Source organism: Thalassobellus citreus, assembly GCF_044385915.1.
Lineage (GTDB): Bacteria > Bacteroidota > Bacteroidia > Flavobacteriales > Flavobacteriaceae > Thalassobellus > Thalassobellus citreus.
Window position 1 is genome coordinate 1 of the sequence record NZ_JBISCC010000129.1, and the last position, 57,671, is coordinate 57,671.

Consider the following 57,671-nt stretch of genomic DNA (forward strand, 5'->3'; position numbering starts at 1 on the left):
ACTCTTGAGTTAATACTAACTCTAGCTGATTACTGCGGGAGCGATAGTAGTGGTTAGCTTTTGTAAAACTGCCATATATGGTTTTACAAAACTAGTAACGTATAGCGCGGTTTTTATTTTTCTTAAAAACCCGCCCAATTAATTATTCATTTTATTATCTTCAAAATCTATTTTAAAAAGTTATTTAATGCCTGTAAATAAAGAACTGGAATTAGCCTGGGAGTTTGTAAACAATACAAATAGATCTGTTTTTTTAACAGGGAAAGCTGGTACCGGAAAGACAACCTTTTTACATAAGCTTAAAATGAATAGCTTGAAGCGTATGGTTGTTGTTGCTCCTACTGGTGTTGCGGCTATTAATGCTAAAGGTGTAACGATACATTCTTTTTTTCAGATGCCTTTTGGGCCTATTTTACCTGATACCGATTTGAATGCTTCTAAAGGTTTTAATAGAAAATTTAGTAAGACGAAAATCAATATTATTAAGTCTATGGACTTATTAGTTATTGATGAAATTAGTATGGTACGTGCCGATTTATTAGATGGTATTGATAAAACCTTACGTCGTTTTAGAGATAGAAATAAAGTGTTTGGTGGTGTACAATTATTAATGATTGGTGATTTACAACAATTATCGCCTGTTATTAGAGAGAACGAATGGGAGTTATTAAAACCATTTTATAAAAATGGGTTCTTTTTTAGTAGTCATGCATATGAAACGTGCAAAGCAGTGACTATAGAATTAAAACATATTTATAGGCAGGAGAATCCTATATTTATTAAAATTCTAAATGAGATTAGAAATAATGAACTTACAGAGGCTTCGGCAGAGGAATTAAATAAACGGTTTATTCCTGATTTTATTCCAGAACCAGATGCGGGTTTTATTTCGTTAACGACTCATAATAACAAAGCGGAAGCTACAAATAATATTGAGTTAGAAAAGTTAGAATCTAAAGCTCATACATATAAAGCAAAAGTTGAAGGGAAGTTTCCGGAATCTTCTTTTCCGAATAATGAAGCGGTTACTTTGAAGGTTGGTGCACAGGTGATGTTTATAAAAAACGATAGCAGTCCTGATAAGCGTTATTATAATGGGAAAATTGGAAAGGTGATTCTTCTAGATCAAGATGAAGTAGTGGTGCATTGTCCAGATGATGATTTTAATATTGTTACTACTCTTGAAGTTTGGGAGAATATTAATTATACCGTTGATCCTGAAACAAAGGCGATAACTGAAAATAAAATAGGATCGTTTACACAAATGCCATTGCGTTTAGCATGGTCAATTACTATTCATAAAAGTCAAGGATTAACTTTTGAAAATGCTATAATTGATGCTCAAGGTGCATTTGCACACGGACAAACTTATGTGGCACTAAGTAGGTGTAAAACTTTAGAAGGTTTAGTTTTAAAAAGTAAAATTCATTCTAGCCAGATTATTAGTGATAGTCATGTTATATCGTTTAATAGGAATGCTGAGGAAAATGAACCAGACGAACATGTTTTAGTGGCTTCGCAGCAAGACTTTCAATTGGATTTAATATCTGATATTTTTAATTTTTATGGATTCTTATATCCTGTAAATAGAGTGCTAGATATTTATTACAAAAACAGAACAATCATTCAAGGAAATATTGAAGCTCCTTTATTAACTATTAAAGGTGTTGTAACTTCTTTTTTAAAAGTAAGTAATGGTTTTAATAGTCAGCTAAAGCAACTCTTAGAACCAGATGTATTACCTGAATTAAGTGAAGCTATTAAAGAGCGATTTAAAAAGGCTATTCATTATTTTAAAACTGAAACAGAAGAAAAGATAGTGGCCTCATTAAAATTGTTAAGCTTTACTACAGATAATAAAACGATAGATTCTGATCTTATAAAAAACATAGGTACTATTGAAGATTTACTAACTGCAAAGCTTTTATACTTTAATGGTTTAATAGAAGGCTATAATACTAAAGCCTTTTTAGAATTGAGAACTGAAGCAGTTTTTTTAGCAAAAGATAAACCTAAAAAAGCTAGAAAAACGGTTGTTGATGGTACAACAAATGTCGAGTTATTTGAAATATTGCGAGTGCTTAGAAATGAAATTGCTAATGAAAAGGATTTAATTCACTATCAGGTTTTTTCTCAAAAGGCATTATACGAAATGTGCGAAACCTTACCAGTAACTAAAGAAGAACTTCTGTTAGTTCATGGTATGGGAAAGGTGCGTGTTGATAAATATGGAAGCATTATTTTAAAAACGATTATAGATTTTTGTGAAGAAAATGATATTGAGGTTTCTAAACCTAAAGATATGTTTGAAGATGTAAAGCCTAAAAGGAAGAAAGGTGAGACTAAAAAAATATCTTTAGAATTATTTAAATCAGGAAAATCTATAGATGCTATTGCTAATGAGAGAGAATTAAACGAGAATACTATTTTTGGGCATTTGGCAAGTTTTATTAGTTCTGGAGAAGTAAAAATAACCGATTTAATTTCTAAAGAACATTATCAAGAATTGAAACAGGTTATACCAAAGAAAACTTTTGAGAATGTATCTGATTTAAAAAACCAGTTAGATGATAAATATTCTTATGGTGAGTTACGTTTAGTTTTAGAAGATTTAGCATTTTCAAATTAAATAGATTGATCTTATTTTTATGTAAGGATTGAATGCTTTATAGACTAAAGTATAATCATTTTTAAAATCAAATAAATTAGTTATTTTAGTGTACATGAATATTATAATTGAATCTTCGCTTAAAACTCTTAATAAAACAAAATCGCTTTTAGATAATTTAGATGATAATTTATTGTGTAATGACTCCATATCTCCTTATAATTCAAGTATAGGAAGTCATGTTAGACATATTTTAGATTTTTATGAATGTATTTTTAATATTAATTCAGAAAATCAAATTGATTTAACCGCTAGAAGTAGAAATAGAGATGTAGAATCTAAATGCTGTAGTGCTAGAAGCTATTTAGACACTATTATTGATAAACTTAGCAGTTCAAATTTTGATATGAACACGAGCGTTGATGTTTTTGATGATTTAGGTTTAGGTAAAACTGAGATAAAATACACTATGGGAGCATTGTTTTCTCAAGCCAATAGCCATACCATACATCATTACGCTATTATAAATTACATTTTGGAAGGCTTAAAGATATCTTTTGATGATTCAGATTTTGGTTACAATCCTAATACACCAAAAGAAACATTGCTAAGCTAATTACTTCTTGTTAAACATGCTTGCCATAATAATTTTAATGCCTTTAAATATTAAGAACACTGCCATAGCACAAATTAGACAAGCTACTATTAGTAAAGGAAAGTAAAGCGAATTTTCTTTATCTGAAAGCGCAAAATGCATTAAAGTAGGTCCCATAAAAAGACTTAAAGCTGCAAATGCTAAAAGTTTTACACCTTTGAATAATAAGAATTTATCTGTTTTTTTAGTTTCCATCGTTATAGTTTTTTATTGCAGAACGCACGTTTTTATATTTGTCTAATAAATTTTTAGCTTTTTCTTTAGATATACTAAGCTCAGTCATTATCATTTTTGTACCTCTATCTACGAGTTTATTATTGCTTAATTGCATATCAACCATTTTATTTCCTTTAATATGCCCCAGTTGAATCATGGTTGTTGTGGTTATCATATTCAGAACTAGTTTTTGTGCTGTTCCAGCTTTCATACGAGAACTACCTGTTACAAATTCTGGACCTACAATAACTTCTATAGGAAATTGAGAGGTTTGAGATAGTGGACTGTTTTTATTACAAGTGATACAGCCTGTAATAATATTGTTTTTATTACAATTCTCTAGAGCAGCAATAACATAAGGAGTTGTTCCTGATGCAGCTATTCCAACTACCACATCTTTATTAGAAATATTATATGCGCTTAAATCTTTCCAACCTTCAGTTAGTGAGTCTTCAGCAAATTCTACGGCTTTTCTAATAGCTCTGTCTCCTCCAGCAATTAAGCCAATAACTAAATCATGTGAAACTCCAAAGGTAGGCGGACATTCGGAGGCATCTAAAATACCTAAACGACCACTAGTTCCTGCTCCTATATAAAATAATCGACCACCTTCTTTTAGTTTATTAACTATGTTAGTAACCAGATTTTCTATTTGAGGAATGGCTTTTTCTACAGCTAGAGGCACCGTTTTATCTTCATTATTAATGTTACTTAATAATGAAGAAATATCCATTTTTTCTAAATGATTGTAGTTTGAATCTTGCTCGGTAGTTTTAATAAAGCTCATGATTCAAAAGTATGAATTTATAATCAGTTTTTAATTATAAACAATGACTTCTGCTTCAATTTTTTTATCATTTATAAAATCATAAAGTGTTAGTTGTCTTAATGTATAATAGTCAACCCAAAAAGCTTCTAAAGAATTTAAATATCTTACAATAGCTTGGTCTTTTTTTTCTTGATTTCTATTTAAATCCGTAATAGTTACCTTTCCTAAGACATATCTTTTTTTAGTGATTTCATAACTTTTTTCAGCTATTTCTTTTGCTTTTTGAGCTGTAATTAAGAAATTTCTTTTACTTGACCAATTTAAGACATGTAGATAAATTTCTTGCTCAAATTCTTGTTTGTCTTGTTCAATATCGTTGTTTGTTAAATCTAAATTAGCTTCGGCCATTTTACGTTCTGATTTTGAAACCCCCCAATCAAAAATAGGAATACCGAATCTTACAGATACGTATTGTTGTTTATTATAATTATTAAATAAGTTATCGAAATTATTTCCAAACTGAGAAACTCCTATATTAGCATTAAGATTCATTTGTAATCTGTTATTACCTTTAGCTCTAGCTAAATTATTTTCAGATTGGAGCCTTTTTCTTCTAAATTCAATAACAGCTTTTCTATTTGATTTCGCTTCTTCTATAGCCTTATTAGCATCTACTTCAAAAAGAGCCAAATCTTCAGGCACTTCTAATTCAATATTTTCAGTATCTAATACTAAATATCTCGACATATTTTGAGAAGTTCTCTTAAATTCAATAGTATTAGATGTTACATTATTTTTTGAATTTAAGAGCGATAGTTCCATCTGTAATAATTCATTTTCGGCAATCTTACCCATTTTAAAACGTCCTTGAGAAATTTGGTATAGAGTATCTTGATTTGATAAGTTTTGTTCTGCAATATTTAATTGCATCTGAGCTTTAAGTAAGCTAAAATAACGACGACATGTATTTATTGAAATAGCTTCCATTTTTTCAACAAAATCTCGTTTAGATTCTTCATAAATTAAAGGTTCTATTTTTTTTTCCCATTTAAAACTATTATAGAAAAGAGAGTTTTGATTGTATCGAATAGAAAATGGTACCACAGAATAGTTTGTGATATCATTATTACCAAAAAGATCTACTTTTTCTAAGTTTGAGGATAATGATAAAGTTCCACCTGTTAATGAAATATTTTGAGATAAAGATAATCCTCCTGCTAGTACTAATTGGTTTTGATTTACAAAAACATCTTGCCCAGCATCGTTAGGTTGGCGCTTAATAGAATTACTAAATTCAGGTAAAGTTGCGTCTAATCTAAGTTGTGGTAAAAAGCGTGCTTTGTAATTTTTATACCTCCAATAACTTTCTTGATTTGCGTTTAAATTTCTTTTATAATCAGGCGATTGTTTTTGAGCCATACTAATGGCTTGAGATAATGTTATTTTTTTTGATTGAGAAAAAATAATTGATGGTAAAATACCAAGTATAATAATAATAAATAGTTTTTTCATTTATTAATATGTTTTTGATTGATGATGTTAAATAATTATTCTGTTCTTAAAGCTTCTATAGGTCTTTTGTTTGCTGCTGCTTTTGCAGGAAAAATTCCAAAAATTAATCCAACAATGACTGCGATAAAAAACGAAATTAAAATAGAGTTTAAGGATAAAACTGTTTCTATCCCTGAAAAGATTTCAATAATATAGGCTCCAATAATACCAACTATAATTCCAATGATACCTCCACCAACACTAATAAGTATAGATTCAGATAAAAATTGAAGAATAACATCTTCTTCGGTGGCTCCAATCGCCCTAATTATGCCTATTTCTTTTGTTCTTTCTAATACAGAGGCTAACATAATATTCATAATGCCAATACCTCCAATAAGTAATGATATCCCAGCAATAATAATTAATACTATATTAAAAATTTGTTTTGTTTTTTGTTGTTGTTTTAAAAGTTGAATTGGAATTGTTATTTCAAAATCTAACACATCGTTATGTCTGCGTTTAAGCATTTTACTTAAAACTTCAGCAGTTGCCTTTAATTCGTTAGAATTTGTAACTTGAACTGTAAGTTTATCTATTTGATGATAATTCCCTCTAGGAATACGAGCTTTAGGTCCATTTTGATTTCCATTAAAACTATAAAAACCATCATCTTCTTGAGCCTTATCAACAATTACCTTTCTGTCGATATATCGTACTAAAAAGGTTTTAATTGGTGTATATATATCTTGATTTAAATCTCTTATTCCTAAATTTTCTTGTGCAGTATCAGAAATTAACTTTTCTTCTATAACACCAACTACTTGGAGCCATACATCTTTAATTTTTATATATTTTCCAATGCCACTACTACCGGTAAAAAGTTTTTTTTCTATTTTTTTTCCAATAACGCATACAGATAACGCATTTTCTAATTGATATTTAGAGAAATTGGATCCTTTTTCAATATTGATATTAGAAGTTTTGAAAAATGAAGAATCTATACCTATTAGCTTTACTGGAGTCTGTTTCCCATTATTTATAACATAGGAATCTAAGATAATTTCAGGACTTACAGCTTTTACAGAGGGAATATATTCTTTAATACTTAAACCATCTAGCATATCTAAGCCTTTAGAAAAACGATTAGATTCTGTTTTAGATGTCTCAGTATCAATATCCTCTTCATCATTGCCATTTTCATCTCCATCTGGAATAGGAGTAATAACAATATTATTTACTCCAACTAATTCTAACTGTGCTAGTATTTCTTTTTCTGCACCATTTCCAATAGCTAACATTGTTATAACAGAGGCAACACCAAAAATGATTCCTAGAGCCGTCAAAAAGGTTCTAACTTTATTCGTTTTAATAAACCAAAAAGCTTCGTTAAAGGTAGATTTTAGTTTTTCTAAAAGTATTTTATCTATCATAATCTATTTTAATAGAGTTATACTTTGGTCATCTGTATCTTCTGGTTTATTTAAATAAACAATATCGTTTTCTTCTAACCCTTTTTCTATAATTACTACTTCATTGTTAGATAAACCTAGTTTAACTTGTTTTTTTTTAATTGAGTATCCTGATTTTAAATATGTATAACTTATAGAATCTTTTGAAAAAATAGCTTCCAATGGCAACATCAAAACGTCTTTTTTTAGATTTGTTAGAATTCTATTTGAGGTTGTCATACCGGGTTTAATACTATTATTAGTAGTATTTAATTTTATTAAAACCCTAAAAAGCTTTACATCAGATCCTTTTTTCTTTTCGCCAACATTAGCCACGCTAGTAACAAGACCTTCAACTTCAATATCGGGAAATGCATCAAAGCCTATTTTTACTGGGAGATCTTTTTTTATTTTCCTTATATCAACTTCGTTACTATATGTTTTAGATTCCATTTTAGTTAAATCTGGTAAGGTAGCCACTATAGGATTCCATGCATAAACTGATGAACCTACTTTTACTTTACTACCCCATCTATCATAATATGTGACCATTCCATTTGCGTCTGAATAAATAGTGAATGATTTTTGCAATTCGTATAGGTCATCTAATCGCTTTTTTATTTTTAAAACTTCTGTTCCAACTTCAACCATTTCTGCATCTGCCTGTCTTTTTTTAATAGAATAGTCTTGTTCCTTTTCTTTTAAATCTCTTTCGTTTTTTTCAATATTTATTTCTAATTTCCGAATGGTTGTTGGAGGTTCATACATTGAACTTTTTAATTCAAGCCTATCATCTTCTATTCTAAATAAAAGGTCTTGTATAGCATTTCTTTCTTGTTTTAATGTTAGCGTAGTGTCTAATTGTTTTTGGGTAAATTTAGATTGAGCTGTTTCTAAATTTAATTTGGCATCAATAATTTTTTCGTTAACATCAGAGCCGTCTAGTTTAGCCACATAATCTCCTTTTTTTACTGTAGTTCCTTCTGCCACTAGATCTTGAATCTTAACTTCTCTAATTTTGAATTTTCTCAAATTCATAGGGCCTTTTATTTCTTTTGAACTTGTAGATTGAGCTTCACCCGATGTTACTACTTCATCTAAAAATGTTCCTTTTGTAACTTTTACAGTAAGAGAGGAGTTTTCGTCAGTTGAGCTGGTTAGGAGTGAATAAGCAACAATAATTAAAACAATTGCACCTATTATATAGGCAATATTTTTTTTTGTCATGGTTAGTAATTTTTTTTGAATGATGAAGAATAAAATTACAAAAAAAACTCATCTGTCAGATTTTTTTTAGTTAATATCTTCATAAATTATTCATTTATAACTAATTAAATGCACAAATATTATACCGATTATAAGAAATTACTCGATTATGTAGTTGAAAATAGAAACTTCGGAAGCTTTAAAATATCCTAGTGGATAATTTTCTGGATTGGTTTGATTAATACAGTTTCCTCTTACTGTAGCAGGTTGTGTTTCAAAAGGATCACCAGATTCATCGCCAGTTTGTTGAAGTAAAAGGTTCATGAATTCATAAAACTGCTTTGAAACACCATAGTTTTTAATAACTAATTCATCTCCAGCATTTAAATCTTCATCTGAATAAAAAGCAAAAATTTGATTACCATCAGTAAACTCGTCATCATAAACTTCTAGACTTTGCTGTTTTGTAGTTGTACTTATGAATTCGAAAAAGTAAAAGTTTTTTATTCCTTGAGGGTCTGTATAAAATGCTTTTATTTCGGTTTCTTCTCCTGAAAACCCTCCTTCATTTTTTTGTTCTACATATTCAATAGGGCTTACAGGTATTAACTTTTCTGAAGCCGTATATGTTTCGTTATTATAAATAATAGTTAAGTTGTATGTACCATAAATAACAGGGATGAATGAATTATTTATATATATACCTGTATTGTCTTCTTCAATAAAGTTGTATGTATTATTGTTTAAATCTGTTACTATAACGGTGGCTCCATTTGCTGGTGGGACATTATTATTAAAGAAAGGAGCACTTAGAGTTAGTTTAATATATTGATTGTTTCCTTGTGTTTCTTTAAACCAATTTAAAGATGCGTTTATTACTAATCTTGGTTCAGTAGATTTTAAGTCAACATCAATAACATCTTCACAAGACAAAAAGTTCAGACTTATTATTAATATGTAGATTATTTTTCTCATAGATTAAAGCTTGAAATTATAAGAAATCGATGGAACAATACCAAAAATAGATAAACGAGTGGCTTCATTAGATCCTGTATCATAGTTTCTTCCAAAATTTATAGAACTAGCATTTTTACGATTATAAGCATTATATAAACCAAAGACCCAGTAACTTTTCCAACCTCTTTTTTTCTTAGGTATTGGAGTATAAGTTGCTGAAATATCTAAACGGTTATAAGATGTTAATCTATCTGAATTTCTACTATTATAGTTTGGAATAATAATACCATTAAATTGATACTGACCATTTGGAAATGTAGCGGGTTGCCCTGTTTGAAATAAGAAATTGGTATTTAATTTCCATTTATTATTTAATTCATAGCTACCTGTAAATGAGATATCATGCGTTTTATCGTAAGGTGTGTTATACCAATTGTCATTGTTTATACCAAGTTCGTTTGGAGTTCGTCCTTTTGTTTGTTGTTCAGATTTAGATAGGGTGTAGGCTAGCCATCCTTTAAATCTACCTTCATTTTTTTTTAATAAAAATTCTAAACCATAAGCTCTAGCTTTACCATTTAAAATAACTTGTTCTATAGCATTATTTGCTACTAAATTAGCGCCATCAATATAATCGATTCTGTTTTTTATAGTTTTATAAAAACTTTCTACTTCTAAAGAATACGTAGTGTTATTAAAGTTTTTAAAATATCCTATAGCAAATTGATCTAGTAATTGTGGTTTTATATATTTACCACTTGGTGTCCAAACATCTAGTGGTGTTGGAGAACTTGTATTAGATAATAAATGTAAATATTGGCTCATTCTATTATAGCTTGCTTTAATAGAGCTTGTTGTATTTAATTGATATGCTAATGAAGCCCGTGGTTCTATATTGAAAAAACTCGCAATAACATTACTTCGTTTAAAAGTTTCTGTACCTGTAGGAGCCGCTTTTTCATATATTTTAAAATCGTTATTAAAAGTAACGGCTTGATTGTTTTCGTATATATTAAGTTCATCTTGACCTAAACGATGAAAAGTACTAAAACGTAATCCGTAAGATAAAGCTAACTTATTTGAAATTTTATGTTCAGCATCAATATATAATGCATTTTCAAAAGCATATTTATCTGTGAGTTTAAATGGATTTATTCCTGAACTTTCTTTAGTTGGTTTTATGTCACCTGGATTAAATTTGTAGTAAATACTATTAAATCCATATTGAAGTTTGAAAGTATCAGTTAAATAATGTTTAAGGTCGTATTTTAAATTAAAATTTTGGATGCCCGAAACCCAATCAAACTCAACAAAGTTTAATTTTAAATCATAATAATAATCAGAATAAATAAAAGATAAGTTTGAAAATAATTTATTTGAAAATAAGTGGTTCCATCTAAAATTTAAAACAGAGTTCCCATAAGTGTTTTCAAATGTATCCTGAATTCTAAATACATCACGACCAAAATAACCAGATACGTAAATATTATTTTTATTATTTACTTTATAACTTAATTTGGTGTTTAAATCGTAGAAATATGCAATATTATTAATATCAAAAATAGGTAAGAATAAATGCGCATAACTAGATCTTCCTCCAAATAGAAAAGAGCCTTTGTCTTTTTTTATAGGACCTTCGGCAAGTAATCTGCTAGAAACAATACCAATGCCACCATTCATGTGAAACTCTTTGCTATTGCCTTCTTTTTGGTAGATATCTAAAACAGATGAAACGCGACCTCCATAACGCGCTGGAATACCTCCTTTATAAAGTTTAAGATCTTTAATTGCATCGGGGTTAAACACAGAAAAGAATCCGAATAAATGTGATGAGTTATAAATAATAGCTTCATCTAAAAGAATTAAATTTTGATCTGCAGCGCCACCTCTAACATTAAAACCAGAAGCGCCTTCGCCCGCACTAGTAACACCAGGTAATAAGGTAATGGCTTTTATAATATCTGATTCGCCAAGTACCACAGGAATTTCTTTAATTGTACTAGAACTTAGTTTGTTGACGCTCATTTGAGGCGCTTTTATATTTAGCTTTTCAGTATTATTGGTAATGATTACTTCATCTAAATTTTCGGTAGAATCAGTTAGAGCATAATTTTTTGTGATGCTTTCTGAAAGTGAAATTGTTTCTGATATTGAATTATAGCCTAAATAGCTAATAACTATTTTATAGTTGCCCTTAGGAAGTGTTATAGAATAAAATCCATACTCATTAGTAGTTGTTCCTGTAGATAATTCTGGAAAAATAATATTTACACCAATAAGAGATTCGTTACTTCTTTGTTCTAAAATAGTTCCGCTGAGTGTGAATTTTTCTTGAGCGTTTAACACTAAAACATTAAAACACAGTGCGACAATAAAGCACGGAATAATTTTATACATACGCTCTAAGCAGTTTTTTTATAAAAATATAAAAAAAAGCCCCTAAAAAGGGGCTTTTTAAAAAACTGTTTATGTTTTCTTAATTTACTATGCTGTTAAATGTTTTACTAGGTCGCATAACTTGATTAATTAAATCTTCATTAGGTTCGTAATAACCACCTATGCTTGTTGGTTTACCTTGTATTTCAGCTAGTTCATTTACAATAGTAGTTTCGTTTTCTAATAATTTTTCTGCTATTGGAGTAAATTCAGCTTTTAAATCAGCATCTTTTGTTTGGTTAGCTAATTCTTGAGCCCAATACATAGCTAAGTAAAAATGACTTCCTCTATTATCTAATTCTCCAGCTTTTCTTGAAGGCCCTTTTCTGTTTTCTAACAGTTTATCGGTAGCATCATCTAAAGCATCTCCTAAAATTTTAGCTTTCGGATTGTTATTTACATCACTAAAATGTACTAATGAAACCGCTAATGCTAAAAATTCACCTAAAGAATCCCAACGTAAATGATTTTCTTCTAATAATTGTTGCACATGTTTTGGAGCAGATCCACCAGCACCAGTTTCAAATAAACCACCACCATTCATTAAAGGAACAATAGATAACATTTTTGCACTAGTTCCAACTTCTAAAATAGGGAATAAATCTGTTAAATAATCACGTAATACATTTCCTGAAACTGAAATAGTATCTTTACCGTCCTTTAATCTTTCGCAAGTAAATAGCGTTGCATCTATAGGCGATAAGATTCTTAAGTCTAATCCAGAAGTATCATGATCTTTTAAATATGTGTTTACTTTTTTAATTAATTCAGCATCATGCGCTCTATTTTCATCTAACCAGAAAACAGCAGGCGTTTGAGAAGCTCTTGCTCGAGTAACAGCAAGTTTTACCCAGTCTTGAATAGGAGCATCTTTTACTTGACACATTCTCCAAATGTCTCCAGCTTCAACAGTATGTTCTAATAATGTATTACCAGACGCATCAATAACACTAACTGTTCCTTTAGAAGCTATTTCAAATGTTTTATCATGAGAACCATATTCTTCAGCTTTTTGAGCCATGAGTCCAACATTAGGAACTGTACCCATAGTTGTAGGATCAAAAGCACCATTCTTTTTACAGAAATCTATAGTTGCAGAGTAAATTCCAGCATAACTACTATCTGGAATAATTGCTTTAGTATCTTGTAATTTACCTTCAGCATTCCACATTTGCCCAGAAGTACGAATCATTGCTGGCATAGAAGCATCAATAATAACATCACTAGGTACATGTAAGTTGGTAATACCTTTATCACTATTTACCATAGCAACTTCAGGTCCGTTTTTAAATGCAGCATCAATGTCTGCTTGTATTTCGTTGCGTTTTGCTTCTGGTAATTCTTTGATTTTTTCAACTAAATTTCCAAAACCATTATTAACATCAACACCAATTTCTTCTAATATTTCAGCATGTTTAGCAAATACGTTTTTAAAAAACACTTTAACAGCATGACCAAATATAATAGGGTCGCTCACTTTCATCATGGTTGCTTTCATGTGTAATGAAAGTAATACGTTGTTAGCTTTAGCGTCTTCTATTTGTGTTTCAAAAAAGTTTATTAAAGCTTTTTTATTTAATACGGTAGCATCAATTATTTCGCCTTTTAATAAAGCTAAAGAATCTTTTAATACAGTGGTAGTTCCATTACTATCTGTATGAACAATTTTTATACTAGTGGCATCACTTATGGTTACAGATTTTTCATTACTAGCAAAATCATTAGCACCCATAGTGGCAACATGCGTTTTAGAATCGCTACTCCAAGCACCCATTGAGTGTGGATTGTTTTTAGCATAATTCTTAACTGCTTTTGGAGCACGTCTATCAGAGTTCCCTTCACGTAACACAGGGTTTACAGCACTTCCTTTAATTTTGTTGTAACGTGCTTTAATCTCTTCTTCTTCCGCTGTATTAGGTTCGTCTGGGTAATTAGGAATACCAAAACCTTGCGATTGTAATTCTTTTATAGCTGCTTTTAATTGAGGGACCGAAGCACTAATATTTGGTAGTTTTACAATATTAGCTTCTGGCTTTTTTGCTAATTCACCAAGAAAAGCTAAATCATCAGAAACTCTTTGATCTTCATTTAAAAAATCAGGAAAAACTGCTAAAATTCTTGCTGCTAAAGAAATATCTTTAGTTTCTATATTAATACCAGAAGACTTTACAAAAGCTTGAACTATGGGTAAAAAAGAGCGTGTCGCTAAAGCAGGAGCTTCATCGGTTTTTGTATAAATAATTTTAGACATTACTTAGATGTTTTAATTGTTAATTAGTTTAATTTTTTGGAAAATTAAATTGTTGTTTTTTTTGGAATTGCGAATATACAAAAATTGACTATTAAAAATATTCTAAAATTATGTGAAACCGTATAGTAATCAATAAGTTTTAATAGAATTATAAAAAAGGGAGGTACTAATAAGAATTTGGTAACAAAAAGTTACAGAAGCTAAAAAAACAAAAGCCATATCACGAAAGAATTTAATCTCCTTTGATATGGCTTTCTATGTAATAACATAACATGATCTATTTTAATATTGCTATTAAAAGACGTTCAAATATTCATCAAACGATTTCAATTCAAGTGCTATTATTACAAGTGAAACATTTTTGTTGTAATTTTCAAAATGTATTGACCTATTACTAAAATGTTTCAGATAATCGTTTTCCTTGATGCTATTAAACTTGCTCTTCACTTTCGTGTTAAGTTTGCTTAAAGCATTGCTTTCATTACAACAATTACTTTCGTTTTTGTTGCTTTTTAAGCTTTCAATTACACCAGTTGCCAACTACTTGCGTATTTAGGACTTTTTGTAATATCATGGTTTTTCATTATTCACGCATACACATGTCAACTAAAAACCTCAAAAAACAATTTTATAAGAACGTTACCTTATTTAGAAAATAATATAAATTCATTGTTGAGATGAAACCAACCAATAGCTGTTATTATTTCTTTTTACTAAAGTATAACCTAAATTCAAAAAAACAAACTTTTTAAGCGATTAGATATCAACTACTTATAAACCGTAGTTATTAACAATAGTTAATAAAAAAAGCCTTGATATAAAATCAAGGCTTTTAATCGCTGCTTATGCAGTTGTACTATATTAACGTCTACGCTCAGTAATTCTGGCTTTTTTACCAGTAAGACCTCTAAAGTAGAAGATACGAGCTCTACGTACTTTACCACGTTTGTTAACTTCAATTTTTTGTAATGCAGGTAAGTTTACTGGGAAGATACGCTCTACACCAATAGTACCAGACATTTTTCTAATTGTAAAAGTTTCTGATGAACCAGATCCTCTTCTTTGTATTACTATGCCTCTAAAAAACTGAGTACGTACTTTATCACCCTCTCTAATTTCGTAGAAAACAGTAATTGTATCACCAGCTGCAAAAACTGGGAATTCCTTTTTTGTTACAAATTCGTCTTGAACAAATTTTACTAAAGATTCCATATCTTTAAATTTAATTATAATTAATTCAGAACAACATACACGATTTTCGCCAGAGGTTAACCCGAAATTGGCTGCAAAGATAGTTAATAATTAATAATTTACAATTAATAATAATCTTTTTTAGGGTGTTCCTTTTTGCTTCATGTTTGTAGCTTAAAACCAAGTTGTTAGCAAGCAAAAAGTCAGGCTATCCACTATATCTTTCTGCAAAGCAGTCCCGAACTTGTTTCGGGATCTCATTATCAAACAGCTTTTAGTTTATAAAGTACGTTTCAACTTTAAAGCTTTGCATAAAGGATGCCGCTTCTATCCTTAACACAATTTAGTACACATTACAAAAAGCAGAAATTAGTTTAATAATTAGCTAAATCAATCATCTAACAAATCAGGACGACGTTCTTTAGTTCTTAAATACGCCTGTTCTTCACGCCATTTTTCAATTTTAGGGAAATTGCCGCCAAATAATAATTCAGGCACCTTCATCCCTTTGTATTCCCTTGGTTTTGTATAAATAGGAGGTGCTAACAATCCATCTTGAAATGAATCGGTTAGGGCAGAGGTTTCATTTCCTAAAACCCCAGGTATTAATCTTATTACAGCATCGCAAAGTACAGCTGCACCTAACTCACCACCAGATAATACATAATCTCCAATAGATATTTCTCGCGTAATTAAAAGGTCTCTCACACGTTGGTCTACGCCTTTGTAATGTCCGCAAAGAATAATAATATTTTCTTTTAGCGATAAATGATTGGCAATACCTTGTTTTAAGGTTTCTCCATCGGGTGTCATATATATTACCTCGTCGTAATCGCGTTCTGCTTTTAAAGCCGAAATACATTTATCTATAGGTTCTATCATCATAACCATACCTGCACCACCACCAAATTGGGTGTCGTCTATAGATTTATAGTTATCGGTTGTATAATCTCTTAAATTATGAAAATGGACTTCTACCAAACCAGCATCAATAGCACGTTTTAAAATAGATGCTTCAAACGGACTCTTAAGTAATTCTGGTAAAACAGTTATAATATCTATGCGCATGAGATTTTTTTATGTTTTGCAAAGATAATTTAATTGTTGGTTATTTTGATGTGTGTTTTTTAGAGGTTCGTTTAATAAACGAATGTAGCTGAAAATGTTTATAAAGTTAAAACAAGTGTTTTTTCTTTAAAATATGTGTTTTAGTTATACTTTCTTTTTTGAAACCAAATACCTTCTAAGCTTAAATTTATAGAGAATAGATGGTAGTTTTCTTTTATTAAGCCGTTTGTTATTTGTCCTTTGTTTCCATAAGTGTAACCAATGTTTATCATAGAATTAGTACCGTTTTTAATAGGAATTCCAATACCTAAGTTTAATGCAGAACTTTTTATACGTTGGTCATTAACTTCTAAATTTCCATTATTATAATTAAAACCAGCACGATATTCTAAGCTATTAAAGAATTTTGAAGTTCTTTTGTTACCATTATATTGAAGTCCCATACCAATATAATCTTGATTTACATAAGTGCCAATTTGATCTGTTTGATTAGTGTCATCCCAATAACTTTTTTTATAATCTAGATTAAAAGCCAGATTCTTTTTTAAATTTGTTTTTATACCAAAAGCAAGTTCTAAAGGAAGTTTAAAATCATTAATACTACTTTCAGAATTCTCAGTTAAATCTGAAACAGAAGTGCTATTTAAAAGTGTTATAGTACTAGATTTACTTCCGCCAAGGTTTGTTGGTAAGTTTACAATGGCACCAAACGATAGGTTTTTTAAAGCATCATATTGTATACCTGCTCCTGTTTGAAAACCAGAATAATTAGTAACATCATCAATTATAAATTGATTGTACGGTAAGTTGTCTGTCTCTGTTTGTTTTATTTGTCCAAATAAGACAGACCCTGTAATACCAAGTCTTAACTTGTTGGTTATTGCATATCCGTAATTTAATTTTAAGCTATTAATACCTCCAGAACCATCAATGTTAGTAAAGAATATACCATTGTCACTTCCTTCTATATTGGATGTAATATTAGATATTGAATAGCCTACATTAGTAAAAGGAATAAGGGTAACACCAAAACCAGACTTTTTTGTAATAGGAAAAGCAATGGCAATGTTAGAAAAATTTGCTATAATATTATTGTTAGAACTTCCTCCTTCTGAAAGCGTGTTGGTTTGAGCTTTAAAACCAAAATCATAGAAGAAAGAATTTGGTTTAATACTACCAAGTGATGCTGGATTTGAATTGTTTATAAAAGAACTTGAAGGTAATGCAAAACCTAAACCACCCAAACCATTTAGTTTTCCGGTAGTTGTTTCGTTATTTAAGCCTAAGCCGTATAATGAATATGGCGAACTAGAAAGCGCATTAGATTGAGCCGTTATTTTTACCGAAAATACGAGTGTTAAAACACCCAATATTGTATATTTATTAATCATAAATTGCGTAAGTTAATTCTAGTTTAGATTTGATGTTTTGCGATGCCTCTTCTCCATTTAATATGTATCGGTTTACAGACGAATTAAAGTCTTTAGGGTAAATTGCTAAAAACAAATTGTCGGCATTAATATCTGTTAGTTTTAAGTTTAAAAAATATTTAACAGGAATTGAATAATCTATAATATTAAATTCAGAATCTTCGTTTACAATGCGCCCTAATACGGTATTACCTTGTGTGTCTGTTAAAGGACTTAAAATTTCAGCTTTTCTATTTATAATGTATACATTTAAAGAATCGTTAGTATGTAAGTTCTTTGTACTCGAATTTTGTTTTATAGAAATTTTTAAGTTAGCATCAATAATAATCCCATCACCATCAATATCATATATCGATTCTATATTTGGAATGTTAATTCTTGTAGCAATACCAGTACCTGCTTGTAAAAAACTGTTGTTATCTGTAATTGTACTAGGTAATAGTGTTTCTTGATCTGGAAGTGATTCAAATACGGTTCCTTGTTTATTACTAGATATATTATGAAAGCTATAGCTAGAATTAAAAGGCAAATCTATGGTCTTTTCCCCATCTTCAAGTTCATCATTTTCAAAGCTATAATAAATACGAAGAAAACTAGTGTTTGAAAACCCTAAAACAGTAGTGTTATTATCATCGGGTTCAATAACTAACCCTTTGTACTCTTTTAAAAATTCATCAGAGTTATTTATGGTATTTAGTTGAATTTTATCAAAAATATCTTTCCCAAAAGTATTACTTATAGAAACATGTAACGAGTCGTCTTTTTTAGGCTTTGCTATAAAACTTTTTGATGCTAAAGGCGTGGTGTTATAATTAAAGTTTGTGGTATTGTAAAAACTGTTGGTTTCATCATCAGGTTCAATATCATCTAAAACTTCATATATATTTATTTTTTGAACAGGAATAGTATCATTGTAAAAATAATGATCATAGTTTAATATTAAAGCTACAGAATCAAAAACAGCATCATCAGCTAAACCATAGGTTGAGTTTAAGAGTTGTACATAACTTTTGCTTTTTGTTATGCCAAATACAGGATCGTTATATAATCCTATTAACAATCTATTCGTATTGGATGTTATAAGAGAATCAAATTTAAATGTTGTGTTTTCAATAGATAATGTGTCAATAAAATAAACTTTAGTATCTAAGTTTATCCAATCTTCTCCAACAGGAAATCCGTTATTATCTGTTTCACAAGAAAGGATTGATGCTAATAACAAGAAAGTTATTATTGGAACTGCAATTACTTGCTTTAGTGTCATAAAAATATAATTTATGCGAACTTAATTTAACAAGGATTTCAAATAAAATAAGTTATACGAACGCTTATTTTTAATATGCCAATAGGAGAAATTTAACTATTAAATTGATTTTAAGAGGTTTGTCTTAATAATTCCCTTGTTTGTATAGACTAATCCTTAGAATAGCTATTATCTTTTTATATATAGGATTGTAAGAATAGATTTGGTCAAAATTAATTCAATAGATGAAAAGAATTATTATGGTAGCTTTTATCATTTCAGTTGCAAACAAATCTTTTGCCCAGTTAAAAGAGCACATGTTTTCTTTTAACTACAGTTTAGCTCCAATAGGGGGAGATGAGGTCGATTTTTATAAAACCGATTTAAAGGCTAATATTCCAGTTAAATTAAAAAAAGGAAAAATAATAAATAGTATTGGTTTTGATTATTATCAATTAAACTATACAAACGATTATAGTTTTGCAACTGCCAATTTAACGGAGTTCTATAATATAAGCTATGGTTTAAATTATATATATCCTATATCTAATACTGTCTCAATATCAGCTAAAGCAGAAGTGTCAATAGCTTCAAATTTAATAAACACAGTTAGTAGCGACGATTTACTTTTATTAGGAGATATATTCCTTAGTAAAAAAATAGGAGGAGAAACGGGAAAAGGAAGTCTAATAGTAGGAGCAAGTTATAATGTTATAACAGGAAAACCTAATGTTTTGCCAATAGTAAGTTATACTAAGCAGGTAAATAATAAATTCTCATATAGTATTGGGTATCCTAAAACCTATGCAAACTATAAAATGAGTCCTGTGAGTTCATTAAAATCTTTTTTGTCTATTGATGGTGTATACGCTAATTTAAATAGTTTAACCTATGTAAATACCATGACAGAAGCCAATAAAGCTTCTTTTACTACAACAAGTTTAGGTTTAGAATACGATTATATAATGGATGGTTTTTGGTCAATTTCTTTTAAAGGCGGCTATTCAGTTTCAAATAAATACACCTTGTTAAATAATAATGATGATGAGGTTTTTGATTTTAATACGGTTTCTAAACCATTTCTATCAGCAGGAATAAAATTTAATTTAAAAAGTAAAAATAAAAACTAGATTATGAAAAACAGAAAAACACTTTTAATAACAATATTAACTATGGCAGTTATTTTTTCTAGCTGCTCATCTGATGATGATGGAGAAGATAGAGGTAATTGGGTAGATGCTTCTGCCTTTGACGGTATACCAAGGGCTAATGCGGCTAGTTTTACAATAGGCGATTATGGTTATATGGGTACGGGATATGATGGCGATGATTATTTAACCGATTTTTGGCAATTTGATATAAATGGCAACTATTGGGTACAAAAGGCAGATTTTCCTGGAGTAGGAAGAAGTTCGGGGTCTGGTTTTGCTATTGATGGTAAAGGATATGTTGGTATTGGTTATGATGGCGATAATGAATTAAGTGATTTTTGGGAGTATAACCCTGAAGCTAATTCATGGGAACAAAAAGCCGATTTTGGAGGAGGAGTTAGAAGAGCTGCTATTGGTTTTGGAGCCAACGGTATGGGGTATATTGGTACTGGTTATGATGGCGATTATGATAAAAAAGATTTTTGGAAATACAATCCAACAACTAATGCATGGACACAATTACTAGGCTTTGGAGGTAATAAAAGAAAAGATGGTACGGCGTTTATTATAAATGATATGGTTTATATAGGAACTGGAGTTACTAATGGTATTTATCAAGAAGATTTTTGGAAGTTTGATCCTGCTACAGAAAATTGGACGCGATTACAAGACTTAAACGAAGAAGATGATTATAACATTATTAGATCTAATGCAGTATCATTTACTTTAGGAGGCTTAGGTTATGTTACTACAGGATATTATGGAGGTGTAATGGCATCTGTTTGGGAATATGATCCTTTATCTGATGAATGGGAAGAAATTACAGGATTAGAAGCATCAGCACGACAAGATGCGGTTAGTTTCTCCAATGGAAATAGAGCTTTTGTTGGTTTAGGAAGAACAGGAAGTTTGTATTTATACGATGCTTATGAAATTCATCCTCAAGAAGATTATGATGATGAGGATTAAAGATTTGTTTGATTAGTAGTTTTTTTTGAAATCCAAAGTATGGCAAAATCTCTCTCATTTTTGTTTAAGATTATTGCCGCTTTGGATTTCTTTTTAAGTTTATAGATATATGAAAAATGTTAAAAAAAAATATACAATTGCAGTAGTCTTTGTTTTAAGTATTAGTCTAATAGCTCTTATTGTAGTAAGAATGAATGTAAATACTATAAACAATCATTATGAAGTGCTTGTGTACGAAGCAAATTCTGGTTATGGATATAGTATAACTTACAAAGAAAAGCTATTAATTAAGCAAGATTATATTCCGGTAATACAAAATGTTCAACCTTTTTATTCTTATAATGACGCCTTAAAAGTTGGTGGTTTAGTTAAAGAAAAGCTAAAAAATAAAGAGAACCCTAAAGTTTCGTTAATTGATTTAAAACAGCTTAAAATTAAATTAAACTAGTTTATTTTAGTACTATGGGAAGTGTGAAATTTATTGATGATATAAAGCGTAAGCAAATACTATTGCATGTGTCTATATGGGCTTTGTTTTTATGCTTTTTTTTAATGCATCCAAGAGCTCAGATTGAAGGAGCCTTTATACCCATTGTCGTAATTTTAATATTAAATGTTTTAATTTTTTATATAAATTATTCTTTTTTAATACCTCGTTTTCTGTTAAAGAAAAAAGCGTTGCTATATGTGTTTTTTGTATTTGTTTTAATGGTAATATCAATAATATTATTTGCACAATTAGAAACAAAATTTAGAACAGATTTTAGACTAGATATAGAAAGAATTAAACCTGATTTTAATATGAAATTTAGGTTTTTAGGACCATTTGTGTTCAATATATTATTAGTAGTTACAGGAATAGCTTTTAGAGTTTATGGCGAATGGAATAAAAACGAAAGGACAAAAAAAGAAATTGAATCACAAAAATTTTCAACAGAACTTCATTTTTTAAAGCATCAATTAAGTCCGCATTTTTTATTTAATTCATTAAATAGCATTTATTCGCTTACTACTCAAAAATCTAATGATGCGCCAGAAGCTGTTATTACATTATCAGAATTAATGCGCTATATGCTGTATGAAACTAACAGTGAGTTTGTTTCACTAGGAAGAGAACTAGCATATGTTCAAAACTATTTAAAATTACAACGCCTACGTATTGCTAATAATAAAGATGTTACAATAAATATTCATGGATCTATAAGAAATCAAAAAATAAGACCTCTATTATTTATTTCATTTATAGAAAATGCTTTTAAATATGGTACAGATTATACGGGGAATACTGAAGTTAAAATAGAAATTAATATAGATGAAGATGATTTAAAATTTAGCTGTATTAATATTATTGGTGGTAGAAAAACAGACAAGGACAGTTCTGGTATTGGGTTGCAAAATACAAAAGAGCGTTTAGAGTTTTTATATCCAAAAAAACATGAGCTGTTTATTGAAGAAAAAGACAATAGATTTATTGTAAATTTAAATTTAAAACTGGACTAATGAAGTGTGTTATAATTGATGATGAACCTTTGGCTATCGATGTTATAGAATCTTATGTAAAGCAAGTAGGAGGATTAGAAATAGTTGTTAAGTGTACAAACCCATTAGAAGCTATTACGCTTTTAAATAAGAATAAAGTAGATCTTGTTTTTTTAGATATTGAAATGCCCAATCTTACAGGTATAGATTTAGTTAAGGCTTTAGATAATATACCGCAGTTTATTTTTACAACCGCATATCCAGAATATGCTTTAGATGGGTTTAATTTAAATGCTACCGATTATTTAGTAAAACCTATACCATTTCACAGATTTTTAAAAGCAGTTACACGAGCAAAGGAAAAGTATGAGTTAGAACAGAATAACACTATAAATACAGACGTGTTTAGTGAATCTCCATCTTTTGAAAATACAGATAATTTTATTTTTGTTAAATCTGAATACGAAAATATAAAGATAAACACCAATACTATAAAGTACATTCAAGGTTTAAAAGACTATATAAAAATTTACACCACACAATCAGATAAGGCTATTTTGACTTTATCTAGTTTTAAAGATATTCTTCAAAAATTACCATCAAACCGATTCATTAGGGTGCATCGTTCTTATGTCATAAATATCGATTTTATTAGCGCATTACAAAAAACAAAAATTATTGCTGATAATGTTCAAATTCCCATTGGGGAAACTTATAAAGGTGATGTTATAAAACGACTTGGGGTTTAAATAAGAGATATTCGTTTAAACTTAGTTGAAAATTCAACTAAAAAGAGTTATTTATAAATATCTAACTGCTTTATTATGGCTTCTACATCGGTTTCATAATCAAACCAAAGTGTTTGCTCATTCCTTCTAAACCAAGTAAGTTGTCGTTTTGCAAAGCGCCGTGTATTCTTTTTAATTTCAGAAACAGCAAAGTCAAGTGTCCATTCTCCATTTAAAAAGTTGAATAATTCTTTATAGCCAACGGTGTTTAAGGCGTTTAAATGTTCATATTCAATCAAACTTTTTGCCTCGTCTAGTTGTCCTGCTTGCATCATTAAATCAACACGTTTATTAATACGGTTGTAAATGGTTTCTCTTTCGGCAGTAAGTCCAATTGTTATGGTTTTGAAGTTTCGTTTTTCTTTTCCTTTGTTTAAAAATGATGAATATGGTTTTCCTGAACCAATACAAATTTCTAAAGCGCGAATAACACGTTTTGGGTTGTCAATTGCAATCGTATTGTATGATGTAATGTCGAGCTCTTTTAGTTGATTTTGTAAATAAGGGAGTCCTTTACTAATTAAATCATTATTTAAATTCTCACGAATACTGGCGTCTACTTTTGGGAAATTATCTAAACCATTTGTTACTGCATCCACATAAAGACCAGATCCACCAACCATAATAACAACATCGTGGTTTTTAAAAAGAGTATCTAAACATTTAAGAGCATCTTTTTCAAAAGCACCTACATTATATTCATCGTGTATAGATTTATGATGAATAAAATGATGTTTAGCAGCTGCTAATTCTTCTGAGGTAGGCGCTGCAGTACCAATTTGCATCTCTTTGAAAAATTGCCGCGAGTCTGCCGAAATTATTTCAGTTTTAAAATAATTAGCAAGTTTAATACTTAGTGCTGTTTTTCCAATAGCAGTAGGACCAACTATAGAAATTAGAATTTTACTCATGTTTTAGTTTATGTCCACAATGATCGCAAAAAGTGGCATCATCTTTATGGTTTTCAGATGAACAGTTTCGGCAAGACTGGGTATTTGTTTCAGGTTTTTCAGAACCTAATTTAGTGAATTCAGACGTTACTATTCCAGTTGGTACTGCAATGATGCCGTATCCTAAAATCATAACAATAGAAGCAATGAATTGCCCTAAAGGAGTTTGTGGCGCAATGTCGCCATAACCAACTGTAGTTAATGTAACTATACACCAGTAAACACTTTTAGGGATATTTGTAAAGCCATTTTCTTCTCCTTCAATTAAATACATAATAGTACCCAAAATGATAGATATTATAACAACAGCAAATAGAAATACCGAAATTTTGACACGACTTGCTTTTATAGCAGCTACTAAATTATTGGAAGCCCCTAAATAACGAGCTAGTTTTAAAATTCTGAAAACACGAAGTAGTCGTAAAGCTCTTAAAGCAGCAAGTGCATGTAAGCCACCTACAAGCAGTGATATATATTTAGGAATAGTTGATAGAAAATCTATAATACCATAAAAACTAAAAATATATTTTATAGGTTTTTTTACGGTAATTATTCTTGCAATATATTCTATAGAAAAAAGTATGGTTATAACCCATTCTGAAATATTAAGGATGTCATGGTATTTATTATCAATACTTGCAACGCTTTCTAGCATAACAAGCAAAATACTTGCAAGAATAGCAATAAGCAATACAACATCAAATAACTTTCCTTTAGGTGTATCTGCTTCATAAATTATTTCATGAAGTTTTGTTTTCCAACCTTTATTTTGAAGCTTGTTCATATATTCAAAAGTAAGAAAAGATTATTAGTTTTTCTTAAGGGCAATAATAGAGTTTGTTTGGATATCAACTATTTTACTCATAAACTTTTTTAAATATGGGTAATATTCTGGTGGATAAATAGCTTCTTTAAAGTCTATTTTCATTACTAAATTTATAGAATTGCCTAAAACTTTGGTTGAAAATGTTATAAGTCCTTCATTATTTGGGAGTGATAAAATAAGGTCTTCTGGTTTGTCAATAACACTATAGTTTTCATCAAAATTTAGTTTAAACATATATAAATAGATGTCTTTATAACCAAAATCTATAGGGTAGGTGCGTTCTTGAAGTTTAAAAGGGTTTTCTGTAAAAAACTTTGTAAAAAATGGATTAATGTATAAAATATCTCCTGTATTGTCGGTATTGTACTCTATATTATATGATTCAGAGAAATCAGGACTCGTTTTATCATTAGTAGTGGTATCATAATCAAATATTTCAATGTAAGGTGAGTTATTTGCGAGTCTTTCAATATAAGCATCTTCATTAGGGAAATATTTCTTTTTTACTTTTAATGCATGATATCCTGTGCGTTTGTTTTTAACAATACCAGCAAAGTTATTATCAGTGTCAATATGTAGTTCTACATTATATAAGGTAGTTGATTTCTTCTGAGGTTTAATATCGATCCATTTACTTCCATTTTTAAAATCTAATAAGCGTCCATCTTGATTAAGACATCTAAAAGGAATATCTCCAAAGCTTAAATAATCATCAGTTGCATCTAGTAAATATGTTTTTCCTTCAATAGTGGCTTGCACTATTAGATAATTAAAATCTGAAATGACTGGGTATATTTTTGTTGCAAAACCGTTTGCTCTGGTAGATATTAGCACAGGATTAACATGTATTCCTGTTTCTTCTAATAAAATTTTGAGTAATATATTTATTGCAGTTGCATTACCAGATTTTGTTTTAATTAAATCTTTAATAGATACATCATTAAACATACGGAATTCATTATTCCAACTGTAGTTTTTTTGAGTAAATTGATAAATAGCTTTGGCTTTTTTTAAAGGGTCTGTTTCGTTAAAAATGTTAGGAGGTAATATCTCTTCAGCTTTTATAGACTTAGATAATTGTTTGCCAATTGTTTTTTCTTTTTTTAAATCGGCATCTACAGTTTTCCATGTTTTTGTGTATAAATTTTTTCTACCATCAAAGTGTGTGAAAACTTTTAATTCGTATTCAATTCTAGCTAAATAGTTAGATTTGCTAGTCATGTAATCTTCCTCAATAAAAGCGGGCATATCCTTCATGGCGTATTTAGCTTCAAAGCAGTTTGCTACACCGCCATTACCACCTCTTAAACAATCCTTCTTTACTTTAGATTCATTAATAAAAAGTTTTTTTCCACCAACTAGTTTAATGTTATACTCCCAATTTCCAGGTATACTAGTACAATATTCGCTGTATAATTTAGGAATACTTCCTTGAAAATTCCACCCTTTATATTTAAACATAAATGGAGAAATTAGATTATAACTATAAGTTATTACACAGCCTTCTTTTATATTTGGTAAAGTGAATTTTACAAGCGTGTGGTTTTCATCATATTTTTCTCGGTATATATTCTTTTTATCAAGTTTTGTGATAACTACTTCGCCATCTATTAAATTATAAGTAGACGCCATAATGTCTTCTACTTCTTCATATTTATTATTGTCACTTTTATATAAATAAATAGTGACATTTGCATGGTTAAAGCCTTCTTTATTAAGTATTTTAATTTTATGTTTTTCTTGAGTTCTTAGATCATATTCACGTTCATCTACATAGCTGTTTCCCTTTTCATAAAGTACTAGAGCATTAGCTGTAGAATCTTTAGCGTATGAAGTCATTTTTAAATCGCTAAGCGAAACTCTATACGTTTGATCTTTATCGTTTTCTTGTGAATATGTAAATAAAAAAGAGAGAAGTAATAGTAGGGTGAAATAAAACTGTTTCATTTAGTCTAGTGTTATAATTTTCAAACGTTTATTTTTCCGTAAATAATTTTGAATGATATGTTGAGAATCTCTATTGTTTTCCATAGGAGTTATAATAGACTCCAATACTTCAATATTATTAATTTGGTAGTTTAAATTGAAAAAACCTAAGCCTTTAAAAATACCATTTTCTATAAGTATAGCGCTATGCTCGTCTATGTCCCGACCTTTATCTACAATAACCATATTTTTATTATCATAACTGTTTTTTTCAATAAGTGCTTCTACACGATTGTTATACAGTTGCACAGGTTCTTTATTTATGCAAGCGCCTTCACATGTTTTTATATCGTAATTAAAACAACTGGTTTTGGTTTTATATAAACCAGTAAGTTTTTGACATAAATTATAATCTTCAACAGCTTTTGTAATAAAACTTTTTCCGCTTTGTCTATTACTAAAAGTTGTTATTGGTTTTTTGCGTCCGTCTGCTATATCAATTTTCAGATTTATATAATTATTTTCATCTTTAAAACTATATAGTGCATGGGTAAAAGTATTACGACGTAAGGCTCTATTGAATATTGGTTTTATACGTTTTATTTCTTCACTTTCTTTTAAAAGAGCCACTAATTCACTTCCTGTGGCATCATAAGTAACCGAATGTACTAAGGCTTGTATTTTTTTTGATTTCTGATTGGTGTTCGTAAAGTGTTGATTGATTCGTTTTTTTATATTATTACTTTTTCCAATGTATATAATATCACCATTTTCTTTATGAATATAATAAACTCCCGTAGCTGAAGGTAGCCCATCAAGAATATTTAAATGTTTACTTTTTAATTTATGTTTTGGGTTTAGATTAATAGATTCTTTAATAATGTTTTTGTTAGTATCTTTATCTAGTAACATTTTAAATAATTTTACCGTTGCTAAAGCATCACCAGAGGCGCGATGTCTATCGGTAACAGGAATACCAAGTGAGCGCACCAATTTTCCTAAACTATAAGATGCTTGATCTGGAATTAAATCTTTGGCTAACTCTACAGTGCAAAGAGATGGGCGTTCATAATCAAAGCCTAAACGTCTAAATTCTGTACATAATATGCGATAATCAAATTGCGCATTGTGTGCCACTAAAATACAGCCTTCGGTAATTTCTACAATACGTTTTGCAACTTCGTAAAACTTAGGGGCATTTTTAAGCATATTACTGTTTATGCCAGTAAGGTTAACTACAAAAGGTTGAATGTCTCGTTCGGGGTTTACTAAGCTTATAAATTGGTCGACAACTTCGTGTCCGTCGAATTTATAAATGGCTATTTCAGTAATACCTTCTTCATTAAATTTACCTCCAGTAGTTTCTATATCTAGTATTGCGTACAAAAAATATTTATGCGTTTATTTGTTTTTAATTGTAATTTCTCACACCAAAGATACTACTTCCAACTCGAACCATAGTACTACCACAATCAATTGCTAGTTGATAATCGCCACTCATGCCCATTGAAACAGTTTGAAGTTTACAGTTTGCAGTTTCCAATTGTTTTAAATCGTTAAAAGTAGACTTTAAAAGATTGAATTCATTTTTTACTTGATTTTCATCATCAGTAAAAGTAGCCATTCCCATGAGTCCAATAATTCTAATGTTTTTTAATTCTGAAAATTCTTCAGATTGTAATATTTCAGACACTTCAGAATGAGTCATTCCAAATTTAGAATCTTCTGAAGCAATTTTTATTTGAAACAAACAATCAATAATTCTATCATGCTTTTTGGCTTGTTTATTTATTTCCTTTAGCAATTTAAAGTTGTCAACGCCATGAATTAAGTTTACAAAAGGCGCCATATATTTTACTTTATTGCTCTGTACATGCCCAATCATGTGCCATTCAATATCTTTTGGCATGACCTCATGTTTCTCAGCCATTTCCTGAATTTTATTTTCACCAAAAATGCGTTGTCCAGCATTATAGGCTTCCATTAAATCAGAAACAGGTTTTGTTTTAGAAACAGCAACAAGAGTAACGTGTTCTGGTAATGTAGATTTTATATGGTTGAGGTTTTGTTGTATACTCATTGATTTTGTGTGCTTTATAAACTGAATTATTTACGGTGTTTTACAGTAGACTTTTTATTTATAAGAATTAAAATTAGTCCGATAATTATAAATGGAATACTTAATATTTGTCCCATGTTTATAGTCATGCTATCTTCAAACCCGACTTGATTTTCTTTAAAAAACTCTATTATAAATCTTGCAGAAAATATCAAAATCAAAGCCAAGCCTAAAAACAATCCGTTAGATTTTTCTTTACCTCTTTTTTTATAGATAAGCATTAAGATTACGAATATTAAAAGATATGAAAATGCTTCATAGAGTTGTGTAGGATGCCTTGGAATTAAATCATCTCTTTGAAATATAACTCCCCAGTTTCCGTTTGTAGGCTTTCCATAGATTTCTGAGTTCATAAGATTTCCAAACCTAATAAAAGCGGCTGTAATTGGAGCAGCTATTGCTATTCTATCTAAAACCCATAAAAAGTTGGTTTTATATTTTTTACAATAGATTCCAATGGCTATTAATACTCCAATAGTTCCTCCGTGACTTGCTAATCCTTGAATACCAGTAAATTGATATGAATCACCTATTTTTTTTATTGGTAATAAAATCTCAATTGGATTTTGAAAGTAATATGACGGATCATAAAACAAACAATGACCGAGTCTTGCGCCTAAAACAATACCAATAACAGAGTAAATAAACAACTTCTCTAAATTTTCAATGGGGATGTTTTCTTTAGAGTAAATTCCTTTTAATACGTAATGTGATATAAGAATTCCTGTTATGAAAAATAAACCATAATATTTTAAAGGAAAAGTATCAGTTATCCAATATATAACAGGGTCAAGATTCCAATTTATAATTCCGTTGTTCATTTATTACTTTATTGTGTACAATTAAAACGTAACTACTATTGAAACTGTTTCGCTACTATCTCAGCTTTTCTACTTTCAGAATAATCATAAAAACCTTCCCCAGATTTTATACCTAATTTACCCGCATTAACCATGTTTACTAGTAATGGACAAGGTGCGTATTTAGGGTTTTTAAAACCATTGTACATCACATTAAGTATAGATAAGCAAACATCTAATCCAATAAAATCGGCTAGTTGTAATGGTCCCATAGGGTGTGCCATACCAAGTTTCATAACTGTATCTATTTCGTGTACGCCTGCAACACCATTGTATAAGGTTTCAATAGATTCGTTAAGCATCGGCATTAAAATTCTATTGGCAACAAATCCTGGGTAATCATTAACTTCAACAGGTTCTTTACCTAGTGTTTTAGATAAATCCATGATGGTTTTTGTAACGTCATCACTAGTATTGTAACCACGAATAATTTCAACCAGTTTCATAATAGGAACCGGATTCATAAAGTGCATACCAATGACTTTATCTGGTCTTGAGGTTACTGCTGCAATTTGTGTAATAGAAATTGAAGATGTGTTTGTAGCAAGCATGGTGTTTTCATTACAAACTTCATCTAATTGTTTAAAAATATTGAGTTTTAAATCTATATTTTCTGTGGCTGCTTCAACGACTAATTCAACAGATTCAACACCTTTTTCTATAGATGTATAACTTGTAATATTAGAAAGTGTATTTGCTTTTTCAGATTCTGTAATTTTTTCTTTAGCAACCATTCTATCTAAATTTTTAGAAATGGTAGTTATGCCTTTTTTTAATGAAGCTTCACTAATATCAATAAGGTTTACTTTAAATCCTTTTTGGGCAAAGGTATGTGCAATACCATTTCCCATGGTTCCTGCACCTATTACTGCTATGTTTTTCATAAGCCTCTCTTATTCTCTCCAAAAGAGAGAAACTGTTGTGTTAATAATATCTTTTAATTATAAGTCTTAATCTATTAGATTTTTTCTTACCAAAGAGAATAATAAAATATGGAATTAAAAACAATTAATAATCTGTGTAGCAACGCGTAATGCTTCGGTACCGTCATGTAGGGTTACAATAGGTGTTGTGTTATTGTTAATAGCATCTGCGAAAGTTTCTAATTCGTCTAAAATAGAATTATTATCAGCTACTTTAGGGTTGTCAAAATAGATTTGTTTTTTCACACCTTCGGCATTTTGCAATACCATATCAAAATCACCAGGATTTTCAGGTGCATCTTTCATTTTAACAACTTCACATTTCTTTTCAAGAAAATCTACAGAGATATAAGCATCTTTTTGAAAGAAACGTGCTTTACGCATTCTTTTAAGTGAAATTCTACTTGCCGTTAAGTTCGCTACACAACCATTTTCAAATTCTAATCGGGCATTGGCAATATCTGGTGTGTCACTTATAACCGAGACACCACTTGCAGATACATTTTTGACTTTAGATTTTACGATGCTTAAAATAATATCGATATCATGAATCATTAAATCTAAAACCACTGGTACATCTGTACCACGCGGATTAAATTCTGCTAACCTATGTGTTTCAATAAACATAGGTGCTTTAATATCGTCTCTAATAGCTAAAAATGCTGGATTAAAACGTTCTACATGTCCTACTTGTCCGCGTAAATTATTGTCGGCCAATAACTGCCTAATATGTTCGGCTTCTTCAACCGTATTGGTAATAGGTTTTTCAATAAAAATGTGCTTACCTTTTGCAATGGCTTGTTTTGCACAATCGTAATGAGATAGGGTAGGCGTTACAATATCTACCACATCAACCGCATCGATGAGTGATTCAATAGAATCGAAAAATTTATATCCAAATTCGGCTTCTACTTTTTTACCATTTGCTTCATCAGCATCATAAAACCCTATAAGGTTGTATTTTTCAGATTGATTAAGAAGTCTTAAATGAATTTTTCCTAGGTGGCCAGCACCAAGTACACCAACTTTTAGCATAATTATTTACGTTTTCAACAAAAATAAGATATTTAACACATGAATTTGATGATTTAACATGAATTTTTTAGTGAAAATAAAATGTGATAAAATTGTTTTCAGCTTTAAAATCTTTGACTAATTTTAGCAGAATAAACCAGACCAACATTGAAAGACACTTTTAAGCACAAGGGATTAAGACAGCAGTTAGTTAACGTATTAAAAAAGAAAGGAATAAGCAATGAAGCAGTTTTGAATGCCATTGGCAAAATACCAAGACATTTGTTTATGGATTCTAGTTTTTTAGACCATGCTTATCAAGACAAAGCATTTCCTATTTCGGCAGACCAAACTATTTCACAACCCTATACTGTTGCTTTTCAAAGTGAACTATTAAATGTGAAAAAAGATCATAAAATTCTTGAAATTGGTACAGGCAGTGGTTATCAAACTGCGGTTTTGTGTGAGTTAGGAGCTAAAGTATATAGTATTGAGCGCCAACAAGAGTTGTTTAAAAAAACGAGTAAGTTTTTACCAAAATTAGGCTATCGTGCTAAGAAACTTATTTTTGGCGATGGTTATAAGGGGCTCCCAGATGAAGCGCCTTTTGATAGCATTATTGTAACAGCGGGTGCACCTTTTGTACCTAAACCCTTGTTGAGCCAGTTGAAAATTGGAGGCAGACTTGTAATTCCTGTAGGTGATGATGTTCAAATTATGACACTTTTTATAAGAAAAGGACAAAAAGAATTTGAACAAGAGGAATTTGGTGAATTTCGATTTGTGCCTTTATTGGAGGATAAGAATTAGTTTGTTAGCTGTTAGTATTTAATGTTTTTTCTGCTTGTACAATATGTCTAAGGTTATGATAAATAACCACTTTTAAAGTATCTCCTAGGTTCAGTTTAACTAGTTTTCCAAGAGTTGTTGGTATTTTAGTTTTGTTTAAACTTACTTTTTTAGCTTTATCTAGAAGAATGAGTGTTTTTTCTTGTTGCAATAAAAAACGTTCTAAAGTAGATTTGTTTAAATCGCTACCATTTGGGTTTTTACTCTTAAACGTATTCATTTTATTTAGCTTTTCTTTGGGTAGCATGCTTTTTGCAAAATAGTCGCCAAGTAGTCCTGGTTTAAAGTAACTTCCAGAAATGGTACTATTAATATTATTATTTATGCCACTTTCTATTTTGGGTAAATAAAAATCACCATATAGATTTAAATGTTCTATGGCTTCTAAAACACTCCATGATTTTTGATTAGGTTTCCAATTGAGTTTACTAATTGGTTCTAGGCTTAATTGTTCTACTTTTTTAATGTTTTGCCTTGTTAATTCTATTAATTCCGAAATTAATGTTTCTGTTTTAACTTTCATCGTTTTATTTTTTACAAAGGTTGATAATAAAACAGATATAAAAATTGATTGAAATTAAGATTTTTTAATTCTAGAAAGCGTTTCTGGTGTCATTCGCAAATAGGAGGCAATATATTTATTAGGGATTTCTTGAAACAATTGAGGACTGCGTTTCAATACACGGTTATAACGTTCAATAGGTGATGTTGTTAAGATATCACGTTCTCTATCCATTTGCTGAAGTACAAAGTTTTCTAAAACCTCTTGCCACGCTTTTGTGTTTTTTAAGGAAGAATCAATAAAACTCATAAACTTAGCTTTGTTAATTACTTTTACAGAAGCACTTTTTAAAGCTTGGATGTAAAACTCTGAAGGTTTTTCGTTTAAAAAAGAATCAAGTGATGCTATTAAATTATTTTTATAACCAAATCTAATGGTTCGCTCTTCGGTTTCATCAATCACAAAAAGGCGAAAACTTCCGCTTAACACTAAATACAAATTGGTATCAATTTTTCCTTTAGTTGTTAAATAATCGTTACGGTTTAACTCAATAGTTTTATCCCATAAACTTTCATTATTTAAGGTTTCTATGAGTTGCTGGATAGGAGACATTTTATTTTAATCTTCTAGAATTTTAGTTTCAAAACCATCAATGCTTTTTGTGTTTTTTTCTTGCCAATAGGATTTGATTTTTTCTTTACCTTGTTTCTCCGACCAAGCATTTAGCATACCGCGTTCTTCTTTAAAATCCATGAATGGTACCGAATAACCACATGAGGTTTGCACTAAATCGATATCTAATTCAATAATTTGTCTAGAACCTGTATTTTGTTCGAATAAATCGATGTATTCATGAAATTTAGTATCTCTTTCGTGGTATATTTTGGCAGTTCCGTAGAGTCTTAAAATAAGAGGCTTGCCTTCAAAAGCACAAAACATAATTGTCATTCTATTATGCTTTAAAAGATGAGCAGCTGTTTCGTTACCACTTCCAGTAAGGTTTAACCAAACCAATTTGTTTGCATTTAAAACTCTAAGGCTATCATGTCCTTTAGGTGAAATATTTACACGACCATCTTGTGCAGCAGTACCAACAAAAAAGATTTTTTGATCTTTTATGAAGTCTTCTAATTCTGGTGTTATTTCAGGAAGTTGTTTGCCCATGTTTTTTTAGATGTGTTAATACTTACCTCCAACAACAGGTAATGTTAAACTACTACAATCTAAATCAACTGTTAGCTCCGTTCCTGGTTTTGGATGTAGTGTAAACTCCTTATCACTTGAAAAAATCATTAAACCAATTTGTTGTCCTGCTTTTATAATTTGATCATCTGGCATTAAATCAAAAGAAACTTTATAAAATTTACCAGGTTTTAAAGGTTTGCTTTTTGTTAATGATTTATAGTTTTGAGGATCTGTCCAACCACGTGTTATAATATTGTCAGTTATTTTTGCTCCTTTTTCTTCATTCCACGGAAGTGATACTAACCAAACGGATAAGTTAGCAGCAGGTTTACTACTTGCTAATTTAACAGTAATTGTTGGAACTCCTGATATGTGAACATCTTCTGAAAGTACAGGTGTTACGAATAATAAGCGATGCTTAGAGTTTTCAGATTTAGTTAATTCTGCTCCAGAAATAGTATAGTCATCTATTAAAGTTTGTGTACCTTGTTTAGTAGTTTTAGAGGTAGTAAGTCCACCCGTTTGCGAACCAGAAGTCAAATGAAATGTTATTGGTTTAGCATAAGGGTTTGGAAAATCTTTATAAGGTGTTGGACTACTTACATCATCATTTTCACGTACTATCCATGCTTTGTTTGTTTCTTTTTCTATACCATTATCAATACCAAATAAATAGTGCGTAAACCATTTATTCATCATACTAATTGGTGGAGGTCCTCCATGTGCATATTGATGATAGTAAATACCTGTTTCTAAGCCCATTTCTTTAGCTTTTTTATAAATACGGTAACTGTGTTCTGGCATCACATTCCAATCGTTAAAGCCATGAGACATTAACATAGCTGCTTTCATAGGTTTCATATCGTTTAGGTAATCGCGTTCTGCCCAAAAATCGTTATAGTCGCCCGTAATTCTATCCATGCCATTTTTCATTTTAGTATCACGAATTTTTGCATTGCTATAAGCACGTTTAGATTCATCACCACTATGAATAAAATCATATAAAACATCAATATCTTCACCTAAATAACCTCCAGGAGATCTTACTAATCCGTTAGAACGGTAATAATGATAATAAGATGTGTTTGGAGCTACAGGAATAATGACTTCTAAACCATCAACACCTGTTGTTGCAGCTGCTAAAGGAATCGTTCCATTGTATGATGTCCCCGTCATTCCTACTTTACCTGTTGTCCAATACGCTTTAACTTCTTCGTTGCCGTAAGGTTCAGTGTACCCTTTGGCGCGTCCGTTTAACCAATCTATTACTGCTTTAGGAGCTAACGATTCGTTGTCGTCTCCAACAGTTGGAGAACCTTGAGATAGACCAGTACCTGGAGAGCAAGAGTGCACTACTATATAGCCACGAGGTACCCAAGTTTCAACTTGTGAGTTTGATATAATGGGACGTTTGCCTGTTCTAACAACTTCTGCATGAACACGTTCTTTTGCTGATTCTCCTAATTCATGATTTACATCCCAAAAACCACCTTCTACATCTGGTGCTACTCCCGAATAATAAGGGCTTGATTCGTAAATTACAGGTAATTTTAAACCTTCTGTTTCTGTTTGGTAAGGTCTAGTTACATCTACATACATGCGGTCTAGTTTACCATCGCCATCGGTATCAAAAGTAGTTTCAACCCAAAGGTCTGTACGTATCCATTTGTTAGGCGTATTAAAAGCATCTACTATTTGTGCCTCTCCATTTTTAAATATAGGTTTAGTTTTTTCTTGACTAAAACTAGAATAAGTACAGGCTGTTATTAAAATTAGGGTAAAAAAATTAGAGACAATATTCATGTTTGTAATTTTTAAGGTAAGTATGCTTTAGGAATTGGGTTTTCTTCGGTTTCTTGTGTCCAGTAAATGTTAACAATCCACCAACGTTCGCCATCATTTAGTAGTTGAATACTATTAATGCCACGCATAAACGGTTTTTCATCAGTTTCACTATAAAACGTTTCATACGAACTAAATACCTGAGTTATATTTCCGAAAGTATTAACATTACGATGTATTTCTTTTTCAAAAAAACCATTTTCTACAAGCCATTTTCCAGAACTATTAATATAATCGTCTGGTTTCATATAGCGTATTTCATAAACACCTGCTTTGTTTTTCCATGAAGGGATTAATTTAGCATCAGGTTTAAATAAAAACTTGAAAAGATCCCAGTCTCTTTCTTTTCCTTTTTCACCAGAAATTACATTGTATAGAGATTCTATAGTATTATCAAGCGTTGATACGTTAGATGAGTAATCTTTTTCCGCTTCAGGGTTTTCTTGAGAATGTGTTGTTATTGATATGAAACATATCGCTAACAATAATATTAGTTTTTTCATTTATAGAAAGTAATTATTTAAGCGTACAAATTAAAGATTTGTAAAGCGTTGAAGCGTTAAGGCTTTCTTAAAATTAAGAATTTCTATTTGTAATTTTTCTTTATTCTATCTAAATCACGTTTGTTATCACGATCCTTAATAGTTTCTCGCTTGTCGTATAACTTTTTACCTTTTGCTAAGGCAATGTCTACTTTAGCATAGCCTTTTTCATTTATAAATAAACGTAATGGAATAATAGTAAGTCCCGTATTTTGAACTTCTTTAAGTAACTTTTTAAGTTCTTTTTTGTTTAAAAGTAGCTTTCTTTCGGCTTTAGGTCTGTGATTGTAGTAATTACCAAAAGCATATTCTTCAATAGTAGCGTTAATTATAAAAAGTTCTCCTTTTTCATTAAACTCACAAAAACTTTCAGCAATAGAAGCTTTACTGCTTCGTATCGATTTAATTTCGGTTCCTGTTAATACAATACCAGCGGTATACTTATCTAATATTTCATATAGAAAGCGCGCTTTTTTGTTTTGTATGTTTATGTTTTTCTGCATGGAGCACAAAACTACATAAATTTATTTTCTCTAGGTTAGTTGAAATTGTTGAAAAGTTAAATATTATGAAATAGATTTTGAATTTGTTTAAATACAAGTAATTTAGTTGCTTACTTAAATCGCTATTTATTATTTATATGAAGAAATTCCTTTGTTCTGTACTTGTTTTAATCCTTTTAGTATCGTGTAATAGTGTTAAAAAATATAACGAACAAACTACAAAACTACATGCTGTTGAAGATTTGCGAAACGATATAGATAAAGTATATGGGCAGTTAAAGAAAAATCATCCTAAATTGTATCAATACATTTCTAAAGAAGATTTAGATTTTAAATTCGATAGTCTTAAAACTTCAATAAAACACCCTATAAATTCACGCGATTTTTATAAAAAGTTAGCACCTGTAATCAGATTTGTAAGGCAGGGACATATTTCTGTAGGCTCTGTTAATAAACGTTTTACCAAAAAGGAGCGTAAGCTATTAAAAAAGAAAAAATTTCAGTTTTATAATTTAGATTTTGAATATTTAAATCGGAAACTTTGGGTGACTAATGCTAGAGGAGAAGACTCTTTATTAATAGGAAGTGAGGTTGTTAAAATAGCCGATGAGTTGGCAACCGATTTAGTAGAACGTTATAAAACACGTTTTGCTTCCGATGGTTATAATGAAACATTATATAACAGGTATGTTGGTAAAGGCTTTCGATATTTTTATTATAAAGACAAAGGTTTTTTAGATAGTTTAACCATAACATTTAAATTGAAAGACTCTTTGTTTAATAAAACATTTAAGCGTATTGAGAAAGATAAAAAGCAGGATTCTATTGCTGATAAAAAGAAGGAAGCAAAAGTAAAGAAACCGAAATTAACTAAAACAGAAAAAAAGAATAACCGCATTGCAGCTAAAATAAAACGTAAGAAAGACAGGAAATATGGGTTTATAAGTAAAGACAAAGGTTATACCAGAAATTTTAAGTTTTTAGAAGCCGATAGTACTGTGGCTTACATGAAGATTAAAGCTTTTGGCAATAGAAATTATAAGAAATTTTATAAAGAGAGTTTTGCCAAATTAGATTCCGCTAAAACTAAAAATGTTATTATAGATTTAAGAGATAATGGAGGCGGAAGAATTGCAGAAATAGATTATTTGTATTCATATTTAACTCAAGAAAACTATCAGTTAATTACTAAAAGCGAGGTAAATAGTAGATTTCCTATGATGAAATCATTTTTAAGTAATGGAAACTCTCCTATTTTAAAAGCACTAGGTGTGTTGTTAGTTTTTGAGCCTTTATCTCTTACAGTTCAGTATTTAAATACAAAAAAAATAGATGATAAAATATATTTCAAAATGAAATATAACAAGTTTAGAAAACCAAAACCATTAAATTATAAAGGAAACTTGTATGTGTTAATTAACGGGAATTCTTTTTCGGCATCATCATTAATATCAACACATTTAAAAGCAAATAAACGTGCTATTTTTGTTGGCGAAGAAACCGGTGGTGCATACAATGGATGTGTTGCTGGGTTTTATAAATTATATAAGTTGCCTACATCAAAATTAAAAATAAGAATGGGCTTGATGCAAATAGAAACATTACATAAACAAAACCCTGATGGCTATGGTATAAAACCAGATGTTGAAATATTACCAACAATTGAAGATAGAAAACTTAAAAAAGATCCAGAATTAGAATGGGTTTTAGCTCATATTAACAAAAAGAAGCATTCGTAATTAAAAGTTAGAGTTATTGCGAATTTATATCGACTTTATTGTTAAAATTATAAATTCATTTATAAAATATTGTTTTTTATTGCCTTCCCATAAAACATTTGTATTTTTGAAATTGATTTAAAAAAACGAACGTCAAAAATATATTATGAACTCATACGATGTAGCCGTTATAGGCTCAGGTCCTGGAGGATATGTTGCAGCTATACGTTGCGCACAATTAGGCATGAAAACTGCCATTATAGAAAAATATAGTACACTAGGCGGAACCTGTTTAAATGTAGGTTGTATACCAAGTAAAGCACTTTTAGATTCGTCTCACCATTACGAAGATGCTATTAAACATTTTGAAGAGCATGGAATTGAAGTTCCTGGTGAAGTTAAAGTGAATTTAGAAAAAATGATAGCTCGTAAACAAGCTGTTGTAGATCAAACTACTGGTGGGATTGACTTTTTAATGAAGAAAAACAACATTGATGTTTATCAAGGTTTAGGAAGCTTTAAAGATGCAACGCATATTACAATTTCAGGAGAAGAAACTACCGAGATTGAAGCAAAAAATACCATTATTGCTACAGGAAGTAAGCCGTCAAGTTTACCTTTTATTTCTATAGATAAAGAACGTGTTATAACATCTACTGAAGCTTTAAAACTTAAAGAAATTCCAAAACATTTAATCGTTATTGGAGGAGGTGTTATTGGTTTAGAGCTTGGGCAAGTTTATAAGCGTTTAGGAGCAGAAGTATCAGTAGTAGAGTATGCCGATAGAATTGTACCAACAATGGATAAAGGGGTTTCTAAAGAACTTAATAAAGTTTTAAAGAAACAAAAATTCAAAATAAATGCTTCACATCAAGTAAAATCTGTAGAGCGTGTTGGCGATGAAGTTATCGTGAAAGCAGATAATAAAAAAGGAGAAGAAGTAACCTTTACAGGCGACTATTGTTTAGTATCTGTGGGGCGTAAACCTTATACAGATGGATTAAATGCTGAAGCTGCAGGCGTAAAACTGACTGATAGAGGTCAAGTTGAAGTTAACGATCATTTACAAACAAGCGCATCAAATATCTATGCAATTGGTGATGTTGTAAAAGGTGCTATGTTAGCTCATAAAGCTGAAGAAGAAGGTGTTTTTGTTGCTGAAACTTTAGCAGGACAAAAACCACATATCGATTATAATTTAATTCCAGGTGTTGTTTATACATGGCCAGAAGTTGCTGCTGTTGGTAAAACCGAAGAGCAACTTAAAGAGGCTGGTGTAGCATACAAAACAGGGCAGTTTCCTATGCGTGCTTTAGGTAGAAGTAGAGCGAGTATGGATTTAGATGGTTTTGTAAAGATTTTAGCAGATAAAACTACCGATGAAATTTTAGGCGTTCATATGGTTGGTGCTCGTGCTGCCGATATGATTGCAGAAGCTGTAGTGGCTATGGAATATAGAGCATCTGCTGAAGATGTGTCTAGAATGTCTCATGCACATCCTACATTTACCGAAGCTATTAAAGAAGCTGCTTTAGCGGCAACTGATGATAGAGCGTTGCATATTTAATATTTTAGAAATATAACAACAGTTTATATAAACAAAAAGAGCGAACCAGTTGGTTCGCTCTTTTTTTATATTTATTATTCGTTTAAAACAAATCATTCAAAATTTTAGCTAATCGAATACCGCCTTTTTGGAGTTGCGCTCTTACGGTTTTAAAGTTATCATAAGAATAGCGGTAGCGTAAATTTTCTTCAGGTTTAACGTTAGCATATATTTGTTTTGTTAATTTATGCGTGTCATTTACCCAATCAACTATACTTCCTGCTTGTATCGCTTTTACTTGTTCTTTGCTTAACACATCGGCATTTTCAGCAAGTTCGCTATAACTCATATCATAACTATTAATCATTTTGGTGTCCCAAACGGCATGTAGGTTTGTGTCGTTGTAAAACCATTGCAGTTCAAAATCGTTTCCGCCTTTATCCTCAGCAAGTCCAACATGCATTGGTTGGTGTAAATCGCCAATAAAATGAATTAATAATTTTAGATAAAAAGCTTTGTCGTCATCACTAGAATTGTCGTCTTTAATAATTTTAATACAATGTTCAATTCCTGTAACAAGGTCGCCTGATTCACTTTTTTTAGAATCCTCATAATTTGAGTCTAAAGGCATATTTACATAATGCCATGTGTAAAAGTCGTTATATCTTTTGTCTGATTTTATATCATCTGCATAAGTAGAAACAAATGCTAAAGATTCGTTATGCAGTAACTCTCTAAGTTTTCTTTTGGTTTTCGATTTAAGGTATTGATCTGCAATTTTTCCAACTACGCGGTGTCCTGTTGGTCCCCAGATATCGTTGGAAGCAGAACTATAATTAGAAAGTGAAAAAAGAAAAATTAGTAAGTAAACAAGAGGTGTTTTCATGGGGTAAATTATTTATATAAAATAAAATTAGTAAAAAAATACTTTATAATGTAACCTTTTATGTTTTCATATGGCAATTAGGTAAATATTTGTTTTATCAATAAAAAATAAACAGGCAATTATATTTACAGAAGCTATTAAAGAGACTGTTATAGCGGCTGTAGAAAATAGAGTCAAGTTGTATATATAAACTTTAACTTTTTATATAGTTAAACTTTTTATAACAATTAAAAGAACAACCTAAAAAGGTTGTTTTTTTATGCCTAAAAAATAAATATAGTAATTCATGCAACCTTTTGTTTTTTTATATGTCAATGAAGTAGTTGTTTATTTCATCAATCAAAAAACGAATAATTATGAATCAAAAAGGCGCAAATCAGTCAACTAAAATTTTTAGACCTTTTTTAGGCTTTGGATGGCATACAGAAACTAGTTCAAGAAATAATGCTTCAACTAGAGAAAGAACGTTTCAAAATAATAATATAAAACAATTATAATCATCAATAAGAAAATAGTCATTCATTAAAAAAACGATCAATTATTAAAATGAAAAATCAAAAAACGAAACAAATAGCATTTCTATTTATGTTATTAACAACGGTTATGTTTTCACAAGAAAATTTTACTGTTAGTGGAATAATTAAAGAAGCTAGTAACGGAGAAACCGCATTTGGAGCCTCTGTATTTTTAAAAGGAACCTCTATTGGGGCAGTAAGTAATGAGTATGGTTTTTATTCTATTTCAGCTCCTAAAGGCACATATACACTTGTTGTGTCTTATATAGGATTTGAAGATGTGAGTCAGGAATTCATCTTAGATAAAAACCAAAAAATAAATTTTGAAATTAAGGAAACGTCAACGCAGTTAGACGAGGTGCTTATTACAGCTGAAGAAACAGAACGTGTAAACCTTAAAAAACCAGAAATGAGTGTTTCTAAATTAAATATAAAAACAGTCAAACAAATGCCAGTGGTTTTAGGAGAGGTAGATATTATTAAATCGTTGCAAATGTTACCAGGAGTAACAAAAAATGGTGAAGGATCAGGTGGTTTTCATGTACGTGGTGGTGCTGTAGATCAGAATTTAGTATTGCTAGATGAAGCTATTATTTATAATACATCACATATGTTAGGTTTCTTTTCTGTTTTTAATGCCGATGCTATAAAAGATATTAAATTGTATAAAGGTGGTATCCCTGCGCGTTTTGGAGGTAGAACATCTTCGGTTTTAGATATTCGTCAAAAAGATGGAAATAGTAAAAACCTATCCTTAACAGGTGGTATTGGGCTAATTTCTAGCAGGCTTACTGTTGAAGGTCCTATGTTTAAAGAAAAAGGATCTTTTTTAGTATCAGGCAGAAGTTCTTATGCAAATCTGTTTTTAAAAGCTGCGGATGAAGATAGTAGAGTTGGTTTTTACGATTTAAACCTAAAGACTAATTATAAATTAAACACTAATAATAAATTATACTTATCAGGATATTTTGGTAGAGATACTTTTAGGTTAGGAGAAAGTTTTAAAACAAGTTATGGTAATACGTCTGGAAATTTAAGATGGAATCATATTTTTAATGAAAAATTATTTTCGAACTTGTCTTTAATTTATAGTAAATATGATTACGACTTAGGAATTACGAGTGAGGAGTTCGATTGGGTGTCGTCTATTACAAATTACAATGTTAAATACGATTTTAAATACTATGCCAGTAATAATTTTAAGTTAGATTTTGGTGCGAGTTCTATTTATTATGATTTTGATCCTGGACAAATACGCCCAACTTCTGAAACTTCAGAAGTGAATCCATTAACTTTAGATAGAAAAAAAGCTTTTGAAAGTGGTTTGTATATTAATGCAGAGCATAAATTAAGCGATAAATTAACAGTTCAATATGGTTTAAGATATAGTGCCTTTAGCCGTTTAGGAGGGCAAGCTATTACAGATTATGCAAATAATCAACCCGTAGTTTATAATAGTCTTTTAGGAATTTATGAACGTGGTACTGCAATAGGAGAGACCAATTATAAAAAAGACGAAACTATAAAAACCTTTGGTAATTTAGAGCCTAGAGCATCTTTGGCATACCAATTAAACGAATCGTCTTCAATAAAAGCAGGATATTCAAGAGCTGCTCAATATATTCATTTGCTATCAAACACTACATCTGTAACACCTTTAGATGTTTGGACTACAAGTGGGAAATATATAAAACCACAATTATCTAATCAGTATGCTTTAGGATATTTTAGAAATTTTAAAGACAAAAAATATTCATTAGAAGTTGAAGGGTATTATAAAACTACAGATAACCGAATAGATTACATTGATGGATCCGATTTAATAGGAAATAATACTATTGAAACCGAAGTTTTAAACGGTGAAGCACGCGCTTATGGTTTAGAGTTTTTAGTTCGTAAAAATGAAGGGCGTTTTACAGGTTGGATTGCATATACCTTATCTAAAGCAGAGCAAAGAACCTTAGGAGGTATTGCAGGAGGTCCAGGAATTAATAATGGAAATTGGTATAACTCGGCTTTCGATAGAACACACGATTTCTCAATTACTGGTGCATATGAGCTTAATGATAAATGGACATTTGGTAGTAATTTGGTGTTTCAAACAGGACGACCAGTAACGTATCCAAACGGTCAGTATCAATATGAAGGACAATCAATAGCTAGTTTTTCTGCTAGAAATTCAAATCGATTACCTGCTTATCATAGGTTAGATATTTCAGCAATATATAAACCTAATAGAAAACCAAACAAACGATGGAAAGGCGAATGGGTTTTTGGTATATATAATGTATATAATCATAAAAACGCAGCATCTATATCGTTTGCCCAAAATCAAGATTTAGGAATTAACGAAGCCACAAGAACGGCTATTTTCGGAATGGTGCCATCAGTAACTTATAACTTTAAATTTTAAGAAAAATGAATTCATATTTTAAATTAACCATATTACTTTTTGTTTTAGTTTTTACATCTTGTGAAGATGTTATAGATGTAGATGTTCAAGAAGCACCGTCTAGATTAGTTATTGAAGCTTCTCTTGATTGGGAAAAGGGAACAACAGGAAACAATCAAACAATAAAATTAAGTAAATCGACGCCTTATTTTGATGCCAATACCAATGTAAGTGTTACCAATGCTTCTGTTAAAGTTACAAATGATGATAGTGCCCAAGAATTTGTGTTTACGCATCAAGCTAATGGCATTTATACAACAAACCAGTTTGTCCCTGTTACAAATGCTACTTATACTTTAGAAGTTGTTTATGAAGGCGAAACGTATACCGCTAATGAAACTTTAACAACAGTTACAGACATAACAAATATTACTCAGTCTGTTGAAGATGGTTTTGATGATGAAGCTTTAGAATTTAATGTTGTTTTTACAGATCCTGTAGATGAAGAAAATTATTATTTATTTAAAGTTCAAAGACAAGGCGATTTGCTTCCAGAATTAGAAGATGTAGATGATGAATTTGTAAATGGTAATGAAATTACTTGGTGGTTTGAAAACGAAGAAGATGAAGATACCGATAAGATAGAAGAATATAAACCAGGAGATATTGTAGATATTTCATTTTTTGGTATTTCTGAAGCATATCATAACTATATTAAAGTTTTAATAGAACAATCTGAAGGCGCAGGTCTTTTTAGTACAACACCAGTACCTTTAAAAGGTAACTGTATTAATACAACAACTCCAGATAATTATGCTTATGGCTATTTTAGGGTAACTCAAGTAGTTAAAACTAGCTATACTTTTCAGTAGTTGCTATTGTTTTTTTGTTTTAGAATGAACCACCAATTTTATTTCAATAAAAGATTGGTGGTTCTTTAATTTAAAGTAAAAACTTACTTATTTTTGTTTTATTAAAAAGAAATAAAAAGTTTGTGACTTATTAAAAAGTGATGTGTCTTAAACATTATAACAACCAAAATAGCGAAAGCTACATTATTTGAAAACCCTAGCAAATATTAACAAATTAACAGACGAAGAACTGGTAAATGGCATTGTGAAAAACAATGATACTTTACTTTTCGAGATTCTGTACGACAGATATTCTATGCTAGTATATAACAAATGTTACGGGTTTGCAAAAGATGAAGACGAAGCTAAAGATTTAACACAAGATGTATTTTTAAAACTCTTTGTTAAATTAGCAAGTTTTAAGGGGAAGTCTAAATTTTCAACATGGTTATATTCCTTTACATATAATCATTGTGTAAATTATGTCACTAGAAATACAGCTAAAAAGTTTGAGAAACAATCGGTAGATTATACTGATATAGAAAATCTTTCTGATGATGAGGAAGACGATACTAGTTTTTTAAGCATGAAGGTTGATAAACTGAAGGTAGCTTTAGAGCTAATTTCTCCAGAGGAGAAAATGATTTTATTACTAAAATACCAAGATTCTCTTTCTATAAAAGAGATTGAAAATGTTTTAGGAATAGGTGAAAGTGCGGTTAAAATGAGAATTAAACGTGCTAAAGATAAACTAGTAACCGTATATACTAATAACCTTAAATAATGGAGAATCCGTTTAAAAATTTAGACCAGCCTCTAAAGGAAGTTCCTCAGGAACTTAAGTCTAAGGTTATGAGTGATATTGCTATGGCAAAATTACTCATGGAGTTAGCGGCTTTATTCTCTTATAATATAGGAGACCTTATTGAGTCTGTAGTAAGCAAAAGAAAAAAATAAAAATCCAAATAACCCAAAGTAACCCTAACAAAAAGATTAAAACATGGAAAAAGCAACAGAATATAAGGATAGAGCTTTAGAATCTTTATCAGCTTTATGGCCTGAAATAGTAAAAGGACTTTTTACTTTAATAACAGTATTAGTTATTTTAGTTATTGGTTGGTTAATTACGAAATTAGTAGTTCGCATTATTAAGAAAGCTTTAAAGATCGCTAAAGCTAATAAGTTAGATGATAAATTAAACGATATTGAAATAATTGAAGGTAAAAAACTGAATTTTGATACCATTAAAATTGTTTCAAATTTTGTAAAATGGATCATGTACATTATGCTAATAATTATGGTTTCAGATATACTGAATTTAACCATGATTTCTGAGCAAATAAGCAGTCTTTTAGGATATTTACCTCAGTTGTTTGCAGCCATAGTTATCTTTACCATAGGACTTATTTTTGCCAATTTTATTAAAAAAGGATTAAAGTCCTTTTTTGAATCTATGGATTTATCAGGAGCAAAAATTATAAGTCAAGTTGTATTTTTCATCATCCTTATTTTTACATCTATAACAGCCTTAAATCAAGCAGGTGTAGATACAGCTATTATTACAAGTAACATTACCATGATATTGGCTGCCTTTTTGTTAGCCTTTTCATTAGCTTTTGGTTTTGGAGCACAAAAAATGGTAGGTGAATTATTAAAAACGTTTTATGCTAGAAAAACATACGAGATAGGACAAAAGATAGAATTTAATGATATTAAAGGAGAGGTAGAATCTATTGATGGCGCATCAGTAACATTAAAAACATCAGAAGGAAAATTAGTTGTACCTATTTCAGATATTGTAGAGAGTCAAGTAAGAATACGAGATTAACTTTAAGTTAGGGTTAAAATTTGGTTGGTTATTTTTGTAAACTAAAAAACTCTCAACATATCCCTTTTCATTCATTTGGAAAGGGATTTTTTTGTTTAAAATTTTTCTAGAATATTTAAAACCTCCTTTTTATAACTTCTACTTATGGGAAGTGATTTTTTATTAATAATAATTTCCTCGTGAGTAAATGACGTAATATTGGATATAGATAATATATAAGATCGATGAATTCTAATAAACTGTTCTTTTGGTAGTTTTGCTTCAATAGCACTTATGGTTTCTCTAGTTGTAATGGTTTCGTTGGCTAAGTGGATTTTTATATAATCGCTATAGCTTTCAATATAAATAATCGCATTAAAGTCTATTTTAATCATACGTCTGTCTGACCGTACAAACATAAAATCATTACTACTACTTTCTTTAATAACGTCATTCTTAGTGTTACTATAAATATCGAAATAATTATTAACGGCTTTAAGTAAGCGATCAAACGAAATAGGTTTTAGTAAATAATCGACAGCTTGAAGTTCAAAACCTTCAACAGCATAATCACGATACGCCGTTGTGAAAATAATTTTAATGTCTTTATTTATAGATTTTGCAAACGAAATACCTGTTATTTCTGACATATTTATATCAAGAAAAACCAAATCTATGGTATGATTTCTTATCGCATTAAAAGCTTCAATAGCGTTACTGCACTTGGCAACAATTTTAATATTAGGTATTTTGTTTAAATGCGTTTCTATAATGTCTCTAGCTATAGCTTCATCATCTACAATAAGGCACGATATGTTATTGTTTTGTTGCAATTATTCTGTTATATTTAGTATTAAACTCACTTTAAATAAATGGTTATCATTATTGATAGTTAGTGTGTGATTGTTTTTATATAATAAATCTAAACGCTTTTGTATATTTTCTAATCCAATACCATTTGATGATTTTTCGGTGTCTGTACTCGTGTTTTCTATATAAAAATACAGTTTTTTGTCCTTATAAGAAATATTGATATTTATGGATAGTGCACCATTTTTTATAACACCATGTTTGAAACTATTTTCAATAAAAGGCAGTAACAGCATGGGAGCTATTTTGGTGTATTCTAAAATGTTTTCGGTAACTAATTCTATATTCAATGTTTTATTGAATCTCATTTTTTCTAATTCAATATAATCTTTAATATGATTGATATCGTCTATTAAAAGCACAAACGGTTTGTCAACTTTATAAAGTAAATAATCTAATAAATTAGAAAGCTTTAAAATCATTTCTGGTGCTTCATCAGCTTTCTTCAAAGCAAATCCATACATGGTATTTAAAGTGTTAAATAAGAAATGCGGATGAATCTGCATTTTTAAATAATTTAATTCTTGTTCTTTAAGTTTAAGCTGAGTTTCTAGTATTTTATTTTCTAGTTTATTTTTTTGTTCAACATGATTTAAGTTTAGTTTTAGTAACTTAAAAGCACTTACAATGATGGTTACTAAATACACGCCAGTGGTTACTAATAATATATTCTTAGTTGCCGGATTCATATTGTTATATTCAAAACCAGCCAAATAAATTAAACTAAAAAAAATGGATAACATAATTAAGTACCCGGAAATAATGAGTGTATATAAACTGTAAATTATAAAAAGAAAATAGCGCTTTGTAATAAGGTAATCTGGTATTAATTTGTATATAGAAACATAAGTAGTTGCTATAGTAATGGGCATTAAGAATAGTGAAAAATAGAGCGTGTCTTTGTAATTTTTACTTTCAGATCCAAAGAAATAAGTAAAAAAGAATAATACAACACACCAAAATAATGCATGTAATAGTAGTTGACTTAGTTTTTTTAAAATAAAGTTCTTTTTTAACATATAGAGTAAATAGTATTACAATAATAGTATATTTTTATAGAGAATTTATGTTTTGTAGATGAATGACGGTTTTAAGAGGGGTTTTCGCAATTTGTAAAATCCCGTTCTAATTAGGTTATTCATCGCATTTAAAAATTTAAAAGAATGTTCTACAGTAAGTTTGTGAGATATTAATCAAAAAACAAACAGTTATGTATGTATTAACACAATTAGCATTACCAAAATTATTAATGGTTTCAAGTCCCTTAGTAGATCGATTCAATGAGGGAGGTACTTTTTTTATGTCGCTTATTCTTATTTGCTTTTTATTATCTATCTTTTTTTTAATTAAAGGTTTTATAAGTATAAAAAAGAATGGTGAGACATCAAAAAAAATGATTCAATTAGTTGTAGATAGTAGTCTTTTAGGACTTACATTAGGATTTTTAGGATCTGTAATTGGATTAATAACAGCATTCGATTCTGTAGAAGCTATGGGAGATGCAGATCCTTCTATTTTTGCTGGAGGACTAAAAGTGTCTTTATTAACAGCCGTTTTTGGACTTTTTACTTTTGTTATTGCTAGAATAGGTATTCTTGCTTTAAGAGGGTTGCAAAAATCGTAATCAATCTAATTTTAAAATTTTTTTAAACAATTTTACTCAAAGTAATCGTTTGAGCTCTTTAGTTATTCATACTAACTGTTTAAATTTTAATTTATTTTTTAAATGACACATAAAAAAATAGTAGTATTCGTTATAGTGATTTTTGTTTTAATGCAGCAGTCAATTAATGCTCAAACAAATAAAAGCCAACAATTTTTACAAAACGTAGGTGCGTTAGATAGTATTTATTCTAAAACCTTAAATGAATCTAGAGACATCTATATTCAATTGCCAGATAGCTATAATGCTGAGGTTAATAAAACGTATCCTGTTGCTTATATTTTAGATGGAGAATTGTTTCTTCCCATAGTAAGTAATGTTCAGAGTTTTTATAGTGGCGGGTTTATACCAGAAATGGTGTTAATAGGTATTTCAAATGCTAAAAGCAGGACAAGAGATTTAACAACATCTAAAATAACATCAAAATATGGTATGCCGTTTAATGAAGAAAATGGAGGCGCTGCTAATTTCTTGAAATTTATTAAAGAGGAATTAGTTCCTTATGTTGAAAGTAATTATAGAGTAACCAATTACAGAACATTAATAGGGCATTCTTACGGCGGATTATTTGGTGTTTATACATTAATTAATGATCCTGATGTATTTGCTAATTATTTGTGTATTGACCCAAGTTTAGATTGGGATAATCAAAAAGTATTAAAACAAGCAGAAGCTGTTTTGTCTAAAAACGATTTTTCGAAAAAATCTTTATACGTCTCTTTAAGTGGTCAGTTGCATATGCAAAATCCAAATATCACTATAGATAATGTTATGAAAGACACCACAGATTTCACTGTTTTTTCACGTTCAAATTTGATGCTGTCAAATATAATAGAGAAGCATGAACAAAACGGTTTGAATTATACATGGCAGTTTTATGCTAACGATATACATGGTACAATTCCTTTGCCTTCTATTAAAGATGGATTGTTGTCAACTTTTAAATGGTTTCAAATGGAAAACACAGATAAAATAAATTCTCCAGAAACATCAAAAGAAGACCTTTTTAATATTATAAAGCATAGAGAAATAAAACTTAAAGATCATTTTGGGTATCAAGTACCACCATACCCTGAGATGCTTTTAAACATGTCTGGATATATGAATATGGAAATGGGACAGCTAGATAAATCTAAAATGTATTTTGAACTTGCCGTAAAATATTTTCCAAAAAGTGATAATGCTTATGATTCTATGGCCGATTATTATGAAACTCAAAAAGATTATAAAAACGCATTAAAATATGTAACTAGAGCTTTTGAATTGAATAGTAAGGATTATTATAAAAAGCGAATTCAAGAACTAAAGATTAAGAAATAGCAATAATGAATTTTTAAAACAAAAAATCCTTTTCATTCATTTGAAAGGGATTTTTTTATTTATATAAACGTATGATTAGGCTTAGGGCTAATCAGTTTCTTTCCTGTTTATCGCGTCTCTTTTTAATATCCGAAAGAGGTAAACCTTTTTCACGTATGTAGAAATTGTTTTTCGGACTTCCAATAATTTGAGAAGCATACACACCTGAATGTCCAGAAAACAAATAAGCCGTACTACAAGCTAAAGCAATAAAAACGCCTGCTTCGATACCAAATAATTCAATGCCCATAATAGTACATGCAATAGGCGTATTGGTAGCGCCTGCAAAAACAGCAACAAAGCCCATGCCTGCCAGCAATCCCATGGGTAACGGGATAAACCAAATTAACACATTTCCTAAAGTAGCACCTATAAAAAATAAAGGCGTTACTTCGCCTCCTTTAAAACCAGCACCTAGCGTAAAAGAGGTGAGTAATACTTTTAATAAAAAGTCATAAGAGTTGAGATTGACATCAAAAGCCTCTACTATGGTAGGAATACCTAAACCAATGTACTTAGTTGTTCCCATAAAGTAAATGGTAACGGCTAAAATAACACCACCGACAACAGGTCGTAATGGCGGGTATTTAATATGTTTTTTAAATAAGTTACTCCAAAAATGAGTCGATTTAGAAAACAACATAGCAACCAAACCAAAAATAATACCTGCTAATAAAGCCCATAATAGGTTTACAGGATTCATTTCGGCAACCGTAGAAATATGGTAATGTGTATGCGATACATTCCAGATTTCACAAAAATAGTTTGCAAAAACAGCCCCCATAAAACTTGGGATGATAGCATCAAGTCTAATTCTTCCTAAAACTAAAACCTCAAGAGCAAAAATACCACCGGCTAAAGGCGTTCCAAAAACAGAAGCAAAACCAGCACTAATACCTGCAATTAAAAGAATTTGTCTATCGCGTTTAGAGAGTTTTAAAATTTTGGTAAACTGGTCGGCAATAGCGCCACCAATTTGTACAGCTGTACCCTCGCGACCTGCCGATCCTCCAAATAAATGTGTTACAATAGTGCCAAATAACACCAAAGGAGCCATTTTAAAAGGGATTATTTTTTTTGGTGAGTGAAATTCTTCAAGTAATAAGTTATTGCCTTTTACAACATCATTACCATATAAATGATACGACAAGCCAATAATAAAACCGCCAATTGGTAACAACCAAATAATCCATAAATGAGATTCTCTGTAATTTGTAGCCCATTCTAAACTTGTAAGAAAGAAAGCCGAAACACTACCAGCAACAGCGCCTAAAAGCAAACAAATAAACACCCATTTTACAAGATAGAGTAGTGTGGGAACTTGTTCAATAGAGAGTAAGAATTTTTTAATTTTAGCTATCATAAAGTGCAATGTGTTGCAAATATAAATTAAATATTAGATAGGTGATTATTTTGAAAGGCATTAGATTGTTTGCTAAGCATTAGCAAATCTAATTCTATTAGTTTTGTTTCTATTTCAACTAATCCAACGTCAATTTTATCATTAAAGCTTTTTATCTTAAAAGAGGTGTTTTAATTTTTATTGAAATTTAATTTGGTAACTTTTATTTTACAATAAGGTTACTTTGAAACTTGCTTAGCGGCATGAGGTTTGTGATATCTGTTTTTCAATCTTAAAAACAACAGATTATGAAAAACAAATTAATTATTGCATTGCTATTAGTAGGTTCAACAGTTTTTGCGCAAAACACTGAAGAAAAATTTGAAATTCCTAAAAACCAGTGGACGTTAGGAGGGAACGTTAGTTTTAATTCTAGGAGTTCAGAATATGAAAATAATTCTGTAAATAGTATTAATAAATATGAGAATAAAGCTAAAGGCTTTGGTATAAAACCAGAAGTTGGTTATGCTATAAGTAATAATTTAATTTTGGGTTTAGGTGTTGGTTATTTATATTCTGAATATGAAAATATAAATAGTGAAGAGTATCAAACTAAAACATATAGAGTAACACCATACGTACGAAAATATTTTCCATTAAATGAGAGATTTGCTTTTAACATACAGGGAGAATTATCATTTTCTGATAGTGAGCGTAAAACTAAAGAAGAAGGCTCAACTAATTTTTCATCAATAGGGAAAGGTAATGATTTTTTTGTAGGTTTAAGACCAGGAATAACATATAGCTTATCTCATAAAATTTATTTAAACGCTACTATGGGTACTTTAGGGTTTACTAATAGTAAATGGGAATCTGATAGTAGTAAAGATAAAACGGATGTATTTGATTTTAACTTAGGAACTTCAAATTTAGCTTTTGGGCTCTTAATTTTGATCTAAACTTAAAACCATGTGTTAATCCTTTATTAGCATCAAGTAATGTAATTTTATAATCTCCTTTTATTAATTTAAAAGGAGATTTTTTTGTTTATGTTCATTTTGTCATTCCTGCGCAGGCAGGAATCCACAAGTCAGAAATTAATTAAGTAGACTTTAGTTTTAGCGGAATAGACTTAAATTTAACAAATACACCCGCGTTAGGGATTGCCGTGAAAAGCCCACAGCGACGTAGGAGCGAGGACTTGTAACAGAAAGCCCGACCCGATAGGGTAACGCCCAAAAAATTACTTTCTCTTATTTCGTTTGTTATAATTTTTATCGCCTCTAGTTTTAGGCTTTTTGTACTTAGCTGCTATTTTAAATTTGTAGGAACCACCTAAGTTTTCTTTAGAATTCTTTTCAGATTTCTGGTGAAAGGCTGGTCCTGGCGCATCTTCGTCTGTATTGCGTTTGTTAGGGTTGTTACGTTCTTTTATTACCGGACGCTCTTCTTGAATAAGTTCGGTAGATATTGTAACGGTTTCTGGAATTTCCAATAACGGAATTTCCATATTCATTAAGGTTTCAATATTCTCAATGGCATCGGCTTCCTTTTCGGTATTAAAAATAAGGGCTTCTCCTTTACGTTCGGCACGACCTGTTCTACCAATACGGTGCATGTAGTTTTCTGGGTAAATTGGTGTGTCGAAATTAATAACATGCGATACGTTGTCAATATCTAATCCACGCGCCATAACATCGGTAGCCACTAAAATACGGTTGTCTCCGTTTCTAAATTGCTCGATACTACGTAAACGGTAATTTTGTGTTTTGTTAGAGTGAATGACGCATAACTCATCATGAAAAATTTCATCGAGTTGATCGAACAAGCGATCGGCCATTTTTTTATACGCCACAAATATTAAAACCTTATTAAAGGTTTCGGTATCGTTTAGTAAATGTGTTAGTAAATTTACTTTGGTATAAAAATTAGGAACTTTGTAACGTGTTTGCGAGATGTTATCTAGCGGTGTTCCAGAAATAGCAATGGATACACGCTCTGGAGTTTTAAAGAAATCGTTAATTAGTAAATCGACATCTTCGGTCATGGTTGCCGAAAACATAATGTTTTGTCTCTTTTCTGGAAGTATATCGAAAATATTAATTAACTGATGTTTAAAGCCTAAATCTAGCATGACATCAACTTCATCAATCACTAATTTTTGTATTGATTTTAATTGTAATACACGGCTTAAAGCTAAATCGTATAATCTACCTGGTGTTGCTACTAAAATATCAATACCCTCGGCAATGGCTTGCTTTTGCGTGTTAATGTTAGTGCCTCCATACACTCCTAATACACGGTTATTGATGTATTTTGATAGTTTTTCAATTTCATCTACCACCTGCACCACCAATTCGCGTGTTGGTACTAACACCAAAATACGCGGATTTTCTTGTGTCGAAAATTTTAAATTCTTTAAAATAGGCAACATGTAGGCAAAGGTTTTACCAGTACCTGTTTGGGCAATACCAACCATATCCCTACCCGAACTTACCACATTAAAAGCTTCTGCTTGAATGGGTGTAGGTGTTGTAAAGCCTAAATCGTCTAAGGCGTTATATAGTGGGGTGTTTAAATTTAAATCGTGAAATGTCAAAATATGCTATTTAGCTGGCAAAGTTACGTTTATTATTTTTTAGATGGTTTATTACCTTTAAGTAAAATATTATCGAATTCGTTAATTTTTAATTATTTAAAAACTAACTTAGTATATTAAAAAAATATAGATGATTAGAAAAAATATTTTTGCAATTATTTTTTTGATACCGCTTTATATTATTGCACAAAACAATTCGGCTGATATTAAGCAATTTATAGATAGTGTAGATGAAAAAACACCTCAATTACTTCGTGGTTTTAATGTTCCTGGAGCTGTTATAGGAATTATTGAAAATGGGGAAATTATTTTACAAAAGGGTTATGGTTATTCTAACGTTGATAAAGAGATTAAAGTAACTACTAAGACAGGTTTTAATATTGGATCAATCTCAAAAACCGTAACAGCTTGGGGAATTATGAAATTAGTGCAAGAAGGGAAAATAGAGCTTGATGCCCCAGCTGAAAAGTATCTTACACGATGGCATCTGCCAAAATCAGGTTTTGATTCAAATGAAGTAACAATAAGAAGATTGTTAAGTCATACAGCAGGATTGTCATTACACGGATACCCTGGGTGGTCGCCTAATGATATATTGCCAACAATAGAGGAGTCTTTAAATGGTAAAAATAATGGACCAGGACGTGTAAAAATAATTATGGAACCAGGAACTAAATGGAAGTATTCTGGAGGAGGATTTACAATTCTTCAATTAATAATTGAAGAAGTAACAGGGGAGAAATTTGAGGATTATATGCAAACAGAAATATTAAATCCTCTTGGAATGATTAATAGTAGTTATACTATTGATGAAAAAATATTAAATTCTTCATCTTTAGAATATAATGATTTTGGAGAAGAAATAGATTTTGAGTTGTTTACTGCAAAAGCAGCAGCTGGATTACATACAACTTTAGAAGATTTTATGCTTTTTGTACAAGCAAGTCTTTATAAAAGTGAAAACAACAAAAGTTATCAGCATATTTTATCGACAGATTATGTTGAACAAATGATGTCACCAGAACCAGAAACTAATGGAGTTTATGGTTTAGGGTATCAAGTGGAAATATTAGGAGATTCAAAGGTTTTAAAAGGTCATGGAGGGGCTAATTCAGGTTGGCATGCTTTGTTTATGGTAGACCCAATCTCTAATGATGGATTTATTATGTTTACAAACGGAGGTGCAGGATATAATATTTATAGTCAGATAATTTGTTATTGGGAGCATTGGAAAAGCAGTAAAAAGGTAGATGATGCTGATTGTAATAAACTACCTTCTATCTCAAATAAGATAAAACAAATTATAGATGTTGATGGTACTAATTATATTAATAATGATTATTTTGAATTAAAAAAAAATCAATTAGATAAATATAATTTTTCTGAGGAACAATTAAATAAATTGGGCTACTATTATTTAGGAAAAGGAGCAATTGAAAACTCAATTGCTGTATTCAAACTAAATGTTGAAGCTTTCCCAGAATCCTATAATGTTTATGATAGTTATGCTGAGGCTCTTTTAAAAGGGAATTATAGAGATAAGGCTATAGAAAATTATATAAAATCAGTAGAGTTAAATTCAGATAACTATAATGCAATAGAAATATTGAAGAAATTAGGTGTAAAAAAACACTAAAAATTTAATAGAGATTTATATAACACCCATAAAAATAATTACACTAAATGTTCATTCCCTATTTCAATACTGTAGCTTGCATTAAAGGTCTCGTTAGGTGCAAGTTTTATAATACCTTCTTTGGTTTTTAAATCTTGATTGGTGTTTTCGTTATCGGCAATACCTAGCCAAGGTTCTATACAAACGTAATCGCCTTCTGGTTTTGCCCAAATACCTAAAAAGTCGAAATCATTATAAGTAAAAGATAAAATGTTTCCGTATTTATTACTCTTTAAGATGACTTTTCTAGATTTTAAATCTTTAAAAATAAGCGCATCGGCATTAAATAAGTCGTGCATAAGCGGTAACAAATTCGTATTATTAAATACGGATTTTGTTTTAGGTGAAATAAGGCCGTTTTCCATATTGATGAGGTGTGTTTCAGAGTTTTCAGGGTGTTCGAATTCTAAAACGTAATCATCATAATTTTCATCGTCATACACAGGGCACTTAAAAGCAGGATGGCCGCCAACCGAGAAATACATGGGTTTGCTATCAACGTTTTTAACGGTGTGTGCTATTGTTATGGTTGTGTCTGTTAGTGTGTACTTAATATAAAACTCAAACTTAAACGGATATGTTTTTAGCGTTGCTTCACTATAAATAAGTTTGAATGTTAAGCTGTTTTCGGTTTGTTCGTGTAGCGTAACATGGTCGTTGTTTCGCACCATACCATGTTTTGGTAAACTATATGCTTTATCTTCAAAAAAATAGGTGTCGTTTTTTAAAGCACCAATAATTGGGAATAGGTTAGGCGCGAAGCTACCCCAAACATCTGGGTTGGCATTCCACATAAATTCGGTGTGATGCTTTGTCGATGTAATTTTGCATAATTCGGCGCCAATTTTTTTAACTGCAATCTTAAGTTTCTCGTTTTGTAAGGTGTACATGCTTTTAGATGTTTAAAGTACAAAAATCTTAATTTTTTAAGTATTCTACTTAACTTTGCGCAATAATCTTTTTTATTGAGAACAAAACAAATTTTTAAATTTAAAGATTCTAAAGTCTTTAAAAGTCAGATTCGCATTTGGGCACAACAGTTTGATGA

General features: G+C 30.2%; 53 protein-coding genes (1 of these 53 running past the window's edge). 21 read left to right on the plus strand and 32 right to left on the minus strand.

The window, feature by feature from the left end; all coding sequences use genetic code 11:
* The first annotated feature begins 187 nt into the window (after positions 1-187).
* Both ACH5TX_RS16010 and ACH5TX_RS16015 read left to right on the plus strand, forming a co-directional pair.
* Positions 188-2,629, plus strand: coding sequence for a helix-turn-helix domain-containing protein (locus tag ACH5TX_RS16010; protein ID WP_439340496.1), 2,442 nt, complete (start codon positions 188-190; stop codon positions 2,627-2,629).
* A 94-nt stretch (positions 2,630-2,723) separates the two neighbouring features.
* Positions 2,724-3,224 (plus strand): hypothetical protein, encoded by a 501-nt coding sequence (locus tag ACH5TX_RS16015; RefSeq protein ID WP_439340497.1) that lies wholly within the window; start codon positions 2,724-2,726, stop codon positions 3,222-3,224.
* Here the strand turns inward: ACH5TX_RS16015 and ACH5TX_RS16020 are convergent, their stop codons facing one another.
* From ACH5TX_RS16020 to ACH5TX_RS16075, 12 genes are all read right to left on the minus strand, one after another.
* Positions 3,225-3,458, minus strand: coding sequence for a DUF6095 family protein (locus ACH5TX_RS16020; RefSeq protein WP_439340498.1), 234 nt, complete (start codon positions 3,456-3,458; stop codon positions 3,225-3,227). It abuts the gene before it with no gap.
* Positions 3,448-4,266, minus strand: coding sequence for an N-acetylmuramic acid 6-phosphate etherase (gene murQ / locus ACH5TX_RS16025; protein WP_439340499.1), 819 nt, complete (start codon positions 4,264-4,266; stop codon positions 3,448-3,450). Before murQ ends, ACH5TX_RS16020 begins: the two co-directional genes overlap by 11 nt.
* Positions 4,267-4,296: 30 nt before the next feature.
* Entirely contained in the window at positions 4,297-5,760 is a 1,464-nt protein-coding gene (locus tag ACH5TX_RS16030) for a TolC family protein (RefSeq protein ID WP_439340500.1), read from the minus strand.
* Between the two features lie 35 nt (positions 5,761-5,795).
* Entirely contained in the window at positions 5,796-7,172 is a 1,377-nt protein-coding gene (locus ACH5TX_RS16035; protein WP_439340501.1) for an ABC transporter permease, read from the minus strand.
* Between the two features lie 3 nt (positions 7,173-7,175).
* Complete coding sequence (locus tag ACH5TX_RS16040) at positions 7,176-8,417, minus strand: efflux RND transporter periplasmic adaptor subunit (RefSeq protein WP_439340502.1); 1,242 nt, start codon at positions 8,415-8,417, stop codon at positions 7,176-7,178.
* Between the two features lie 138 nt (positions 8,418-8,555).
* Positions 8,556-9,371, minus strand: coding sequence for a DUF4249 family protein (locus ACH5TX_RS16045; RefSeq protein ID WP_439340503.1), 816 nt, complete (start codon positions 9,369-9,371; stop codon positions 8,556-8,558).
* Between the two features lie 3 nt (positions 9,372-9,374).
* Positions 9,375-11,750 carry a TonB-dependent receptor gene (locus ACH5TX_RS16050; protein WP_439340504.1) on the minus strand — a complete coding sequence of 792 codons (2,376 nt, stop codon included), beginning with the start codon at positions 11,748-11,750 and terminating at the stop codon, positions 9,375-9,377.
* 79 nt (positions 11,751-11,829) lie between these two features.
* Positions 11,830-14,040, minus strand: a complete 2,211-nt coding sequence (locus tag ACH5TX_RS16055) for an NADP-dependent isocitrate dehydrogenase (RefSeq protein ID WP_439340505.1) — start codon at positions 14,038-14,040, stop codon at positions 11,830-11,832.
* An 861-nt stretch (positions 14,041-14,901) separates the two neighbouring features.
* Complete coding sequence (rplS, locus tag ACH5TX_RS16060; RefSeq protein WP_439340506.1) at positions 14,902-15,252, minus strand: 50S ribosomal protein L19; 351 nt, start codon at positions 15,250-15,252, stop codon at positions 14,902-14,904.
* 369 nt (positions 15,253-15,621) lie between these two features.
* A complete protein-coding gene (trmD, locus tag ACH5TX_RS16065; RefSeq protein WP_439340507.1) occupies positions 15,622-16,299 on the minus strand; it encodes a tRNA (guanosine(37)-N1)-methyltransferase TrmD in 678 nt (225 codons plus the stop codon).
* A 140-nt stretch (positions 16,300-16,439) separates the two neighbouring features.
* Complete coding sequence (gene bamG, locus ACH5TX_RS16070; RefSeq protein ID WP_439340508.1) at positions 16,440-17,690, minus strand: BamG family beta-barrel-assembly machinery protein; 1,251 nt, start codon at positions 17,688-17,690, stop codon at positions 16,440-16,442.
* Complete coding sequence (locus tag ACH5TX_RS16075; protein ID WP_439340509.1) at positions 17,683-18,993, minus strand: DUF4270 family protein; 1,311 nt, start codon at positions 18,991-18,993, stop codon at positions 17,683-17,685. The genes bamG and ACH5TX_RS16075 overlap by 8 nt, the downstream gene beginning before the upstream one ends.
* Before the next feature lie 224 nt (positions 18,994-19,217).
* Between ACH5TX_RS16075 and ACH5TX_RS16080 the strand changes: the two genes are divergently transcribed.
* The 5 genes from ACH5TX_RS16080 to ACH5TX_RS16100 all read left to right on the plus strand — a co-directional run bounded on the left by ACH5TX_RS16080 (position 19,218) and on the right by ACH5TX_RS16100 (position 23,320).
* A complete protein-coding gene (locus tag ACH5TX_RS16080) occupies positions 19,218-20,102 on the plus strand; it encodes a DUF6268 family outer membrane beta-barrel protein (protein WP_439340510.1) in 885 nt (294 codons plus the stop codon).
* Between the two features lie 3 nt (positions 20,103-20,105).
* The gene (locus ACH5TX_RS16085) at positions 20,106-21,092 is read left to right on the plus strand and encodes a Kelch repeat-containing protein (protein ID WP_439340511.1); all 987 of its coding nucleotides are present in this window, start codon (positions 20,106-20,108) and stop codon (positions 21,090-21,092) included.
* Between the two features lie 109 nt (positions 21,093-21,201).
* On the plus strand, positions 21,202-21,540 hold the full coding sequence (locus ACH5TX_RS16090) for a DUF4907 domain-containing protein (RefSeq protein WP_439340512.1): 339 nt from the start codon (positions 21,202-21,204) through the stop codon (positions 21,538-21,540).
* Positions 21,541-21,554: 14 nt separating this feature from the next.
* Positions 21,555-22,592, plus strand: a complete 1,038-nt coding sequence (locus ACH5TX_RS16095; protein ID WP_439340513.1) for a sensor histidine kinase — start codon at positions 21,555-21,557, stop codon at positions 22,590-22,592.
* Positions 22,592-23,320 carry a LytR/AlgR family response regulator transcription factor gene (locus ACH5TX_RS16100; RefSeq protein ID WP_439340514.1) on the plus strand — a complete coding sequence of 243 codons (729 nt, stop codon included), beginning with the start codon at positions 22,592-22,594 and terminating at the stop codon, positions 23,318-23,320. The genes ACH5TX_RS16095 and ACH5TX_RS16100 overlap by 1 nt, the downstream gene beginning before the upstream one ends.
* A gap of 47 nt (positions 23,321-23,367) precedes the next feature.
* Here the strand turns inward: ACH5TX_RS16100 and miaA are convergent, their stop codons facing one another.
* The 8 genes from miaA to ACH5TX_RS16140 form a co-directional block, all read right to left on the minus strand.
* Positions 23,368-24,270, minus strand: coding sequence for a tRNA (adenosine(37)-N6)-dimethylallyltransferase MiaA (miaA, locus tag ACH5TX_RS16105; protein WP_439340515.1), 903 nt, complete (start codon positions 24,268-24,270; stop codon positions 23,368-23,370).
* Complete coding sequence (locus ACH5TX_RS16110; protein ID WP_439340516.1) at positions 24,263-25,093, minus strand: ion transporter; 831 nt, start codon at positions 25,091-25,093, stop codon at positions 24,263-24,265. The genes miaA and ACH5TX_RS16110 overlap by 8 nt, the downstream gene beginning before the upstream one ends.
* Before the next feature lie 24 nt (positions 25,094-25,117).
* Complete coding sequence (locus ACH5TX_RS16115) at positions 25,118-27,082, minus strand: DUF3858 domain-containing protein (RefSeq protein WP_439340517.1); 1,965 nt, start codon at positions 27,080-27,082, stop codon at positions 25,118-25,120.
* Positions 27,083-28,447 (minus strand): exonuclease domain-containing protein, encoded by a 1,365-nt coding sequence (locus tag ACH5TX_RS16120; protein ID WP_439340518.1) that lies wholly within the window; start codon positions 28,445-28,447, stop codon positions 27,083-27,085.
* A gap of 25 nt (positions 28,448-28,472) precedes the next feature.
* Positions 28,473-29,141 (minus strand): YggS family pyridoxal phosphate-dependent enzyme, encoded by a 669-nt coding sequence (locus ACH5TX_RS16125; RefSeq protein ID WP_439340519.1) that lies wholly within the window; start codon positions 29,139-29,141, stop codon positions 28,473-28,475.
* Positions 29,142-29,167: 26 nt separating this feature from the next.
* Entirely contained in the window at positions 29,168-30,001 is an 834-nt protein-coding gene (gene lgt, locus ACH5TX_RS16130; RefSeq protein WP_439340520.1) for a prolipoprotein diacylglyceryl transferase, read from the minus strand.
* A gap of 35 nt (positions 30,002-30,036) precedes the next feature.
* Positions 30,037-30,924 (minus strand): 3-hydroxyacyl-CoA dehydrogenase family protein, encoded by an 888-nt coding sequence (locus tag ACH5TX_RS16135; RefSeq protein ID WP_439340521.1) that lies wholly within the window; start codon positions 30,922-30,924, stop codon positions 30,037-30,039.
* Positions 30,925-31,038: 114 nt separating this feature from the next.
* Positions 31,039-31,998, minus strand: a complete 960-nt coding sequence (locus ACH5TX_RS16140) for a Gfo/Idh/MocA family protein (RefSeq protein ID WP_439340522.1) — start codon at positions 31,996-31,998, stop codon at positions 31,039-31,041.
* A gap of 147 nt (positions 31,999-32,145) precedes the next feature.
* Here ACH5TX_RS16140 and ACH5TX_RS16145 point away from each other — a divergent pair, with 147 nt between their 5' ends.
* The gene (locus tag ACH5TX_RS16145; protein WP_439340523.1) at positions 32,146-32,787 is read left to right on the plus strand and encodes a protein-L-isoaspartate(D-aspartate) O-methyltransferase; all 642 of its coding nucleotides are present in this window, start codon (positions 32,146-32,148) and stop codon (positions 32,785-32,787) included.
* Between the two features lie 4 nt (positions 32,788-32,791).
* On the opposite strand, the gene ACH5TX_RS16150 is transcribed toward ACH5TX_RS16145, so the two are convergent.
* The 6 genes from ACH5TX_RS16150 to smpB all read right to left on the minus strand — a co-directional run bounded on the left by ACH5TX_RS16150 (position 32,792) and on the right by smpB (position 37,400).
* Positions 32,792-33,349, minus strand: a complete 558-nt coding sequence (locus ACH5TX_RS16150) for a DinB family protein (protein WP_439340524.1) — start codon at positions 33,347-33,349, stop codon at positions 32,792-32,794.
* Positions 33,350-33,403: 54 nt separating this feature from the next.
* Positions 33,404-33,940 carry a Crp/Fnr family transcriptional regulator gene (locus tag ACH5TX_RS16155; protein ID WP_439340525.1) on the minus strand — a complete coding sequence of 179 codons (537 nt, stop codon included), beginning with the start codon at positions 33,938-33,940 and terminating at the stop codon, positions 33,404-33,406.
* Positions 33,941-33,946: 6 nt separating this feature from the next.
* A complete protein-coding gene (locus ACH5TX_RS16160; RefSeq protein ID WP_439340526.1) occupies positions 33,947-34,492 on the minus strand; it encodes a pyridoxamine 5'-phosphate oxidase family protein in 546 nt (181 codons plus the stop codon).
* Between the two features lie 15 nt (positions 34,493-34,507).
* Positions 34,508-36,316 (minus strand): Xaa-Pro dipeptidyl-peptidase, encoded by a 1,809-nt coding sequence (locus tag ACH5TX_RS16165; protein WP_439340527.1) that lies wholly within the window; start codon positions 36,314-36,316, stop codon positions 34,508-34,510.
* An 11-nt stretch (positions 36,317-36,327) separates the two neighbouring features.
* Complete coding sequence (locus ACH5TX_RS16170) at positions 36,328-36,858, minus strand: thioredoxin domain-containing protein (RefSeq protein ID WP_439340528.1); 531 nt, start codon at positions 36,856-36,858, stop codon at positions 36,328-36,330.
* An 83-nt stretch (positions 36,859-36,941) separates the two neighbouring features.
* Positions 36,942-37,400 (minus strand): SsrA-binding protein SmpB, encoded by a 459-nt coding sequence (smpB, locus tag ACH5TX_RS16175; RefSeq protein WP_439340529.1) that lies wholly within the window; start codon positions 37,398-37,400, stop codon positions 36,942-36,944.
* Between the two features lie 137 nt (positions 37,401-37,537).
* Between smpB and ACH5TX_RS16180 the strand changes: the two genes are divergently transcribed.
* The gene (locus tag ACH5TX_RS16180) at positions 37,538-39,139 is read left to right on the plus strand and encodes a S41 family peptidase (RefSeq protein WP_439340530.1); all 1,602 of its coding nucleotides are present in this window, start codon (positions 37,538-37,540) and stop codon (positions 39,137-39,139) included.
* Positions 39,140-39,284: 145 nt separating this feature from the next.
* Positions 39,285-40,685, plus strand: coding sequence for a dihydrolipoyl dehydrogenase (gene lpdA, locus ACH5TX_RS16185; protein ID WP_439340531.1), 1,401 nt, complete (start codon positions 39,285-39,287; stop codon positions 40,683-40,685).
* An 82-nt stretch (positions 40,686-40,767) separates the two neighbouring features.
* Here the strand turns inward: lpdA and ACH5TX_RS16190 are convergent, their stop codons facing one another.
* Positions 40,768-41,550: a S1/P1 nuclease gene (locus ACH5TX_RS16190; RefSeq protein ID WP_439340532.1), complete on the minus strand. Its 783-nt coding sequence runs from the start codon at positions 41,548-41,550 to the stop codon at positions 40,768-40,770.
* Positions 41,551-41,906: 356 nt separating this feature from the next.
* On the opposite strand from ACH5TX_RS16190, the gene ACH5TX_RS16195 reads away from it, so the two are divergent.
* The 6 genes from ACH5TX_RS16195 (at position 41,907) to ACH5TX_RS16220 (ending at position 47,136) form a co-directional block, all read left to right on the plus strand.
* Complete coding sequence (locus tag ACH5TX_RS16195; protein ID WP_439340533.1) at positions 41,907-42,047, plus strand: hypothetical protein; 141 nt, start codon at positions 41,907-41,909, stop codon at positions 42,045-42,047.
* A gap of 49 nt (positions 42,048-42,096) precedes the next feature.
* Complete coding sequence (locus ACH5TX_RS16200; protein ID WP_439340534.1) at positions 42,097-44,478, plus strand: TonB-dependent receptor; 2,382 nt, start codon at positions 42,097-42,099, stop codon at positions 44,476-44,478.
* Positions 44,479-44,483: 5 nt separating this feature from the next.
* Entirely contained in the window at positions 44,484-45,329 is an 846-nt protein-coding gene (locus ACH5TX_RS16205; protein ID WP_439340535.1) for a DUF4249 domain-containing protein, read from the plus strand.
* Between the two features lie 187 nt (positions 45,330-45,516).
* Positions 45,517-46,092, plus strand: a complete 576-nt coding sequence (locus ACH5TX_RS16210) for an RNA polymerase sigma factor (protein WP_439340536.1) — start codon at positions 45,517-45,519, stop codon at positions 46,090-46,092.
* Entirely contained in the window at positions 46,092-46,265 is a 174-nt protein-coding gene (locus tag ACH5TX_RS16215; protein ID WP_439340537.1) for a hypothetical protein, read from the plus strand. The genes ACH5TX_RS16210 and ACH5TX_RS16215 overlap by 1 nt, the downstream gene beginning before the upstream one ends.
* 43 nt (positions 46,266-46,308) lie before the next feature.
* On the plus strand, positions 46,309-47,136 hold the full coding sequence (locus ACH5TX_RS16220) for a mechanosensitive ion channel family protein (RefSeq protein ID WP_439340538.1): 828 nt from the start codon (positions 46,309-46,311) through the stop codon (positions 47,134-47,136).
* A gap of 95 nt (positions 47,137-47,231) precedes the next feature.
* On the opposite strand, the gene ACH5TX_RS16225 is transcribed toward ACH5TX_RS16220, so the two are convergent.
* Positions 47,232-47,948 (minus strand): LytR/AlgR family response regulator transcription factor, encoded by a 717-nt coding sequence (locus ACH5TX_RS16225; RefSeq protein WP_439340539.1) that lies wholly within the window; start codon positions 47,946-47,948, stop codon positions 47,232-47,234.
* The gene (locus tag ACH5TX_RS16230; protein ID WP_439340540.1) at positions 47,949-48,674 is read right to left on the minus strand and encodes a sensor histidine kinase; all 726 of its coding nucleotides are present in this window, start codon (positions 48,672-48,674) and stop codon (positions 47,949-47,951) included.
* A gap of 521 nt (positions 48,675-49,195) precedes the next feature.
* Here ACH5TX_RS16230 and ACH5TX_RS16235 point away from each other — a divergent pair.
* Positions 49,196-49,609, plus strand: a complete 414-nt coding sequence (locus ACH5TX_RS16235; protein WP_439340541.1) for a MotA/TolQ/ExbB proton channel family protein — start codon at positions 49,196-49,198, stop codon at positions 49,607-49,609.
* A 102-nt stretch (positions 49,610-49,711) separates the two neighbouring features.
* The gene (locus ACH5TX_RS16240; protein ID WP_439340542.1) at positions 49,712-50,968 is read left to right on the plus strand and encodes an alpha/beta hydrolase-fold protein; all 1,257 of its coding nucleotides are present in this window, start codon (positions 49,712-49,714) and stop codon (positions 50,966-50,968) included.
* Positions 50,969-51,059: 91 nt separating this feature from the next.
* On the opposite strand, the gene ACH5TX_RS16245 is transcribed toward ACH5TX_RS16240, so the two are convergent.
* A complete protein-coding gene (locus ACH5TX_RS16245) occupies positions 51,060-52,370 on the minus strand; it encodes a voltage-gated chloride channel family protein (protein ID WP_439340543.1) in 1,311 nt (436 codons plus the stop codon).
* Between the two features lie 287 nt (positions 52,371-52,657).
* On the opposite strand from ACH5TX_RS16245, the gene ACH5TX_RS16250 reads away from it, so the two are divergent.
* Positions 52,658-53,308, plus strand: a complete 651-nt coding sequence (locus tag ACH5TX_RS16250) for an outer membrane beta-barrel protein (RefSeq protein ID WP_439340544.1) — start codon at positions 52,658-52,660, stop codon at positions 53,306-53,308.
* A 284-nt stretch (positions 53,309-53,592) separates the two neighbouring features.
* Here ACH5TX_RS16250 and ACH5TX_RS16255 read toward each other — a convergent pair whose 3' ends face one another.
* Complete coding sequence (locus ACH5TX_RS16255; RefSeq protein WP_439340545.1) at positions 53,593-54,948, minus strand: DEAD/DEAH box helicase; 1,356 nt, start codon at positions 54,946-54,948, stop codon at positions 53,593-53,595.
* Between the two features lie 130 nt (positions 54,949-55,078).
* Here ACH5TX_RS16255 and ACH5TX_RS16260 point away from each other — a divergent pair, with 130 nt between their 5' ends.
* Positions 55,079-56,584 (plus strand): serine hydrolase domain-containing protein, encoded by a 1,506-nt coding sequence (locus ACH5TX_RS16260; protein ID WP_439340546.1) that lies wholly within the window; start codon positions 55,079-55,081, stop codon positions 56,582-56,584.
* Positions 56,585-56,622: 38 nt separating this feature from the next.
* On the opposite strand, the gene ACH5TX_RS16265 is transcribed toward ACH5TX_RS16260, so the two are convergent.
* Positions 56,623-57,513 (minus strand): aldose 1-epimerase family protein, encoded by an 891-nt coding sequence (locus ACH5TX_RS16265; protein ID WP_439340547.1) that lies wholly within the window; start codon positions 57,511-57,513, stop codon positions 56,623-56,625.
* Between the two features lie 75 nt (positions 57,514-57,588).
* Here ACH5TX_RS16265 and pabB point away from each other — a divergent pair, with 75 nt between their 5' ends.
* On the plus strand, positions 57,589-57,671 hold the 5' portion of the coding sequence (gene pabB, locus ACH5TX_RS16270) for an aminodeoxychorismate synthase component I (protein WP_439340548.1). 1,216 nt of this gene lie beyond the right edge of the window; only the first 83 of its 1,299 coding nucleotides appear in the window; the start codon lies at positions 57,589-57,591; its stop codon lies off the right edge, out of view.

What these genes read in the sequence shown, in the direction of transcription:
- ACH5TX_RS16010 (WP_439340496.1), top strand. Translation starts at nt 188, where the DNA reads ATGCCTGTAAATAAAGAACTGGAATTAGCCTGGGAGTTTGTAAACAAT.
- ACH5TX_RS16015 (WP_439340497.1), top strand. Translation starts at nt 2,724, where the DNA reads ATGAATATTATAATTGAATCTTCGCTTAAAACTCTTAATAAAACAAAA.
- ACH5TX_RS16020 (WP_439340498.1), bottom strand. Translation starts at nt 3,458, where the DNA reads ATGGAAACTAAAAAAACAGATAAATTCTTATTATTCAAAGGTGTAAAA.
- murQ (WP_439340499.1), bottom strand. Translation starts at nt 4,266, where the DNA reads ATGAGCTTTATTAAAACTACCGAGCAAGATTCAAACTACAATCATTTA.
- ACH5TX_RS16030 (WP_439340500.1), bottom strand. Translation starts at nt 5,760, where the DNA reads ATGAAAAAACTATTTATTATTATTATACTTGGTATTTTACCATCAATT.
- ACH5TX_RS16035 (WP_439340501.1), bottom strand. Translation starts at nt 7,172, where the DNA reads ATGATAGATAAAATACTTTTAGAAAAACTAAAATCTACCTTTAACGAA.
- ACH5TX_RS16040 (WP_439340502.1), bottom strand. Translation starts at nt 8,417, where the DNA reads ATGACAAAAAAAAATATTGCCTATATAATAGGTGCAATTGTTTTAATT.
- ACH5TX_RS16045 (WP_439340503.1), bottom strand. Translation starts at nt 9,371, where the DNA reads ATGAGAAAAATAATCTACATATTAATAATAAGTCTGAACTTTTTGTCT.
- ACH5TX_RS16050 (WP_439340504.1), bottom strand. Translation starts at nt 11,750, where the DNA reads ATGTATAAAATTATTCCGTGCTTTATTGTCGCACTGTGTTTTAATGTT.
- ACH5TX_RS16055 (WP_439340505.1), bottom strand. Translation starts at nt 14,040, where the DNA reads ATGTCTAAAATTATTTATACAAAAACCGATGAAGCTCCTGCTTTAGCG.
- rplS (WP_439340506.1), bottom strand. Translation starts at nt 15,252, where the DNA reads ATGGAATCTTTAGTAAAATTTGTTCAAGACGAATTTGTAACAAAAAAG.
- trmD (WP_439340507.1), bottom strand. Translation starts at nt 16,299, where the DNA reads ATGCGCATAGATATTATAACTGTTTTACCAGAATTACTTAAGAGTCCG.
- bamG (WP_439340508.1), bottom strand. Translation starts at nt 17,690, where the DNA reads ATGATTAATAAATATACAATATTGGGTGTTTTAACACTCGTATTTTCG.
- ACH5TX_RS16075 (WP_439340509.1), bottom strand. Translation starts at nt 18,993, where the DNA reads ATGACACTAAAGCAAGTAATTGCAGTTCCAATAATAACTTTCTTGTTA.
- ACH5TX_RS16080 (WP_439340510.1), top strand. Translation starts at nt 19,218, where the DNA reads ATGAAAAGAATTATTATGGTAGCTTTTATCATTTCAGTTGCAAACAAA.
- ACH5TX_RS16085 (WP_439340511.1), top strand. Translation starts at nt 20,106, where the DNA reads ATGAAAAACAGAAAAACACTTTTAATAACAATATTAACTATGGCAGTT.
- ACH5TX_RS16090 (WP_439340512.1), top strand. Translation starts at nt 21,202, where the DNA reads ATGAAAAATGTTAAAAAAAAATATACAATTGCAGTAGTCTTTGTTTTA.
- ACH5TX_RS16095 (WP_439340513.1), top strand. Translation starts at nt 21,555, where the DNA reads ATGGGAAGTGTGAAATTTATTGATGATATAAAGCGTAAGCAAATACTA.
- ACH5TX_RS16100 (WP_439340514.1), top strand. Translation starts at nt 22,592, where the DNA reads ATGAAGTGTGTTATAATTGATGATGAACCTTTGGCTATCGATGTTATA.
- miaA (WP_439340515.1), bottom strand. Translation starts at nt 24,270, where the DNA reads ATGAGTAAAATTCTAATTTCTATAGTTGGTCCTACTGCTATTGGAAAA.
- ACH5TX_RS16110 (WP_439340516.1), bottom strand. Translation starts at nt 25,093, where the DNA reads ATGAACAAGCTTCAAAATAAAGGTTGGAAAACAAAACTTCATGAAATA.
- ACH5TX_RS16115 (WP_439340517.1), bottom strand. Translation starts at nt 27,082, where the DNA reads ATGAAACAGTTTTATTTCACCCTACTATTACTTCTCTCTTTTTTATTT.
- ACH5TX_RS16125 (WP_439340519.1), bottom strand. Translation starts at nt 29,141, where the DNA reads ATGAGTATACAACAAAACCTCAACCATATAAAATCTACATTACCAGAA.
- lgt (WP_439340520.1), bottom strand. Translation starts at nt 30,001, where the DNA reads ATGAACAACGGAATTATAAATTGGAATCTTGACCCTGTTATATATTGG.
- ACH5TX_RS16135 (WP_439340521.1), bottom strand. Translation starts at nt 30,924, where the DNA reads ATGAAAAACATAGCAGTAATAGGTGCAGGAACCATGGGAAATGGTATT.
- ACH5TX_RS16140 (WP_439340522.1), bottom strand. Translation starts at nt 31,998, where the DNA reads ATGCTAAAAGTTGGTGTACTTGGTGCTGGCCACCTAGGAAAAATTCAT.
- ACH5TX_RS16150 (WP_439340524.1), bottom strand. Translation starts at nt 33,349, where the DNA reads ATGAAAGTTAAAACAGAAACATTAATTTCGGAATTAATAGAATTAACA.
- ACH5TX_RS16155 (WP_439340525.1), bottom strand. Translation starts at nt 33,940, where the DNA reads ATGTCTCCTATCCAGCAACTCATAGAAACCTTAAATAATGAAAGTTTA.
- ACH5TX_RS16160 (WP_439340526.1), bottom strand. Translation starts at nt 34,492, where the DNA reads ATGGGCAAACAACTTCCTGAAATAACACCAGAATTAGAAGACTTCATA.
- ACH5TX_RS16165 (WP_439340527.1), bottom strand. Translation starts at nt 36,316, where the DNA reads ATGAATATTGTCTCTAATTTTTTTACCCTAATTTTAATAACAGCCTGT.
- ACH5TX_RS16170 (WP_439340528.1), bottom strand. Translation starts at nt 36,858, where the DNA reads ATGAAAAAACTAATATTATTGTTAGCGATATGTTTCATATCAATAACA.
- smpB (WP_439340529.1), bottom strand. Translation starts at nt 37,400, where the DNA reads ATGCAGAAAAACATAAACATACAAAACAAAAAAGCGCGCTTTCTATAT.
- ACH5TX_RS16180 (WP_439340530.1), top strand. Translation starts at nt 37,538, where the DNA reads ATGAAGAAATTCCTTTGTTCTGTACTTGTTTTAATCCTTTTAGTATCG.
- lpdA (WP_439340531.1), top strand. Translation starts at nt 39,285, where the DNA reads ATGAACTCATACGATGTAGCCGTTATAGGCTCAGGTCCTGGAGGATAT.
- ACH5TX_RS16190 (WP_439340532.1), bottom strand. Translation starts at nt 41,550, where the DNA reads ATGAAAACACCTCTTGTTTACTTACTAATTTTTCTTTTTTCACTTTCT.
- ACH5TX_RS16195 (WP_439340533.1), top strand. Translation starts at nt 41,907, where the DNA reads ATGAATCAAAAAGGCGCAAATCAGTCAACTAAAATTTTTAGACCTTTT.
- ACH5TX_RS16200 (WP_439340534.1), top strand. Translation starts at nt 42,097, where the DNA reads ATGAAAAATCAAAAAACGAAACAAATAGCATTTCTATTTATGTTATTA.
- ACH5TX_RS16205 (WP_439340535.1), top strand. Translation starts at nt 44,484, where the DNA reads ATGAATTCATATTTTAAATTAACCATATTACTTTTTGTTTTAGTTTTT.
- ACH5TX_RS16215 (WP_439340537.1), top strand. Translation starts at nt 46,092, where the DNA reads ATGGAGAATCCGTTTAAAAATTTAGACCAGCCTCTAAAGGAAGTTCCT.
- ACH5TX_RS16220 (WP_439340538.1), top strand. Translation starts at nt 46,309, where the DNA reads ATGGAAAAAGCAACAGAATATAAGGATAGAGCTTTAGAATCTTTATCA.
- ACH5TX_RS16230 (WP_439340540.1), bottom strand. Translation starts at nt 48,674, where the DNA reads ATGAATCCGGCAACTAAGAATATATTATTAGTAACCACTGGCGTGTAT.
- ACH5TX_RS16235 (WP_439340541.1), top strand. Translation starts at nt 49,196, where the DNA reads ATGTATGTATTAACACAATTAGCATTACCAAAATTATTAATGGTTTCA.
- ACH5TX_RS16240 (WP_439340542.1), top strand. Translation starts at nt 49,712, where the DNA reads ATGACACATAAAAAAATAGTAGTATTCGTTATAGTGATTTTTGTTTTA.
- ACH5TX_RS16245 (WP_439340543.1), bottom strand. Translation starts at nt 52,370, where the DNA reads ATGATAGCTAAAATTAAAAAATTCTTACTCTCTATTGAACAAGTTCCC.
- ACH5TX_RS16250 (WP_439340544.1), top strand. Translation starts at nt 52,658, where the DNA reads ATGAAAAACAAATTAATTATTGCATTGCTATTAGTAGGTTCAACAGTT.
- ACH5TX_RS16260 (WP_439340546.1), top strand. Translation starts at nt 55,079, where the DNA reads ATGATTAGAAAAAATATTTTTGCAATTATTTTTTTGATACCGCTTTAT.
- ACH5TX_RS16265 (WP_439340547.1), bottom strand. Translation starts at nt 57,513, where the DNA reads ATGTACACCTTACAAAACGAGAAACTTAAGATTGCAGTTAAAAAAATT.